The 57,374-nt window shown below is 64.4% G+C and carries 55 protein-coding genes and 1 pseudogene (1 of these 56 running past the window's edge); 38 read left to right on the top strand and 18 right to left on the bottom strand.

Translation table 11 applies throughout. From position 1 onward, the window contains the following. Nucleotides 1-103: the end of an FAD-binding oxidoreductase gene (locus G3N99_RS02370; RefSeq protein ID WP_174938141.1), read on the top strand. 1,070 nt of this gene lie to the left of the window's left edge; the window shows 103 of its 1,173 coding nt (coding positions 1,071-1,173); its start codon lies off the left edge, out of view; it ends in the stop codon at nt 101-103. Nucleotides 104-212: 109 nt separating this feature from the next. Here G3N99_RS02370 and G3N99_RS02365 read toward each other — a convergent pair whose 3' ends face one another. Then, nucleotides 213-1,394: a serine hydrolase domain-containing protein gene (locus G3N99_RS02365; RefSeq protein WP_174981590.1), complete on the bottom strand. Its 1,182-nt coding sequence runs from the start codon at nt 1,392-1,394 to the stop codon at nt 213-215. A 365-nt stretch (nt 1,395-1,759) separates the two neighbouring features. Here G3N99_RS02365 and G3N99_RS02360 point away from each other — a divergent pair, with 365 nt between their 5' ends. Then, the gene (locus G3N99_RS02360) at nt 1,760-2,887 is read left to right on the top strand and encodes an aminotransferase class V-fold PLP-dependent enzyme (RefSeq protein ID WP_174938145.1); all 1,128 of its coding nucleotides are present in this window, start codon (nt 1,760-1,762) and stop codon (nt 2,885-2,887) included. Nucleotides 2,888-3,064: 177 nt separating this feature from the next. Further along, the gene (locus tag G3N99_RS02355) at nt 3,065-3,475 is read left to right on the top strand and encodes a GNAT family N-acetyltransferase (RefSeq protein ID WP_174938147.1); all 411 of its coding nucleotides are present in this window, start codon (nt 3,065-3,067) and stop codon (nt 3,473-3,475) included. 62 nt (nt 3,476-3,537) lie between these two features. Here the strand turns inward: G3N99_RS02355 and G3N99_RS02350 are convergent, their stop codons facing one another. Next, nucleotides 3,538-4,767: a peptidoglycan DD-metalloendopeptidase family protein gene (locus G3N99_RS02350; RefSeq protein ID WP_174940163.1), complete on the bottom strand. Its 1,230-nt coding sequence runs from the start codon at nt 4,765-4,767 to the stop codon at nt 3,538-3,540. Nucleotides 4,768-5,193: 426 nt separating this feature from the next. On the opposite strand from G3N99_RS02350, the gene G3N99_RS42510 reads away from it, so the two are divergent. Next, nucleotides 5,194-5,535 carry an SMI1/KNR4 family protein gene (locus tag G3N99_RS42510; RefSeq protein WP_206121550.1) on the top strand — a complete coding sequence of 114 codons (342 nt, stop codon included), beginning with the start codon at nt 5,194-5,196 and terminating at the stop codon, nt 5,533-5,535. A gap of 124 nt (nt 5,536-5,659) precedes the next feature. On the opposite strand, the gene G3N99_RS02340 is transcribed toward G3N99_RS42510, so the two are convergent. Beyond that, complete coding sequence (locus tag G3N99_RS02340; RefSeq protein ID WP_206121542.1) at nt 5,660-6,118, bottom strand: GNAT family N-acetyltransferase; 459 nt, start codon at nt 6,116-6,118, stop codon at nt 5,660-5,662. Between the two features lie 269 nt (nt 6,119-6,387). On the opposite strand from G3N99_RS02340, the gene G3N99_RS02335 reads away from it, so the two are divergent. From G3N99_RS02335 to G3N99_RS02305, 7 genes are all read left to right on the top strand, one after another. Further along, nucleotides 6,388-7,254: a helix-turn-helix transcriptional regulator gene (locus tag G3N99_RS02335; protein WP_206121541.1), complete on the top strand. Its 867-nt coding sequence runs from the start codon at nt 6,388-6,390 to the stop codon at nt 7,252-7,254. 45 nt (nt 7,255-7,299) lie between these two features. Beyond that, the gene (locus G3N99_RS02330; RefSeq protein WP_346778460.1) at nt 7,300-8,256 is read left to right on the top strand and encodes an alpha/beta hydrolase; all 957 of its coding nucleotides are present in this window, start codon (nt 7,300-7,302) and stop codon (nt 8,254-8,256) included. 429 nt (nt 8,257-8,685) lie between these two features. Then, nucleotides 8,686-9,072: a hypothetical protein gene (locus G3N99_RS02325; RefSeq protein ID WP_206121540.1), complete on the top strand. Its 387-nt coding sequence runs from the start codon at nt 8,686-8,688 to the stop codon at nt 9,070-9,072. Nucleotides 9,073-9,364: 292 nt separating this feature from the next. Continuing rightward, nucleotides 9,365-9,733, top strand: coding sequence for a VOC family protein (locus tag G3N99_RS02320; RefSeq protein WP_206121539.1), 369 nt, complete (start codon nt 9,365-9,367; stop codon nt 9,731-9,733). 284 nt (nt 9,734-10,017) lie between these two features. Next, nucleotides 10,018-10,464, top strand: a complete 447-nt coding sequence (locus G3N99_RS02315; RefSeq protein ID WP_174981606.1) for a hypothetical protein — start codon at nt 10,018-10,020, stop codon at nt 10,462-10,464. A gap of 39 nt (nt 10,465-10,503) precedes the next feature. After that, entirely contained in the window at nt 10,504-11,073 is a 570-nt protein-coding gene (locus G3N99_RS02310) for a GNAT family N-acetyltransferase (RefSeq protein WP_241011420.1), read from the top strand. Nucleotides 11,074-11,238: 165 nt separating this feature from the next. Then, nucleotides 11,239-11,916, top strand: a complete 678-nt coding sequence (locus G3N99_RS02305; RefSeq protein WP_174938168.1) for a hypothetical protein — start codon at nt 11,239-11,241, stop codon at nt 11,914-11,916. 136 nt (nt 11,917-12,052) lie between these two features. Here G3N99_RS02305 and G3N99_RS02300 read toward each other — a convergent pair whose 3' ends face one another. From G3N99_RS02300 to G3N99_RS02290, 3 genes are all read right to left on the bottom strand, one after another. Then, nucleotides 12,053-13,111: a serine protease gene (locus tag G3N99_RS02300; RefSeq protein ID WP_206121538.1), complete on the bottom strand. Its 1,059-nt coding sequence runs from the start codon at nt 13,109-13,111 to the stop codon at nt 12,053-12,055. After that, entirely contained in the window at nt 13,101-13,784 is a 684-nt protein-coding gene (locus tag G3N99_RS02295; RefSeq protein ID WP_206121537.1) for a hypothetical protein, read from the bottom strand. The genes G3N99_RS02300 and G3N99_RS02295 overlap by 11 nt, the downstream gene beginning before the upstream one ends. 368 nt (nt 13,785-14,152) lie before the next feature. Then, nucleotides 14,153-15,124 carry a LysR substrate-binding domain-containing protein gene (locus G3N99_RS02290; protein ID WP_174940102.1) on the bottom strand — a complete coding sequence of 324 codons (972 nt, stop codon included), beginning with the start codon at nt 15,122-15,124 and terminating at the stop codon, nt 14,153-14,155. Nucleotides 15,125-15,260: 136 nt separating this feature from the next. On the opposite strand from G3N99_RS02290, the gene G3N99_RS02285 reads away from it, so the two are divergent. Together G3N99_RS02285 and G3N99_RS02280 are read left to right on the top strand one after the other, a co-directional pair. Then, a complete protein-coding gene (locus tag G3N99_RS02285; protein ID WP_174938176.1) occupies nt 15,261-17,561 on the top strand; it encodes an NADP-dependent malic enzyme in 2,301 nt (766 codons plus the stop codon). A 492-nt stretch (nt 17,562-18,053) separates the two neighbouring features. Continuing rightward, nucleotides 18,054-18,956: a hypothetical protein gene (locus tag G3N99_RS02280; protein ID WP_241011422.1), complete on the top strand. Its 903-nt coding sequence runs from the start codon at nt 18,054-18,056 to the stop codon at nt 18,954-18,956. Between the two features lie 40 nt (nt 18,957-18,996). Here G3N99_RS02280 and G3N99_RS02275 read toward each other — a convergent pair whose 3' ends face one another. Both G3N99_RS02275 and G3N99_RS02270 read right to left on the bottom strand, forming a co-directional pair. Further along, nucleotides 18,997-20,691, bottom strand: a complete 1,695-nt coding sequence (locus G3N99_RS02275; protein ID WP_206121535.1) for a bacteriophage N4 adsorption protein A — start codon at nt 20,689-20,691, stop codon at nt 18,997-18,999. Beyond that, nucleotides 20,688-22,646, bottom strand: a complete 1,959-nt coding sequence (locus G3N99_RS02270; protein WP_241011419.1) for a glycosyl transferase family protein — start codon at nt 22,644-22,646, stop codon at nt 20,688-20,690. Before G3N99_RS02270 ends, G3N99_RS02275 begins: the two co-directional genes overlap by 4 nt. 964 nt (nt 22,647-23,610) lie before the next feature. On the opposite strand from G3N99_RS02270, the gene G3N99_RS02265 reads away from it, so the two are divergent. The 6 genes from G3N99_RS02265 (at nt 23,611) to G3N99_RS02240 (ending at nt 29,056) form a co-directional block, all read left to right on the top strand. After that, nucleotides 23,611-23,916: a hypothetical protein gene (locus tag G3N99_RS02265; protein WP_241011418.1), complete on the top strand. Its 306-nt coding sequence runs from the start codon at nt 23,611-23,613 to the stop codon at nt 23,914-23,916. A 12-nt stretch (nt 23,917-23,928) separates the two neighbouring features. Beyond that, on the top strand, nt 23,929-25,569 hold the full coding sequence (locus G3N99_RS02260) for a DUF2334 domain-containing protein (protein ID WP_206121533.1): 1,641 nt from the start codon (nt 23,929-23,931) through the stop codon (nt 25,567-25,569). Nucleotides 25,570-25,675: 106 nt separating this feature from the next. Beyond that, nucleotides 25,676-26,653, top strand: a complete 978-nt coding sequence (locus G3N99_RS02255; RefSeq protein WP_206121532.1) for a hypothetical protein — start codon at nt 25,676-25,678, stop codon at nt 26,651-26,653. A 316-nt stretch (nt 26,654-26,969) separates the two neighbouring features. Continuing rightward, nucleotides 26,970-28,169, top strand: a complete 1,200-nt coding sequence (locus G3N99_RS02250) for a PLP-dependent aminotransferase family protein (RefSeq protein WP_206121531.1) — start codon at nt 26,970-26,972, stop codon at nt 28,167-28,169. Between the two features lie 12 nt (nt 28,170-28,181). After that, a complete protein-coding gene (locus G3N99_RS02245) occupies nt 28,182-28,373 on the top strand; it encodes a hypothetical protein (protein WP_174938186.1) in 192 nt (63 codons plus the stop codon). Nucleotides 28,374-28,468: 95 nt separating this feature from the next. Then, nucleotides 28,469-29,056 (top strand): pyridoxamine 5'-phosphate oxidase family protein, encoded by a 588-nt coding sequence (locus G3N99_RS02240; protein ID WP_206121530.1) that lies wholly within the window; start codon nt 28,469-28,471, stop codon nt 29,054-29,056. A gap of 35 nt (nt 29,057-29,091) precedes the next feature. Here the strand turns inward: G3N99_RS02240 and G3N99_RS02235 are convergent, their stop codons facing one another. Together G3N99_RS02235 and gcvA are read right to left on the bottom strand one after the other, a co-directional pair. Further along, complete coding sequence (locus G3N99_RS02235) at nt 29,092-29,373, bottom strand: hypothetical protein (RefSeq protein ID WP_206121529.1); 282 nt, start codon at nt 29,371-29,373, stop codon at nt 29,092-29,094. Between the two features lie 33 nt (nt 29,374-29,406). Continuing rightward, nucleotides 29,407-30,339, bottom strand: coding sequence for a transcriptional regulator GcvA (gene gcvA / locus G3N99_RS02230; RefSeq protein WP_174938192.1), 933 nt, complete (start codon nt 30,337-30,339; stop codon nt 29,407-29,409). Nucleotides 30,340-30,473: 134 nt separating this feature from the next. Here gcvA and G3N99_RS02225 point away from each other — a divergent pair, with 134 nt between their 5' ends. Then, nucleotides 30,474-31,178 (top strand): SDR family oxidoreductase, encoded by a 705-nt coding sequence (locus G3N99_RS02225; RefSeq protein ID WP_039354670.1) that lies wholly within the window; start codon nt 30,474-30,476, stop codon nt 31,176-31,178. A 204-nt stretch (nt 31,179-31,382) separates the two neighbouring features. After that, entirely contained in the window at nt 31,383-32,660 is a 1,278-nt protein-coding gene (locus G3N99_RS02220) for an epoxide hydrolase (protein ID WP_206121528.1), read from the top strand. A 207-nt stretch (nt 32,661-32,867) separates the two neighbouring features. Here the strand turns inward: G3N99_RS02220 and G3N99_RS02215 are convergent, their stop codons facing one another. The 8 genes from G3N99_RS02215 to G3N99_RS02180 form a co-directional block, all read right to left on the bottom strand. Then, nucleotides 32,868-34,193: an MFS transporter gene (locus G3N99_RS02215; protein WP_346778459.1), complete on the bottom strand. Its 1,326-nt coding sequence runs from the start codon at nt 34,191-34,193 to the stop codon at nt 32,868-32,870. A 98-nt stretch (nt 34,194-34,291) separates the two neighbouring features. Next, nucleotides 34,292-34,531 carry a hypothetical protein gene (locus G3N99_RS02210; RefSeq protein ID WP_206121526.1) on the bottom strand — a complete coding sequence of 80 codons (240 nt, stop codon included), beginning with the start codon at nt 34,529-34,531 and terminating at the stop codon, nt 34,292-34,294. 13 nt (nt 34,532-34,544) lie between these two features. Beyond that, on the bottom strand, nt 34,545-35,711 hold the full coding sequence (locus G3N99_RS02205; protein WP_174940123.1) for a CaiB/BaiF CoA-transferase family protein: 1,167 nt from the start codon (nt 35,709-35,711) through the stop codon (nt 34,545-34,547). A gap of 1 nt (nt 35,712) precedes the next feature. Beyond that, nucleotides 35,713-36,951, bottom strand: coding sequence for a CaiB/BaiF CoA-transferase family protein (locus G3N99_RS02200; RefSeq protein WP_206121525.1), 1,239 nt, complete (start codon nt 36,949-36,951; stop codon nt 35,713-35,715). Between the two features lie 130 nt (nt 36,952-37,081). Further along, nucleotides 37,082-38,248, bottom strand: coding sequence for an acyl-CoA dehydrogenase family protein (locus G3N99_RS02195; RefSeq protein ID WP_174940127.1), 1,167 nt, complete (start codon nt 38,246-38,248; stop codon nt 37,082-37,084). A 23-nt stretch (nt 38,249-38,271) separates the two neighbouring features. Next, a complete protein-coding gene (locus G3N99_RS02190; RefSeq protein WP_206121524.1) occupies nt 38,272-38,733 on the bottom strand; it encodes a MaoC family dehydratase in 462 nt (153 codons plus the stop codon). 32 nt (nt 38,734-38,765) lie between these two features. After that, nucleotides 38,766-39,653 (bottom strand): CoA ester lyase, encoded by an 888-nt coding sequence (locus G3N99_RS02185; RefSeq protein WP_174940129.1) that lies wholly within the window; start codon nt 39,651-39,653, stop codon nt 38,766-38,768. A 553-nt stretch (nt 39,654-40,206) separates the two neighbouring features. Beyond that, nucleotides 40,207-41,097, bottom strand: coding sequence for a LysR family transcriptional regulator (locus tag G3N99_RS02180; RefSeq protein WP_254601520.1), 891 nt, complete (start codon nt 41,095-41,097; stop codon nt 40,207-40,209). Between the two features lie 182 nt (nt 41,098-41,279). On the opposite strand from G3N99_RS02180, the gene G3N99_RS02175 reads away from it, so the two are divergent. From G3N99_RS02175 to G3N99_RS02095, 17 genes and pseudogenes are all read left to right on the top strand, one after another. After that, nucleotides 41,280-42,701, top strand: coding sequence for an MmgE/PrpD family protein (locus tag G3N99_RS02175; RefSeq protein ID WP_206121523.1), 1,422 nt, complete (start codon nt 41,280-41,282; stop codon nt 42,699-42,701). 41 nt (nt 42,702-42,742) lie between these two features. Further along, nucleotides 42,743-43,084 carry a DUF4286 family protein gene (locus tag G3N99_RS02170; RefSeq protein ID WP_174940135.1) on the top strand — a complete coding sequence of 114 codons (342 nt, stop codon included), beginning with the start codon at nt 42,743-42,745 and terminating at the stop codon, nt 43,082-43,084. Between the two features lie 464 nt (nt 43,085-43,548). Next, nucleotides 43,549-44,313, top strand: a complete 765-nt coding sequence (gene fabI, locus G3N99_RS02165; RefSeq protein ID WP_206121546.1) for an enoyl-ACP reductase FabI — start codon at nt 43,549-43,551, stop codon at nt 44,311-44,313. Nucleotides 44,314-44,374: 61 nt separating this feature from the next. Further along, nucleotides 44,375-46,723 carry a DUF3141 domain-containing protein gene (locus G3N99_RS02160; protein ID WP_206121522.1) on the top strand — a complete coding sequence of 783 codons (2,349 nt, stop codon included), beginning with the start codon at nt 44,375-44,377 and terminating at the stop codon, nt 46,721-46,723. Then, the gene (locus G3N99_RS02155; RefSeq protein WP_302479388.1) at nt 46,713-47,684 is read left to right on the top strand and encodes a phosphate acetyltransferase; all 972 of its coding nucleotides are present in this window, start codon (nt 46,713-46,715) and stop codon (nt 47,682-47,684) included. The genes G3N99_RS02160 and G3N99_RS02155 overlap by 11 nt, the downstream gene beginning before the upstream one ends. A 4-nt stretch (nt 47,685-47,688) precedes the next feature. After that, nucleotides 47,689-48,867 (top strand): acetate/propionate family kinase, encoded by a 1,179-nt coding sequence (locus tag G3N99_RS02150; protein ID WP_206121521.1) that lies wholly within the window; start codon nt 47,689-47,691, stop codon nt 48,865-48,867. A 33-nt stretch (nt 48,868-48,900) separates the two neighbouring features. Beyond that, nucleotides 48,901-49,155 carry an RNA-binding protein gene (locus tag G3N99_RS02145; RefSeq protein WP_124581688.1) on the top strand — a complete coding sequence of 85 codons (255 nt, stop codon included), beginning with the start codon at nt 48,901-48,903 and terminating at the stop codon, nt 49,153-49,155. A gap of 269 nt (nt 49,156-49,424) precedes the next feature. After that, nucleotides 49,425-50,468 (top strand): alpha/beta hydrolase, encoded by a 1,044-nt coding sequence (locus G3N99_RS02140; protein WP_206121520.1) that lies wholly within the window; start codon nt 49,425-49,427, stop codon nt 50,466-50,468. Next, a complete protein-coding gene (locus G3N99_RS02135; protein ID WP_174981663.1) occupies nt 50,468-51,016 on the top strand; it encodes a cytochrome P460 family protein in 549 nt (182 codons plus the stop codon). The genes G3N99_RS02140 and G3N99_RS02135 overlap by 1 nt, the downstream gene beginning before the upstream one ends. Nucleotides 51,017-51,320: 304 nt before the next feature. Beyond that, nucleotides 51,321-51,647 (top strand): DUF4148 domain-containing protein, encoded by a 327-nt coding sequence (locus tag G3N99_RS02130; RefSeq protein WP_174940148.1) that lies wholly within the window; start codon nt 51,321-51,323, stop codon nt 51,645-51,647. Between the two features lie 84 nt (nt 51,648-51,731). Further along, on the top strand, nt 51,732-52,523 hold the full coding sequence (locus G3N99_RS02125) for an alpha/beta hydrolase (RefSeq protein ID WP_174940150.1): 792 nt from the start codon (nt 51,732-51,734) through the stop codon (nt 52,521-52,523). Nucleotides 52,524-52,599: 76 nt separating this feature from the next. Then, complete coding sequence (locus tag G3N99_RS02120) at nt 52,600-54,000, top strand: amidase family protein (protein WP_206121519.1); 1,401 nt, start codon at nt 52,600-52,602, stop codon at nt 53,998-54,000. Between the two features lie 426 nt (nt 54,001-54,426). Continuing rightward, the gene (locus tag G3N99_RS02115; protein ID WP_206121518.1) at nt 54,427-54,897 is read left to right on the top strand and encodes a rhodanese-like domain-containing protein; all 471 of its coding nucleotides are present in this window, start codon (nt 54,427-54,429) and stop codon (nt 54,895-54,897) included. Nucleotides 54,898-54,925: 28 nt separating this feature from the next. Next, nucleotides 54,926-55,864 (top strand): serine O-acetyltransferase EpsC, encoded by a 939-nt coding sequence (epsC, locus tag G3N99_RS02110; protein ID WP_174938216.1) that lies wholly within the window; start codon nt 54,926-54,928, stop codon nt 55,862-55,864. Between the two features lie 8 nt (nt 55,865-55,872). Next, entirely contained in the window at nt 55,873-56,094 is a 222-nt protein-coding gene (locus G3N99_RS02105) for a helix-turn-helix transcriptional regulator (protein WP_011356215.1), read from the top strand. Nucleotides 56,095-56,232: 138 nt separating this feature from the next. Next, entirely contained in the window at nt 56,233-57,165 is a 933-nt protein-coding gene (locus tag G3N99_RS02100; protein WP_006479760.1) for a family 2A encapsulin nanocompartment shell protein, read from the top strand. After that, nucleotides 57,140-57,374: pseudogene (locus G3N99_RS02095) on the top strand (cysteine desulfurase); the annotation flags it as partial. The gene G3N99_RS02100 and the pseudogene G3N99_RS02095, both read left to right, overlap by 26 nt.

The following is a 57,374-nucleotide window of genomic DNA, read 5'->3' as shown; positions in this document are numbered from 1 at the left end:
TGAACTCATTCTGGGCGGGCGTTACGACACGCTCGACCTGTCGACGCTCGGTTGGTCGCGCGTGCTGGAGAACCGGCCGATCGTCGAAAAGAACGTCGTGTAGCGCGGCGTAACCCGCCCGGTGTGGTGGGCGGGATTCTCCTTGTGTCTCACCTCATTGGCCCGACCGTGTCGGGCCTTTTTTCGTTGCGCGTGCAAGGGTGTAGCGCGCGTCAGCCGACGCCGTAGACCGCGTCGCGCAGATCGAGCGTGTACGGGCCGTTCATCCCTTCGTAGAGCGTGTTCGACAGCGACACGACGGTGAGCCCGCGTGCGCGGTCGACGAACCACGAATGACCGTAGACGCCGCCCCAGCGCCAGGTGCCCGGGGACTCCGGCGACAGCGCCGCGCGCGGGTCGCGCAACACGGAAAACCCGATCCCGTAACCCGCACCCGGCAGGTCGGGCAGCTCGAGGTTGCCGGTGTGGACGCGGCCCATCTCGTCGACCAGCTCGGCCGGCAAGACTGCGCCGCCGCCCGCCCGCAGCGTGTCCAGCACGTTCAGCACGTCGCCGGCGGTGCCGACCATCCCGGCGCCGCCCGATGCGAATGCTTCCGCATTGAGCGCGCGGGACGGCGAGTACGTCACGCCGACGGACCCTTCGAAGATGGGTACGGCTTCGTTCTCGGCGAGCCGGTGCGGCTGCGGCGTGTCGTTGACGTAGGGCGTTGCTAGCCGCGCGGCGTCGCGTGCGACGAATCCCGTGTCGCGGGTGCCGAGCGGGCGAAGCACGAGCGCATCGACCGCATCGGCGAGCGGCAGCCCGCTGACGGCCTCGATCACTGCGCCGACCACGTCGATGGAGAGCGAGTAGTTCCAGCCGGTGCCGGGTGCGTACTGCAACGGCACGCTCGCGATCCGGCGCATGTTTTCGGCGAGCGTGATCGATGCGCCGTCGAGCCCGTCGGAGGCGCCCGCGCGCGCGTACGGGCCAGTCGCGTCGGCTTCCGCGAAGCGATAGCCGAGGCCGGCGGTATGCGTGAGCAGGTGACGCACCTTGATCGCCGGCACGCTGCCGTCACGCAGTGCCGGGCGGAACTCGGGCAACCAGCGCGTGACGTCGTCGTCGAGCGACAGCTTGTGCTGTGCAACGAGCGCCATGGCGGCCGTCGCGACGATCGGCTTCGTCACCGACGCGAGCCTGAACAGCGTGTCCTCTTGCATCGGCGTGCGTGCTTCGCGATCGGCGAACCCGGCCGCGCGGCGATAGACGAGTTCGCCGTCGCGTGCGATCAGGACGACCACGCCGACGAGGCGGTGCGTGTCGAGTTGACGGGACAGTACCGCATCGACGCGCTCGGCGAGTGCGGGATCGGTCGACGGCTGCTGGGATGACGCGCGGTTGGGGATCATCGAAGACTCTGTCGTGACGGGTGAGCCGACATGGTAGGCGGCATGCCCCGATCGTGCCGTTTATCCATACATGGAACAGGGCTTCGCGGGCTTCGTGCGCTGCAACGGCCGGCGTGGACGGCCACGGGGCGGGCGATTCAGCCGGGGGCCGCGGCGGTTCCGTGGCGGCGCGGCGCTGCGGCTGGCGGCGGCGCCCCGTCGCACCTGCGCCGGGCAGCCGACAAAATATGCCCCAAGCGGCGCGCGGCCTTCGTTAGAATCTGCTTTCGTCGAGAAAATAACGCAATTGCATGGGTGCAGCGCGGTATCGCATCACGGACACTGCTCACCCGGATTCCATCGTTCATCTTTCACCGGAGGCGAGCATGCCAGGATTACTTCCCGATGTTGACCGCGAGGGGCTCCTCGAATATTCGGTGGTGTACACCGATCGATCGGTCAACCATATGTCGCAACGCTTTCAGGGCGTCATGCGCGACATCTCCGGCACGCTGAAAAAAGTCTACAACGCGAAGTCCGTCGTGATCGTCCCCGGCAGCGGGACGTTCGGCATGGAAGCCGTCGCGCGGCAGTTCGCAACGAACAAGAAGTGCCTGGTCATCCGCAACGGCTGGTTCAGCTTCCGCTGGTCGCAGATCTTCGACATGGGCAGCATTCCGTCCGAAACGACGGTGCTGAAGGCGCGCCCGGTCGAAGCAGGGCGGCAGGCCGCGTATGCGCCGGCCCCGATCGACGAAGTGGTCGCCGCGATCAAGGAGCACAAGCCGGATCTGGTGTTTGCGCCGCATGTTGAAACCGCGTCCGGGATGATGCTGCCCGACGGGTATCTGCGTGCGGTGTCCGACGCCGTGCATGCGGTCGGCGGCATGTTCGTGCTGGATTGCATCGCGTCCGGCACGGTGTGGGTCGACATGCAGGCGAGCGGCGTCGATATCCTGATCAGCGCGCCGCAGAAGGGCTGGAGCGCGTCGCCGTGCTGCGCGATGGTCATGCTCGGCGAGCTGGCCCGCGAACGCATCGATGGCACGACCAGCACCAGCTTCGCGTGCGATCTGCGCAAGTGGCTGCAGATCATGGAAGCCTATGAAGGCGGCGGGTTCGCGTACCACGCGACGATGCCCACCGACAGCCTCACGACGCTGCGCGACGTGATGAAGGAAACCGAGGCGTACGGCTTCGACAAGGTGAAGGCGGAGCAGCTCGAGCTCGGCAAGCGGATTCGTGCGTTGCTGGCCGGGAAGGGTTTCCGGAGCGTGGCGGCGGAAGGGTTCGAGGCACCGGGTGTCGTGGTCAGTTATACGGATGACGACGGGATTCGCACCGGGAAGAAGTTTGCGGATGTCGGGTTGCAGATCGCGGCCGGCGTTCCGTTGCAATGTGACGAGGGGGAGGATTTCAAGACCTTCCGCCTCGGGTTGTTCGGCCTCGACAAGCTGCATGATGTCGATGGAGCAGTTGCACGGTTTGCGGATGCGCTGGAGCGGGTTCTTTAAGGCGCTTGGTGGAATTGGCGAGGTGTTGGACGGTGGGTGGCTGCACCTGCGGTCTATCGCCTCGCCGGATTGATGGTCGTGGTGTTGTCTGATGCGCGCGTTCGGGTTTGTGGTTCGATGTACTCATGCGCGGCGAGGGCGGTCCATCTGCCTGTACGGCTAACCTGAAGGGTTCGCATGGCATACGTCGTTCGACAGGAAGTCCCGGCGGTATCCACATACATCGACATTCGTCTTGCCGCAGGGCTGAGCAGGAAGTCGGAGCAGGCTGCGACGATCGGGTTGAGGAATGGGTTATTCAGCGTCGTGGCGTATTGCGATAGCGATCCGGTCGGTATTGGCCGGGTAATTGGCGACGGCGGTTGTTTCTTCGAGATCGTCGATATCGCGGTGTTGCCCGCTCACCAGAAGAAAGGCGTGGGCGACCTGATCATGCAGGCGCTCATGGGCTACGTTCACGAGCATGCGCCGCCGACCGCCTATGTCAGCCTGATGGCGGATCACGGGACACCGAAGTTCTACGAGCGTTACGGTTTTCAACCGTCACTGTTGCCCGAGAAGGCGGGGATGTTTCTGCGCATCATGTAACGGTGGGGCGTCGTTTTTCCTGTCGCGGTGCGGCGGCACCGGCGTACGCCGGTGCGCCCGCGCTAATTCACGCATTCCGGCACCACCGGGTCGTTGCTGCCCGTGTAGACGAATCCGTCGGAGATCCATTGATTCGAGTCGAGTCGATACCAAAGCCGTGTGGCGCCCCAGTTGCCGTTCACGGAGTCGCCGTACTGGTGGCAAGCGAGCTGGACGGTGCGCCCATTCTCGAGCGAACCGACGACCGGCGCCGACAATGAAGGCGCGCTGCGCAGATTCGCTGAACCCGGTGCCTGGACACGCGCGCTGACGGGCGTGGACGGATCGCCGGAATCCGCACTCCCGTAGTTGACCAGCCACGCCTGCGGGGAGACGCGTCGCTGATTGCGAACCGCGTATCCGGAATATGGCGAAGTGCCTTCGAAGAATTGCCAGCCGCCGATCGTCATGCCATTGACGGACACGTCATTGCCATCCTTGCTCAATGAAAAGTGAACATGCGGCCCCGTCGTTTGTCCGCCGCACGGCAGGCCGTTTCCGACGCTGCCGAGATATTCCCCCTGGCGAACACGCGTACCACTGTTCAGCGACGTCAGCTGGACCATGTGGTAATAAGTCGTCGCATAGCCATTGTCGTGAACCACCTTCACGATGGCACTGCCGTCGCGCTCGCAGCTCTTGTAAAGATAGCCGTCTCGCGCCGCCAGCACGCGGCCGTTGCCACCCGAGAAGTCGAGGGAGTTATACGGCCTGCTTTGTCCGGACCAGCCGTGTGCACCGCCCGTCCAATACCACCCGGCATTCTGTTCCCACGGCAACGCAAGGCCCGGTTGCGGCAATGCCGCCGACCGTGGTGCAAGCGATGCGCGTCTCGACGCCAGATTTTTCCGTTCGTCGGCCGCGAGCAGCGTAGGTGGCGCCGCATCGAGCAATTCTCCAAACTTGCTGCTGCCCTCCACACCCGAGATCCATTGGCCATTCACGTTGCGCGCAATGAACAGCTTCGTGACGGGATCGCCGGATTCATCCTCGTGCAGGATTTGTGTCGCAGTGCCAAATACCCACCCGGAAACGTCGTCGGTTTTGATTGCCTCGACCAGGCTGTCGTCCGACCGGGCCGGCAGCTTCAACGTTCCACCCGATCGGGATTGAAGCGCCTGCCCGATCGAGCGTTGCAACGACGTCTCGATTGGCGCCGCATGAGCGATTTCGGCAAGGCTGGCTGAAATCAGCAGGATTCCAATGGAGTATTGAATCGAATTCGAGGCAGAACGATTTAATAAATTGCGCATGGTTAAATGCACCGCGAAGATGGTTTGCAAGAAGTTCATGACGGCGCCAGCAAGCCTACATCATTTGCCAATCATTGCAAGGAAAATGAAATATATCCGGATGTGTTTTTAAATTGGATGCTTCGGATGAAATTGTTGATGCGATAGTTTCAAAGTGATTTGACCACTCGGTGAACCGGAGTCGATTGATCTGGAATCACCTTGCAGGGTGGCCATGAGGCGTCATCCATGCCCAGCCTCGTGGCGAGCCGCGTCGTGAGCTGCTTTGATCGACAAAGGATTCAATAGTCGGTTAATTGGATTGGATTATTTATAAAAAAGAAATGGTCATGGTGTGGTCTTGTTAATATCATTTGCATCTTCCTGACAAATATAGCAGTTTGATTTCAATCGGATCGAGATTTAAATTGAGCCGCGACAAAATAAATCATTTCGATTGATGAATTTTCCGGAAGTGATGCGCTGCTGAGCTCGCACGAGATCCTCGCGCAATGGCGTATCTGGAAAGGTCTCGTCGACGGAGGCGATTTCGACGGCGTGGAATCTGAACCGGATCCAGGCATCGGGGACGACTGGTACAACCTGAAGTGGATTCCATTCACGCACGACGGTAGCGGCAATCATCTGTGTATTGACCTCGATCCCGCGGACGACGGTTTCTCGGGACAAGTGATTCGGGTCTGGCCTGATGACGCGCGACGCGAGCGCATAGCGGGGGGCTTTTCGGAGTGGCTTGCCCGTATCGCCGACGAGGGACAATCAGGCTGAGCACGCGCCGAGCATGATGGTGGCGGGGTGTTGGCCGCTACGTTGATGAGCATGCTCCAAGGGCAATGCCGGTGGACCCTTGGACAAGCGCTTGGCTGCGCAGCATGGACAGGCGTTTCGTGCGCTACCGTGTCAAGCAGTACAAAACATCGGGACACCCTTCCTCGTTTCGGCTTCCGTCACTGTATGCAATCGCAACGAACCCGTGCCGCTCATAAAACGCAGCAGCATCGCGATTCAACTGGAACGTATAGAGCTGGAGCTTGCCAACCGTCTGCGATTTCACCGATTCGAGAAGGGAGGAACCAATCCCTTGTCGCTTGAATTCGGGGCACACATACAACTGATCAAGCCATGCCACGCCGTCAGCGACGACGTGCGCAGCCATGCCGACGATGCGATCATCGTTCACGGCAACGGTAACGTTGCCCGACGGCACAAGCATGTTGGCAACCCAATCGCGGACGGCGGCTTCCGGATGCGCGAGCGGCGCGTACGATGTCAGCGTGTTGCGTGACCGTAGATAGACTTCGGCTACCTCGGTGGCATCATCTGCAACCGCTCGACGCAAGATCAAGGGCATGTATCTCCCGCTCCGAAATCGTCAAAAGGTGCACAACGATAGCAGCACAGAATCGAACTTCCAAGATCGCGCAGCGCGCTGTTGAAACCGGTGAAATTAGAAGTTCAGCGCGACGTATCGAGTGCACGGTACAGCGAGTCGCCAGCGCGATCGCGTTACCGATTCGCCGCATCATTCCGGGATTCCCGGGCCTCGACATTCCCGTATCATCTGTCCGACTCACCGGGATCGCATGACCTGGCGATTCGGCACAAACGAGAGGACGAGCGATGAAGGTCGAAGGGCGCGGCCACGGCAAAGCGATCGAGCAAAACGCGGCGGCATCCACGAAGCGGGCCGGGATCGCACCCGTCACGAAGAGCACCGACCCGCGCGACTACCAGCACGCGCCCGGCATCGCCGCTGTCATGCCGAAAGCCTTCCCGGACGGCTTTGTCGTGGCAGAGCACCGGCACCCGCGTGCACAACTCGTCTACACCACGACCGGCATCGCCGAAGTCATAGCGTGCCAGTCGCTCTGGATGATTCCGCCGCATCGCGCATTGTGGATTCCGCCCGACCTGCCGCACGCGATGCGCGCCCACGGGCAGCTCGAAATGCGCACCGCCTACGTCGACCCGCAAGCGTACCGATCGGCCACCCCGGATCAGCCGAGCCTGGTCAACGTGTCGCCGCTGCTGCGTGAGTTGATCGTGCGCGCGTCGGCGTTCCCGGTTGAGATCAATCCCGACGGACGCGACGATCTCGTCATCCAGCTCATGCTGGCCGAAATCGAATGGTCGCCCGAGCAACCGTTGCGGCTGCCGTCCGGCCAGGACCGGCGTCTTGCCAGAGTCTGCGACGCGATTCTGGCGAATCCGGCCGATCAACGAACGCTGACGGAATGGGCCGATGAAGTCGGTGCATCGAGCCGGACACTGGCCCGCCTGTTCACCGCCGAAACCGGGCTGTCGTTCAGCCAGTGGCGCCAGCAGGCCCGGATTTCGGCCGCGCGTCCGCTGCTGGCATCGGGGCGCTCCGTGATCGCCGTCGCGGCCGAACTCGGCTACGAAACCACCAGCGCGTTTTCGACCGTGTTTCGCCGGTTTACCGGCATGACGCCCAGCGCTTACGCGAAACTGTCCGATTCCGCGTAGCAAACGTCTTTCCAGCAAACGCGGGGCGCGGCGTGCACGCTTATCGTGTCGGTCATCGATAACACTGACCGAACGAGGCAAGCCGACATGAAGCGACATGACATCGAATTCCAGTCCGAAGCCGCCACGCTGCGAGGCTGGTACTACGAGCCGACAGAGCACATCGCCGATACCGCAACGTATCCGGCCATCGTGATGGCGCACGGCTTCTCCGGTGTAAAGGAACAATATCTGGACCGCTACGCCGAGGTGTTTGCCGCCAGCGGCTTTGGCGTGCTGCTCTACGATCACCGGAATTTCGGCGCGAGCGACGGGTATCCGCGACAGGAAATCGACCCCGTGCAACAGAAGCGCGGCTATCGCGATGCGATCAGCTATCTGCTCACCCGCCCGGACGTCGACGCCGCACGCATCGGCATCTGGGGCACCAGTTACAGCGGCGGCCACGTGCTCGAAGTCGCGGCGATCGACCGGCGCGTCAAATGCGTGGTGTCGCAGGTGCCGACGATCAGCGGCTATCAGTCGGCGTTGCGCCGCACGCGTTCCGATCTGGTGCCGGCGGCGCTGGCTCGCTTCGATGAAGATCGTCGGCAGCGATTCGCGGGCGGTGCGCCGGCGATGTTGCCGGCTGTCAGCGCAGATCCCACGGCGGCCTGTGCGATGGCGGGCGCGGATGCATACCGGTTCTTCACCGAATCGGCGGCGCGGTTTGCACCGAACTGGAAAAACGAAGTGACGCTGCGCAGCGCCGAGCTGTCGCGCGAGAACGAGCCGGGCCAGTACGTCGACCGCATTTCGCCCACCCCGTTGCTGATGATCGTCGCCGACCAGGACTTGCTGACGCCCACCGACCTTTGCCTCAAGGCGTGGGGAAGTGCGCTGGAGCCGAAGCGGCTGCTCATGATCGCGGGCGGACATTTCACGCCGTATATCGAGCACTTCGACGCAACCAGCCGGGCGGCGGTGGAGTGGTTCACGCAGCATCTGTCCGTTGCGCGTTGATCTGGACTGTTGCAGAGCTTGCGTGTGGTGTCCACGGCTTGCGCGAATGTCGCCGCCGGGGGTTTTGACGGTGACTGCGTTTGTCAGGCAAATGGAAGGTTGATGCGCGACGGCGTCACGCCACGCGCCTGAAGCGACGCCGGCGAACGACTCGCGGAGCCAGGTCGTTACGCGGGCTCACGAACGATGCGGCATCACCTGGGCACACACGACGGCGACCGATGGCTTCGTTATATGGAGTAATAGCTGTAATTTGGCCTGAAATTTTCTTTCCGGCGACTCGGGCTAGACTGGTCTCGCCTTGATACCCCCCCAAGGTGTTGTTGTGTTCTCGGCTTGGCCCGCACTCAGGTGCGGGCCAATTTTTCGGGCGGGCGCCAGCGGCGGCCGAACGATCGCCGACCGGATGCACATTGGAGGAAACATAGCGTGACAGTACGCCCGACAGTCCGCGATGCCGGTTCGCTCGTGCGGATCGCCGCGTTGAGCGCGGCGGCGGCAGCCGCGACGGTGTCCGCCATGCCGCCGGCGTTCGCGCAAGCCAGCGAGCCCGTGACCAGCAGCGTGTTCGTGCACCGGTCGTACGATTCGGGCAATAGCGCGATCAACGAAAACTTCCAGTACATCGCACATCCGCCGATCCAGCCGGTTGCCGCGAGCGCGCCGCCGGTCACGCGTGGCGCGCACCGCGGCCACCGCGGACAAACGGGCACCACGAATTCGGCCGGCGCAACCGGCAGCGGGTCGAACAGCGCGGCCATTCCCTTGCCGACCATGCCGGCGGACGGGCCGTCCGGCGCGCCGGTTTCGCAGTAGTCGTTTCTTTCCGAATCCTTCCAGGCAAGCCTGTCGATCGACGATCGGTCGCAACGCCGCACGCGATCGTCGGCTATCGCCAGGATCATGATGACGTCAGGCAGCACGGTGTGACCGCTCGATGAGGGGTGAGCGGGATGTCTCCTTGTATCTCGCTCGTTGGCCCGACTGTGTCGGGCTTTTTTTGTTTAGTCGCGAGCGGGGGTGCCGGCGACGGCGACGTGTGGCACCATCGCGGTGATTTACACAATCCATCCGGGTGCCGGCAGACCCATCTATCCGAGGGGGAGTCATGTTTGACCATGTCAAATTCGGCGTGACCGACTTTGCAGCCAGCAAGGCGTTTTTCCTGAACGCACTTGAACCGCTTGGCGTCGAGGTGCAGGGGGAGGGCGAGCCGTCTTACGGCATCGAGATTTCTCCGCCGGGCAAGCCGTCGTTGTGCCTGTTCCTGACGACGGAGAAACCGGCGCATCTTCACATCGCGTTCGTGGCCGACAACCGGCAGCAAGTCGAAGCGTTCTATCGCGCGGCGCTGGCGGCAGGCGGGAAGGACAACGGCGCGCCGGGGCTGCGGCCGCACTATCACGCGAATTACTACGCGGCGTTTGTCATCGGGCCGGATGGACACAATATCGAGGTGGTGTGTCATCAGGCGTAGGGGGGATTCCCTGTCAAAGGGAGTCGGGAGGCGAGGTTGCCCGGGATGTCACGCGTTGATGAACTGTCGCTGACCGATGCCTCCGGAACGATGAGCAAACGCATGCCTTCGAATCTTTTGCAAGAAGCAGTGACCGGCGATTAACGTCAGGACCCTGGCCGTACCTGTCGCGATCGCCGGTGCACTACACTCGGCGGACACGCGTTGCAGCGTGATATCAACAAGCGGCGAATACGATACCAACACCATCCGGGGCGGGAGGCGCTGGCTTCCTGAAAGAGACGATGCCAATCAGCAAATTGAAGGCAATGCCGGCGTTTCGCGACGACGCACCGCGGCAGATCCGTCACGCTATCGCACTTTTCACGATTGTCTGGCTCATCGAGATCGGATTCGCCGTCTGGCTGCTGACGGTGAGTTTCGATCTGGCTGGCCAGGTGTCCGCGGAGAAGGCGGCGCTCATGCGTAAAAACGCCGTGACGATTGCGATAGTCCAGGCCTTCTGGCTTTCGTTGAACGCCGGCCTGATCGTGGGCCTCTGCCGGCGACAAAAGCTCGCGCGCATGCTGGAACTGGTGTTCACGATCGTCACGACGTTGGCCTTCATCGTGGCGGGGCTTCCTTTCGGCATGAGTCTGATCGAAGTCGGCTTTTTCGCCAATGCGATCGCCACCGTGCTTATTTTTACGGGCCCGTGTACGCGCTGGTTCCAGGCGGTGGCTTCTTCATAAGCGCGTCGCGCCTTCGCCTTCGGCTGACGGAGCGAGGACTTGCTGCCAGAAGTGCGCCTTTGCGTGATGGCGGCTTTCGAGTCACGACGTGAAGACTCAACGGAGAATCGAGCGATGACCTCGAAAAGCATCCGCAGGGCAACGGCAGACGACATACCGGCGCTGACGCAGATCCGGAATGACGCGCATGCGAAGAAGCTCACGCACGGCGATCATGTGTGGGGCAAGGAAGGTGATGGATTTTCCGAGGCGTGGGTACGCAACAACGTCTCTCACAAGGACGTGTATGTCGTCGAACTGGACGGCACGTTGGCCGGGACGTTCTCGCTCGCGTTCGACGAGGACAAGCACTGGGGGCCGCAGGAACCGATCGCCGGTTACGTGCATGGCCTTTGTGTGCGGGAGGGTTTCAACGGGCAACGGCTCGGCAGCGTCATGCTCGACTGGTGCGCTCGCGAGGTGAGCCGATTGAACCGGCGTTTCGTTCGACTTGATTGCGCGGTTGAAAATACGACGCTCTGCGCTTACTACGAGTCGCTCGGCTTCATTCGCGTCGGGTTGAAATCAGACGGGATCGTGTGGGCACTGTACGAGAAACCGGCTGAGTAGCGATCAATTGAAGCCCCGGCAATGTCACCCGGACATTTCAACCAACCACTGCATCACCGGAACGCACATGCGAGCTTTATGCTCGGCACGCACGCTCATTCGACAGAAGCCGCCGGATCATCGACAATTCGCGGCTAACAAAACATGAGAGAAGGGGGCAGGGGCATGCGCAGGGTCTTCAAGTCGCTCGGAGTGATCCTGAGCATTTCCGTCGTGGGTATCGCAGCGGCGCAAGCCGCCTCCAACGAACTCGCATTCCCGCGCTTCACCCAGGCGGAGGGCCGGACGGATAGCGACGGGCTTCCGCTGTCCGGCGCGAAACTCTGCGTGCTTCCCGAGCGTGCGCCGTGCTTCCAGATGCCGCCTGCGCCGCTTCCCAATTCGCCGAAGGAGTTTTACCAGTTCGGACTGATGCCACGGTCCGAACGGTTGCCGATCGCATCGGGCGGTTCCTGGGTGTTCTTCTCGGGGATGTTCTCGGGCGGCGGCAGCGGGATGCTGGAGCGTGTGGCGATCTTGCGTTATGGCGCGAACGGCAAGATCGAAAACCTGATGCCGGAAGTCACCCAGACGGAATCGGCTGACCGCGCGATGTGGAAGGTGCCGGACGTGTCGCCCTATCCGGTGTTCGTTCGGGCGGACTTCGTGTGGGCCGACAACGAGGATCATTTCGGCAAGCACCTCTTCGACGTCGACGCGTGGGTGTTCGATCCCGCAACCAGCCTGTACAAGAAGCGGTTTTCCTACCGGACGACCCGGCGCTACGACCGCGGCGAAGGCTCGGATCATGTGCTGGCCACCGAACGAGCGGAAATTCTGCGACGCCTCGCGGCCAGCAAGTAGCTGCCGTTGCGGCAATGAATGAGGGGCGGTCACGCGACTGCTTTTGGCGGCCGGACGCGTCATTCAGGCGTCTGCGTCCGACGAAGGCTGTCTTTCCGGTCGCGCTAGCGCGACGGGCAGCCACCGTCGGTCGAAGTCACCGTACGTCGATCAGGGCGGTGCGAGTCACGCCAGGCACACTGTCGGCGACATAACGAACCGTTTCCTGCCCCTTGAAACTCGTGTCGGGAATATAGAAAACCTGTGCGCCGTGAACCATCTGCCCGGCGCATGGCGAGTTGGATCCGATGGCATAGTCGCCTTCCCGAATATCGATACTCCCGTGCAAGGGGGGCTGCACCACGGTGATGTGTGGCGTGAAGCGTGCGACACATGCTTTCGACCATGATGCGTGAGAGCTCAGCAGCACCGGAACGCCGGATGGGGTCGATCTGTGAAAATCGGCGGGACGAACGGGGTCTTCGGATGCCTTGTTCGTGGTTGCGGGTTCTGCCTTGTTCGTGCTTCTGGACCGCTGCGCCAGTTGCAAGCGCGCTCTCTCCGGCACGTCTGCCAGCCATTCGGCCGGTATCGCGAAGTTGATGTTTTCCGCCTGGGATGGCGAGATTTGTCTGGCGGTGATGCCGATCAACCTTCCTCGCTCGTCAAACAGGCCGCCACCGCTCGAGCCGGGAGAAATGGGCGCCGAGATCTGGATGCTCGTGACGCCGCGATCCGGATCGCGGACGAATCCGGAAATCAGGCCGTCGCTCATCGTGTTCTCGCGAGCAAACGGAGAGCCGATGGCGTAAACATGCTGACCGATCTTCAACGACGAAAGCGGCGCGACCTGGGCGCCCGGCAGATGAAGTCCCTCAACCGACAGCACACACAGGTCGCGCTCCGCGTCCGGCTCGATCAGGCGGGCGCCATAACTCATGTTGCCGTGCACGATGGCGGCTGCGACGCCATCCGACAGCACGTGGCAATTGGTCACCACCTTCTCGTCGCCTATGACCACCGCGCTCCCGATTTTCTTGCCATTGGGTGTCACCACCACGACACGCCACACGATGGGGCTCAGCCTGTCGTAGAGCGCCGACGCATCGGTGGCGGCGGCGACAGCATCGTGTGAGGACGTGAGCCCCACGCCGAAAAGCGTCACGCCGAACAGGCACGCAAGCGCCGCGACGTATCGAGTCGTATCAACGCGCATGGCTGCCTCCCGGCAACAACCCGTCGAGAGACTCCATCGGTACTGCACCGGAACGGGACGGGTGTTCGGGCGCGTCCTGACGCGACGACGAGGGGCCGAAAGGGCTCTGGTAGGCGATCTTGCCGGCCACCGGGTCGAACACCGACGCCGGCGGAACATGGCCGGGCGTGGCGCCGTCGCTGTGCACGTAGGCGTCGAGTGCCGAAAACACTTCGTTCACGTCCCAGCCGACCATGCGAAGCGGCACGGCTTTCGGATCCTGCAGCATGTGTATGGTGACCCATTTGCTGCGTGAAATCGAGACGCCGCCCGGCAGGAAAATCACGCCGCCGTACGCGACTTTCCGCAGGAATTGCCGGTCGAAATGCGGGTCTGCGGGAGGACGATCGTTCATCGACAATCCGCCGGTGGGCGCCTCGGGAACCATCACGAAATACCGGAAGCCCATCTGGCGCGTGAGATCGGCACAGCGGTACAGGAGGTAACGCCCGACCTTCTCGTCCGAGGTCTTGGGGTTACCCGTGAACTTGACGCGATAGGTCGCATCGTCGATCCGCTCTTCCGAATATCCACCGGTGGTAAGGGCGCTTCCAAGTCTTTGGTATGGCGTCGCGCATGCGGTGAGCATGCACAGAGTTGAAAGTGCAAGGAATGATTTTGTAAGTGAATTCATCTACGCCCCGTGCTGCATGAATCCTTGAATTATTCTTTCGAGCCCTAACGATCGCGTCACTGTACCAAATGCCCGTGAGCGGCAGTGTGATCGAGTGCGATTCCGTCGCGGCAGTGTACGACTGTCGGTGGTTGCAGCACCATCGATTAACAATGGTTTGCAAGGCAGTGCGTGGGGGCGCGGCTTCGACCGGTTGCAGCCGATCGAAACCTTCGAACAAGCGCGGCTATCCGGGGCGCGCAAGTTAGCGATCCGGTTATCGAGATAGCCGTTTATTGAGGTCCTTTGCCGGCCGTCGGATCACGCGTCACCGATCTTTCGCAGGCGGTATCGGTTTCGCGCTTTCGGCCGTGCGGTCTCCGCAAACCCTATCGCTGCGCGTCCCCGTACGTCTCCTTGCACACTCCGCGCAGCGCCTCGACGAGCAGATCCCGCGCGGGCGAGCGCGAATCGGCGGCACGCGTGAACAGCGCGATGGGCGGAAGCGTCCACACCAGCGAGTAAGGCACGATCGCCACCCCGGCGATCCGCACCAGTTCTTCCGCGATATCGGCGGGCACGATCGACACGGCCTCGTCGCTCGACGCGATCATTTCGCCGATCAGCTTGGATGAGTAACTTTCGACGACCGGAACGGGCGGCGCGATGCCGGCTGACAGAAACAGGTCGGTGACCTGTTCCCGCATCGGCGTGTGCGGTGCGCCGAGAATCCAGTCGAGCGCGTGCAGCTTGTGCCAGTCGAGCGCGGTGCGGGCCAGTTTCGCGGCAAGCCGCCGGCTCGCGATCATGCGCGGCTGCTGCTGGTACAGCACTTCGAAGGAGACCTGGCCCAGGTCGATCGCCGACGACGCCCGCCCGATCACGATGTCGACGCTGTGATCCCTGAGCTGCAACAGCAGCTGATCGCTGGTGCCTTCGTGAATCGTCACGGTCAGGCGCCTTTCCATGCGCGCTTGCAGCCGCTTGAGCGCCGCCGACAGCATCTGTCCGGAAATGAACGGAATCACGCCGATGTGCAGGTGGGCCGCATGCCCGGCGGCGACCGCCTCCATCTCGCGGGCGAGGTGGTCGAGATCCTTGATCATCGCCTTCGCCCGCTCGAGCACGACCGCGCCGAGCGCGGTGGGCCGCATGCCGCGCGACGAGCGCTCGAACAGCGGCGTGCCGAACATGCTCTCCAGCTCGGACAGCGCGTTCGTCACGGCCGGCTGGCTGCTGGCCATGTGCTCCGCGACGCGCGTCAGCGATCCGTGCTGCTGGATCTGCAGCAACAGCACCAGGTGCCGCATCTTCAAGCGGGCGCCCAGCCGCCTGACCACGTCGTTTGCGTCAAAAGTCATTGACTGGTCACGTATTCATCATGAAAAAGTGATGGACCGATATTAAAACAGAATCATCGCCTTATGGCGGATCCCTAGAATCCCCTTCATGGATCGCGCCGGGACTGGCCTGGCGCCCGTGCCCGGATCGAAAAACATGAAACAGACTGAGACACAGCAGCAGGCAGCGTTCGACTATCACGAATTTCCGACCCCGGGAAAGATCTCGGTCGTCGCCAGCAAGCCGCTCGTGACCCAGCGCGATCTCGCGCTGGCTTACACGCCGGGCGTGGCGGGCGTGTGCGAGGCGATTGCCGCCGATCCGCTGCAGGCGCACCGTTTCACGAGCCGCGGCAACCTGGTGGGCGTGATCACGAACGGCACGGCCGTGCTGGGTCTGGGCAACATCGGCCCGCTCGCGTCCAAGCCGGTCATGGAAGGCAAGGCCGTCCTGTTCAAGAAGTTCGCGGGGATCGACGTCTTCGACATCGAGATCAACGAAACCGATCCGGACAAGCTGGTCGACATCATTGCCGGTCTCGAGCCGACCTTCGGCGGCATCAACCTCGAGGACATCAAGGCGCCCGAGTGCTTCACGGTCGAGCAGAAGCTGCGCGACCGCATGAAGATTCCCGTCTTCCATGACGATCAGCACGGCACCGCCATCACCGTCTCCGCCGCGTTCATCAACGGGCTGAAGGTCGTCGGGAAGTCGATTTCGGAAGTGAAGGTCGTGACGTCGGGCGCCGGGGCCGCCGCGCTGGCGTGCCTGGACCTGCTGGTCGACCTCGGGCTGCCGGTGGAAAACGTCTGGGTGACCGACATCGAAGGCGTCGTCTATCGCGGCCGCACCGTACTGATGGACCCGGCCAAGTCGCGCTTCGCGCAGGAAACCGACGCGCGCAAGCTGGCCGAAGTGATCGGCGGCGCGGACGTGTTCCTGGGCCTGTCGGTCGGCGGCATCCTGACCGCCGACATGCTGAAGGCGATGGCGCCGCGCCCGCTGATTCTCGCGCTGGCCAATCCCACCCCGGAAATTTTCCCGGAACTGGCGCATGCGACGCGCGACGACGTCGTGATCGCGACGGGCCGCTCGGACTACCCGAACCAGGTCAACAACGTCCTCTGCTTCCCGTACATCTTCCGCGGCGCGCTGGATGTGGGCGCGACGACGATCACCCGTGAAATGGAGATCGCCGCGGTTCACGCGATCGCGGGGCTGGCCGAGGAGGAGCAGAACGAAGTCGTTGCGGCGGCCTACGGCGCGTACGACGTGGCGTTCGGCGCGCAATACCTGATTCCGAAGCCGTTCGACCCGCGCCTGATCGTGCGGATCGCGCCGGCCGTGGCCAAGGCGGCGATGGAAGGCGGCGTGGCGAAGCGCCCGCTGACCGATCTTGATGCGTACGTCGAGCAACTGCAGCAATTTGTCTACCATTCCGGCGCGTTCATGAAGCCGCTGTTCGCAACGGCGCGTCAGCTGGTGCGCGACGGCGGCAAGGCGCGGATCGTCTTTACCGAAGGCGAGGACGAGCGCGTGCTCCGCGCGGTGCAGGTGATCGTCGACGAGAAGCTGGCGCGGCCGATCCTGGTCGGGCGCCCGGAAGTGCTGCTGGCGCGCATCGAGCGATTCGGCCTGCGGATCCGGCTCGGCCAGGACGTCGAGGTGACGAATCCCGAGTATGACGAGCGGTTCCCGCAGTACTGGACGACGTATTGGGAACTGCGCTGCCGGGACGGCATCTCGAAGGAAATGGCGCGGGTCGAGATGCGGCGTCGCCTGACGCTGATCGGCGCGATGATGGTGCGGCTCGGCGATGCGGACGGGATGATCTGCGGGACGGTGGGCGAGTATCACAACCACCTGCGGTTCGTCGACGAAGTGATCGGGAAGAAGCCGGGTGCGTCGACCTATGCGGCGATGAACATCCTGTTGCTCGACCAGCGGACGGTCGCGCTGGTGGATACGCACGTCAACGACAACCCCGATGCGGAGCAGATCGCGGAATTCACGATTGCCGCGGCGCGTCAGATGGAATGGCTGAACCTGACGCCGAAGGCAGCGTTGCTGTCGCGGTCGAACTTCGGGTCGGGGAGCGCGGCGTCGGGCGTGAAGATGCGCCGGGCGCTGGAGATCGTCCGGGAGCAGGCGCCCGATATCGAGGCGGACGGCGAGATGCATGGCGACTGCGCGCTCGACGAGGGCTTGCGGTCGAGGCTGCTGCCGATGTCGCCGCTGAAGGGCGCTGCCAACCTGCTCGTTTGCCCGAACGTGGATGCGGGGAACATCGCGTACAACCTGCTCAAGACCGAGGCGGGGAGCAACGTGGCGGTGGGGCCGTTCCTGCTGGGCGTCAACGCGCCGGTGAACATCCTGACGTCGAGCGCGACGGTGCGGCGGATCGTGAACATGGCGGCGTTGACGGTGATCGAGGCGAATCGCATCGCGTCTGCCTGAGCAGGTAACGGAAGCGGGGCGGTGGCAGCGCCGCAAGGCGCCGCGTAGCGGAATCCGGTTGTCGCGGGTTCCGCTACCGGTCGCCTGGTGAACGGGTGCCGCGGTTGCCGCGGGTGGTTCGTGACGCGGTGCCGCGTGCGTCCGTCGAGGTTGGTTGCGACCGGCTTCGGACGTCGGCAATCGTTTGCACGCAGACCCGGACTTCGGCTTTACCCGGAGGCGCACCCGTCACACCCAGGCATGGATGATGCAGTGCATTTAATAAGTATCACGTAATAACTGTCTCGGCGCGACACCCTGGCGTGTCCACTTTTGATACCGATCCTAACCATCTTTTTGGGGCTCGCCACTTTCGATATCATCCGATAATTAGCTTTTATTTTCGTCTAAAATCGCGCTTCTTCTTACTTTAGGACGGAAAGCGTTTTGAAAAGACTGGCGAAAAATCTCTCGCGCACGGCCATCGCCGCATGCGTTGCTTATGCTGGGCTCCTGCCTTTATCCCAGTCCGCCCAAGCCCAGGTCGAACCCCTGAAGAATCCCGTCTACGGCGTGACCCTCGACGACCTGACCAAGCTGGACGCGATCGTCGCGTCGCTGCAGAACCTGCCGTACAAGCCCACCGTGCGTGTCGTGTTCGATCCGGGTACGTCGGCCGCCGACTACTACGCGCCGCTGCTGCGCCTGCACGCAGTCGCGTACGTGATGGGTGAAATCTACGATTCTTACTATTTCCCTACGACGCTCGCCACGTACCAGGCACGCACGCAGGAACTGGTGTCGCAGTTGAAGAACACCGTCGACGTGTGGGAGATCGCGAACGAAATCAATGGCGAATGGTTGCGTAACAACCCGAGCGGCACGAACGCCGTGGTCAACTCGCAAGAGCAGCAGATCGGCCAGATGGTTGCGGCAGCCAACCAGATCGTCAAATCGAACGGCGGCAAGACGGCCATCACGCTGTACTACAACGACGACAGCAAGGGCAACAACTGCTGGGAGAAGCCGCAGGATTACTGGAAGACGTGGCCGACCACCTTCCTGTCCTCGACGGTCCGCCAGCAAGCCGACTACGCGTTGTTCAGCTACTACCCGTACCAGGATTGCACGGGGCTGAATCCGACGTGGAAGAACGATTTCGCGGCGCTGGAAAGCATCTTCCCGAACGCGAAGGTCGGCTTCGGCGAAATCGGTACCTCGGAAACTTCCGCGCCGGCGTCGGTGCAGCAGAACCTGATCAAGACCTACTACCCGATGGTCGACAGCATGAACGATCCGCGTTTCATCGGCGGATTCTTCTGGTGGAACTACGTCGAGCAAATGCTCCCGTATTCGACGAGCTCGTACTTCCAGTTGTTGCGTCAAACGATCCTTCCGCTCAAGTCGCCCAACTAAGCGAACAGCGTCATTCAAGATCAAGCGTCAGCGTCGATGGCTAGAACCACAATGTCGCGCGTACCACGAGACCACGTGCGCGTGCCGCTGACGTCAACCCGAACCGGTATTGCACCGTGACATCCAGATAGCTTGCCGGCGCGCTATAGCGGCCTTCGCGAAACCAGTACCGAACCTGGATGCCGGGCCCGGCGCCGATCGCCGTCTTGTCCGGCTGCCGATTGTCATGATCGCCGGCCACCGCGGCGTGCGGGTAGACGGTCAGCCGATCGCTGATCATCGGCAACCGCCAGGTGTGCCCGTAGCGCAACTCCGAATAAATGATGTATCGACCCGCGCTGATGAAGTAAGCGCCCTCGACATACGCCTGCCAGCTGCGCCAGCTCGGCTCGGTCACCCTCAGGTCGGTCCCGCCTTCCGACGAATACCCCAGGCGCATCAACCAGTCCGTCATCGACAGGCTGCCGACGTGGAACAGCCGCTCGGCGGTCAGCACGACGTTCTGGTCGGGCAGCGGCTTGTAACGCGCGCCCACCGAACCCTGCACGGTCGGCATGCCGGTCACGTTGCCCGATCCGTCGTAGGCGGTGCCGTATCCGCGCACGAAGAACTGGAAGATGCGGCCGTTCTGATAGCCGATCTTCGGCGGCTGCCAGTACGCCTCGATACCCGGCTGCAATACGCTGATCGTGCCTTGCGGGCCGAACGCGGCCGACTGGTACGGCACGCTCAACACGAACCCCCAGGTGCGCTGAAGCTGCTCGACTTCGCGCCGATAGCCGAACTTGTGCTGCGCATCGAACGTGTGTTCGTTCTCATCGGCGTCGAGGCTGTGCTCGAACAGATCGATGGACTCCTGGTTCAGCCCGATCCGCTTGGCGGCGTAGCCCGCGTCCGCGTAGTTCATCGCATTGCCGGCCCCGCCGGAAAAACCCTCATGGAATGCATCGAGCGCCTCGCGATCCTTGTGGTCGCGCAGGAGGTCGTAGGCTTCCTGCAATTTCTGTTGCGCGGTATTGTCCACCGGCGCCTCGGCGGCCTGATCTTCCTGCCGCGCCTGCGCCGCGATCGATGCGGCCATGTTGCGCTCGCCCTCGTTCGTCGCGTCGCTGGCCGCCAGGTCCGCCACGCGGATGGCGGTGTCGCGATCGCCGGCCTGCAGGCTCATCTGCGCGATGCGCAACTGGACCACGGCCGATTTTTCATCGGCCAGCGGCGCCAGCGCAACGCCGGCTTCATGCGGAAGCTTCGCCGCGAGCGCGCTGTCCGACCACGCGAGACGCAGGTTGCGCTGCTGATCCTTGCTCCATTTCCCGGTCGCGACGGCGGCCGCGAAATCGCTGCAGGCCACGTCGTAGCGCATCTGACGCTGCGCCAGGTAGCCATGCTGCGCGCGTACCGCCGCACTCTTCGGAAAACGAACGATCAGCGATTCGACCATGTCGTCCGCTTCGTCGACTTTGCCTTCCCGTCTGTATACGTCGACGAGCAGCAGCCCGAGCTGTTCGCTTCCGGGCTGAATCTTGATGGCGCGCGACGCATACACTTCCGCGAGGGGCAGGTCGCCGGCATTGATCGCCTTGTAGGCACTGTCGGCGAGCTTGTAGGCCTTGGGTGTCAGTTGCTGGGCGGCGGATGCCGGCGCCTGCCAGGCCAGCGACACGGCGATCGCCAGTGCGCTCAACCGTGCGCAGCGCTTGAGGCCGGCCGCGATCGGGATTCTTGAATGCTTCATGCCTGTTCTCCCGAGGGTTTTTGCACGGGAGCGCCCTGCTGCGCTGCCGGGTCGCCGTCGCGTAGGCGAGCGAGTTCGACGAAACGCGAGTGCCGGGAGAGTTCGGCGGCAATCTCCGCATCGCACGCGATGAAATAGGCCACGTTCGATCGGGCTCCGCGCCGCACGACATCCTGCTCGTCCTGCGACAGCGGCCGCCCGACCGCGATGTTCAACGTGCCGTCGTCCGCGGTCGAGAAGGGGACGGCGCGATACGCATACTGAAGCTCGAATGCCAGCGAATCCGCGAAGTGGCCCACCGCGACGTTGCCGAGGCTCACGCGGGGCAGCTCGGCCTGTTCGGCGATCGCATCCGCCAGCGATTCGGCGGATATCGCGCAGCCTTCGACCAGCAGTTCCCCGAGCCGCCTGCCGCAGGTCAGCTGCTTCTCCAGGCTCGCCTGCAACTGCTCCAGTGTCACCACGCCCCAGCCGACCAGGATCTCGCCGACTTTCAGGCGCGCTTTCCCGAGCGCTTCGTTCGACAGGTAGGTATGACTGGTCTTGTCCCATGCGATGGGCTTGCCGGTCACCAGGTGGCGGATATAGATGCGCCACGCGCGGCACACCGCGTAGAAGTTGATCAGGTTGTTGACGAACATCCGCGGAATCGACAGCAGCCCCTGGGTCGGGCCGTTCAGCTTGCTGACGAAATGGAAGCGCTGCCCGGCGCGCGCAAACAGCATCGCGGTGTTGATCCACAGCAGCGGCGTGACCCAGTCGGCCGCCATGATGAGCGAGGCGCCATGCGGAATGACATGGCTGGATCGCTGAAGCGCACCGAGCAGCAGGAAGTTGACCAGCACGCCATAGGCAACGACCGAGAACAGCGAGGTCACGATGCCCTTGCGATCGTGGAAGAACATGTAGCGGGTGAGCAGGTTGCCTTTCCAGCCGAGCTGCTCCCAGCCCTGAAAGGCAATGCCGAGGATCCAGCGCGTGCGCTGACGGTACGCGGTACGAAATGTTTTCGGAAAATACTCGCGCGTGGCCAGCAGGTTTCGGCTGACGACGCCACCCTGTGCCTGCTTGTCGGTGGCATCGCGCGCGATCCCCGTCAGGGGAATGCACGCGAAGGTTTCCTTCATCCCCAGGTCTCTCAACCGGAAGCTGAAGTCATAGTCCTCGGTCAGCGAGCTGGTGTTGAACGGAGAGCCGTTGCGTTCCTTCATCGCCGCTTCGATCGAGCGCCTGCTGTAGCACGACGCCACGCCCGCGCCCGGGACGACGCCGGTCAGCCGGGCGCGCACCGGCACATCCTTCTGGTGCGTTTCGCTGAAGTCGTCCAGGTAGCAGCCGGCGACGAACTCGTTCCATTTCCGCGGCAACGACAGCACGGGAAGCTGGACCAGGTCGCTGTCCGCCACCGCATGGTTGAGGTACTTGAGTTCGACCGGATGAATGACGTCCTCGCAGTCGTGCATGACGACGCCCGCGAACTGAATGTGATGGACCGATTCGTATCGCAGGATGGCTTCGATGATCCAGTTCAGGCAGTCCGCCTTGCAGGTCGGCCCGTCGTTCATGACGGTCGCGCGCGTGACCCTGCCCGGATATCGGCGGACCATCCGTTCGACCTCGGCCGTGGTTTCGGCATCGTTGTGATAGGTGCCGACGAAGATCACGTAGCGCTCGTACTCGAGCGTCGCCAACGTGTTCTCGATCATCTTGGCGATCACGTCGTATTCTTTCCACGCCGGCACCATCAGCGCCAGATGCCGCTCTTCCAGCGCGCGCAGCATGCTGATATCAACCGTTTGCGATTTTTCTCGGCGCAGGATGCGACGGATTTCAAAGGACCAGTAACAGGCATCCAGCGTGAGGTCATCCAGGGTGCTTACCAGGATGACGATTGCGGTCACAATGGCGACAAGGTTGAGTGCGTATAAATACGTACTCCAAATCATGTTATCCATCATTCTTTCCGCGTTTTATCTTTTATCTGGTTATTCCCCCTCGTATCGACGCAAGACGCAACCTTTCCCGTCCTCGTCGCCCCCGTCACGTCCACTCCGTGGCTTGCGCCACGCGAATGCCCGCCGCTCGAAAAAGCGCTGCGCAGGGCGCGAACTTCCTCGATGTGGCCACGTTGCATCGCGCGCGATGCAACGTGTTCAGTGGATGACTTTTTGACCGCCCGTTTCCTGCTTGCCTGCCTCCGTCCCTGCATGCTTCAACGCTTGCAACCGCTCTCCACCCGACGCACGCGCAGTGCCCCCGCGCACCGACTCCGCAGCACACAACTCATCTAGCAAGTCGTGCGCCATCGCTGCGCGACCCTTGAGCTTGCGGGCGTCGAACGGCGCGGCACAGGATCGGCCGACCGAATCCGAGCCAAATGTTTCAGTGCTGAAACACGCACTCGATTGACCGGATGACACATCGTTTTCAGACCCTCTGACGGACCGTGGCGGCGGCTCGCGTGAAATCGTCACGCGATTCCAGCGGTGACCGGCGGGACGGATTGGCGTTGAACCGGAAACACGGCACCTCGGTCGTCATTTCGCATGCGTGCCACTCGCGACGATTGCAGCGTTGCATCCTTGCGACGCGCAGCGATTAACTGGTTTTCCCTGAATCGTACGAACATGTTTTGCGCGTTTGTCTGATTTAATTCGCGACACCGCCGCGTTGCACGCCTGAAACGTTTTATCGACACATTTTTGAGCTGTGTCGAGGCGTCAATTTTGTCCCCTTGGCGCTATGCCCATTTGCGACGGATGGTACGGTTCTAGCTTGAAAGTCAAACCATCTCCTCCCGGATTTATTTGTCTGGTTTCAATTGCGCAGCAGAATTTCACGACATGGCGCCCCGATTCCGGATGGTGATTCGACGTGCTCGTTTCGCTAACGAGATGAACTTATTTTGCATATCAAAGGATGAAAATCATGCCTTCGCATCGCAATCAATCTTTTCGAAACGGGTTGAGCGCCGCCGGGTCAATCGCAGCATTGATCACGACGCTCGTCTTCGCCGTCGGCGTTCAGGATGTGGGTGCGCAGCAGACGAGTAATTCTTCTGCCCTGAAGATCAAGCCGCCCCCGCTGCCCAACGGCTCGGCCCAGGTCAACGTGAAAGCAGGCATGTCCGACGAGGATTGGGAAAAGGCGTACAAGGAAACGGGACGCCCGAAGTTCAATCGAAAGTTGGTCAAGAAAGCCAATGGCAACGTGGAACGCGACTAGGGAGAAACGGCCATGAAAAAGATCTTGCTCGTCATCGCCCTGCTTGCGGGACTCGCGCAAATGACATTGCCGGGCACCGCGCATGCGCAGGCCACTACCGCCCATACGCTCATCCTGTACGACAATCCGGCCAACGATCCGTTTTCGAAGCTGGGACTGATGTACAGCATCATGCTGAGGAATCTTCTGGGTCACTTCAATACGACGATCGACATGGTGCCGATCCAGAACTACACGGCCGGCATGGTCGGGAGCCACGACGCGACGTTCTATATCGGCGACTACTACAACAACCCGATTCCGACGGCGTTCATGAGCGACGTGATGACCACCACGAAGACGGTGGTCTGGTTCAAGTACAACCTGTGGCAGCTCGCATGGAACACGGCCTACACATTCAACCAGACCTTCGGGTTCAGCTTCCTGGGCCTCGCCGGGATGAACGCAACGCCTTCGGCGAGCAATCCGAATCCAGGCTTTTACGACACCGTCACGTACAAGAACCTGTCGATGGTCAAGTACTACGCGTATAACGCGTCGACCGGCGTCATCAGCGCGGATCCGGATGTCGGCCTGACCCAGATCAATACCACCAAGGCGCAAGCGCTCGTCACCATCAAGAACAGCAAGAGCGGGGCAACCACGCCGTACATCGTGCGCTCGGGCAATTTCTGGTACTTCGCCGACATGCCGTTTTCCTATATCGGACCGACGGATCGCTATCTGGTGATTTGCGACATCCTGCACGACATCCTGCAGACCAATGCACCGGTGAATCATCGTGCGCTCGTCCGCCTGGAGGATCTCGACGCGTACACGACCACGAGTTCGATGCAGTTGCTGACGAACTACATGTACTCGAAGAAGATCCCGTTCACGATGGCCACCATCCCCTTGTATACGGACCCGAACGGCTATTACAACGGCGGCGTGCCGGAAACGATCCACCTGGCGCAGGCAACGGGCCTCAAGAGTGCGCTGAACTACGCGCTCGCGCGTGGCGGCTCGATCGTGATGCATGGCTACACGCACCAGTACGATTCGACGCCGAACCTGTTGAATGCAGTCAGCGGCAACGACTACGAGTTCTGGTACGCCGTGCAGAACCGGCCGGTCGATGAGGACTCCATCCCGTGGGCGGAAGGCAGAATGGCCGATGGCCTGCTCGAGTTCACGACCAACGGCTACAAGATCGTCGGCTTTGCCGCGCCGCAGTACCAGATGTCGCCGGCCGCATCGACAGCCACGGCCCTCACGTTCCCGACCACGTTCCAGCGGGCCGTGTATTACACCGCGACCAATCCGCAAATCGGCACGGGCGCCGCCAACCAGGACTTTTCCGCCGGGCAGTTTTTCCCGTACATCATCAACTCCGATTACTACGGGCAGCGGATCGTTCCGGAGAACCTGGGCAGCGTGCAATACAACATCTGCAATATCGACCCGTTCTCGTGCATCACGTACACGTGGCAGCAAATCGTGACCAATGCGCAGTATGGCCTGGCGGTGCGGGACGGTTTCGCGTCCTTCTTCTTCCATCCGTACTGGCTTGAACCGGATCTCGGATTGCCGGCGTACCAGGACTTCCAGAGCATGATTACCGGCATTACGAATCTCGGCTACAAGTGGGTGGACGGCACGACGGCCAAGTGACGCCGACGTAGCGACAACCTCGTGCGACCCGCATTGGCAACGCGGGTCGCACGTTTGCGTTTGATCGGCTACGATGACGCGCAGGCATGCTTCCGGGGAACCAGCGATGACCACGTATGCGATCCCGGCTTTGCGCAGGATTCGACAGCGTATGGGCCGGTTCCGGCTTGCAGCGCGACCGGGCTCGCCCGCCGTCGCGCCGCGTTCGCCGCGTTCGCCTCGCGCGGCGACGCTCGCGGCGATCGGCGCATCGCTCGTCGTGGCCGCCTGCAGCTGGACCGCGCACGACGTACACGCGGACGGCATCGTCTGGCAGCTGGACAACGCGACGACCAATCCGGTCGGCAGCTGGCAGATACTCGGCATCCACGATCTGCTGATTCAGTGGACCGTCGTCGACGATACCGCGTTCATCGCCAACACCCGCATCCAGCCTGCCGCGCACCTTCCCGACTGGGAACGTATCGGCCGTGAGCCATGGGCCCGCAACGTGATCCTGGGGCTCGCCGGCTACCAGGACGAGAAGCGGGCGCGCACCCATCTGTCGACGCTCGCCGACCAGTCGCTGGAAGTGGTGCACGCAACGGTCCCGCTACATGTCACCGGCTACTACTTTCCGGTCGAGATCGATCCGACCTGGCAGGACGCGCCCAAGCTCGCCGCAATCTTGCAACGGCTGCCGCGCCCGCTCTGGGTGAGCGTGTACGACCAGACCAATATCGGCGGAAAGGCGCTCGCGGAGTGGCTCGCCGCGTGGCTGCCCGCGGACGTCGGCGTGTTCTTCCAGGACGGCTGCGGCGTCTATGCCCGCGAGCCGTATGTCGCGCGCAGCTACCTCGACGAGCTGGTTGCACGGTTGGGCAAGCAGCGCGTGCGGGTCATCGCCGAGGCGTTCCGGCCCGCCGAGCGGGGCGGGTTCCGTTCCGCCAGCGCCGACGAGTTGAGCAAGCAACTGGTGGCGTATCGCGGCTATCCGGTCTATCTGTTCGACGGTCCGCACTATGTGTCGGACGACCTCACGCACGCGCTTTCGACGTGGAAGCCCAAGCCGCCGCCGGCCACGCCTTCCGGGACGCCGCACTGATTCGGTTCGATCCCGGCAAGCGGGGCAGGGTAAGCGCATAAGCGCATGGCGAAACAATCGTCGGGATTGGCTTTTCGCCAGCAACACCCGCACGCAACCCGGTGTCGTCGCGCTGACGGACGGGGCGTTTCGCTGCTGCCACCTGAGCCCCATGTGATGACCAAACCGCAAGACCTAGTGCATAGATATCGTTTGCCGCGGCCTTAATGACTATCGACAATCGTGGCTCGATTTCACCGCCGTGGCGCCAGAAGCGCCGCGGTGGCCGGTATCCGGCGGCTATCCCGGCCGTCCGCGCCATCCAGCTCACGACGACATGTACGCGTTCACTCCCTCATTCCAGAATCCCGCCGGCTCGCCGATCCGCGAACTGTTCAAGTACCTGTCCGAACCGGGCATGATTTCCTTCGCCGGCGGCTATCCGGCCAGCGACCTGTTCGACGTCGACGGCCTGAACGCAGCCGCCGAGCGTGCGTACGCGCAGCCGGTGCGCTGCCTGCAATACGGCCCGACCGACGGCCTCGCCGAACTGAAGCAGCAACTGATCGCGCTGATGGGGCGCCGCGGCGTGGCGTGCACGCCGGCCGAACTGCTCGTCACGACCGGTTCGCAGCAGGGCCTCGACCTGCTGCTGCGCGTGATGGTGTCGCCCGGCGACGTCGTGCTGACCGAGCAGCCGGCTTACCCGGCGACGCTGCAGGCGATGCGTCTGCAGCAGGCGCGCATCGTGACGATTCCGGTCGACGGCGCGGGCCTCGACGTCGAGCGTCTCGGCGAACAGCTCGCGTCCGGCGCGATTGCGCAGCCGAAGCTGCTCTACACGGTGCCGACCTTCGCGAATCCGACGGGCGCGACGCTCACGCGCGAGCGCCGGCTGAAGCTGCTGCGTCTCGCGGTGCAATACCGTTTCCTGATCATCGAGGACGATCCGTATGGCGACCTGCGTTTCGCGGGCGAAGCCGTGCCGTCGATGCTCGCACTCGCCGATGAAGTGGACGGTGCGCGCGACTGGATCGTGCATTTCGCGAGCCTGTCGAAGATCGTCGCGCCTGGGCTGCGCGTGGGCTGGACGATCGCGCCGGCCGAGATCGCGCGGCGCTGCGTGATCGCGAAGCAGACGGTCGATCTGTGCAGCACGCCGTGGACCCAGGCGGTCGCCGCCGAATATCTGGCCGACGGTGCGCTCGAACGCCATCTGCCGCGCATCACGGCTGCCTACCAGCGCAAATGCGATGCGATGTGCGACGCGTTGCGCGACGGCCTTGGCGATGCGATCGAATTCCATCGTCCCGAAGGCGGGATGTTCGTGTGGGCGCGGATCGGCGCGGTGTCGTCGGACGTGCTGCTGCAACAGGCGATCGCGAACAAGATCGTGTTCGTGCCGGGTAAGGCGTTCTTCGCGGACAACGTCGACGCAGCGTCGCTGCGCCTGTCGTTTGCCGCGCCGGACGTCGACGCGATCCGGGAAGGCGTGGCGCGCCTCGTGCGCGCGTATGGTGCGGCGCTGGCCGCGTGAGGAGACAACAATATGAACATCACCGTCAACGACACCGTATCGACGAGCGTCGCGCCGGGCGCGGGCGATAGCCGGCCGGTTGCGCACCGGTCGTCGCAGATCAGCGCGGGGCCGCAGTATGTGGCCGACGTGCTCGGCCGCTTCGGCGCGGAGCCGGCGGCCGACCTCGGCGACGCGGCGCCGGTCGTGCTCGGCTACAACTGAGCCGCACGGCGACGGCGAGCGCGCCACGCGCGTGCCGTCGCCGCTGCAAACGGTTAAGCTTGCGCGATCGCAACCTGCACGATCGCCGCACCGTCATGTCCGACTCCACTTCCGAATCGCTCTCGCAAACCTACGAGCGCCTGTGGTCCTGTCTCGAATCCGGCGTGAGCGTGCAGCGCTCGCCGTTCACGATGCTGCAGGCCGCGACGCTCGGCGTCGACGGCGCGCCGAAGGTGCGTACGGTCGTGTTGCGTCAGGTGAGCCGCGCCGATCGTGTGCTGTCGTTTCATACCGATGCGCGTTCGGAGAAGGTCGCCGAGCTGCGCCGCGATCCGCGCATCGCGCTCGTCGCCAACGATCTCGATGCGCTCGTGCAGATTCGTGTGGAAGGTGTGGCATCGATCTGCGACGACGAAGCGCAACGCCGCGCGATCTGGCAATCGAGCCGTCCGCATACGCTGCTGCTGTATCGCGCACCGTTGCCGCCGGGCACACCGGTCGAGTCGCCGGAAGCCGCGCATGTCGACAGCGCCGCATCAACCGATGACGGCTACGGCAACTTCTGCCTGCTGCACGTGACCGTGACGCGCATCGACTGGCTCGAACTCGCACGTGCCGGCCATCGCCGCGCGGTGTTCGACTTGCATGAAGGCGGCTACGAAGGCCGCTGGATCGCGCCCTGAGTGTGCTCGGGGGCCGTCCGTCGGGGCGTCATCTTTCACGAGCCGCGCTCGACGAGATTGGCCAACGCCGCGACGAGGTACAGCTCCGCGTCATCGATCGACGAAGCCATCGCCGGCGCCGTGACTTCTCCCCAGAACGGCACGCGCCACTGAGGATCAGGGCGATGCCCCAGGACGACGGCCCGATAAAGACCATCAGGCCGTCGGGCAATCAGCGCGACCAGATGGCGATCGGCGAGATGCGTTTCGGCAACGGGCATCTCGCCGGGCATTAGCACGCCAGCCCAGATGCCGCCGTACTTTTCTTCCCATCCCATCGGATCCTCTCCTCACGCCATGGCGCCCGGCGCCTAGGCGTTGCTTCCCGCGCCGCGACTGCCGGTTGAACTGGACGGCCGCCCGTCCGACACCACCTGCGCGGCCATCCACTCGCGCATCACGACGATCGCGTCGTCGTCGCGTCGCTCGGCCGGATACACGAGATAGAACCCCACCGACAGCGGAAACGCGAAATCGAACGGCTTGCACAGCCTGCCCGCGGCGATGTCGCGCTCGACCAGCGGATCGGTGGCGAGCGCGATGCCCTGGCCGGCGACGGCCGCATCGATCGCGAGCGACGTCTGGTTGAAGCGCAGCCCTTTGTGCGGATCGAGGTCGACGGGCTCGGGCATCGCGGCGAGGAACTCGGGCCACAGGTCGTGCGCGTCGTGCAGCAGCACATGGCCCGCAAGCGCGCGCGGCGAGGCGGGCGCGGCCAGCAACGCGGGGCTGCACACCGCACACACGTCGAGCGGGAACAGCGCATGCGTGGCGAGATGCTTGCCGAACGGCGGCTTGCCGTAGCGGATCGCGAGATCGACGCCGTCATGGCGGAACGTTGCGATCTGCGGGTCGGCGATCACGCGCACGTCGTAGTCGGGATGCGCATCGGTGAACTGCGCGAGCCGCGGGATCAGCCATTTCGACGCGAACGACGGCGTCGTGCTGATCGTCAGCGCGGCGCGCCGCTTCACGAGCTTGTCGGTCGCGTCGGCGATCGCGTGCAGCGCGCGCTGCACGTCGGAGAAGTAGGCGGCGCCGTCGTGCGTCAGCGCGAGGCCGCGCGGCAGGCGTTCGAACAGCTTCAGGCCGAGCACGTCCTCGAGATGGCGCACCTGCTGCGCGACCGCGCCCTGCGTGACGCCGATCTCGTCGGCGGCGGCGCGGAAATTGAGGTGCCGCGCGGACACTTCGAACGCGCGAAGCGCATTCAGCGGCGGCAGGCGGGAGGGGCGAGGCGGCATCGTCAGGCTGTAGAAAAACTATCGGCTGGAGGCAGAAATACTGGTTCGACAGTCGTGATTGATGCGCCTACATTACCACCATGGCGCGCCGAACGGCGGCTGCGCGGCGGCAGGATTCGAATGAGGAGCATATCGTGACTGTAGAAAAAGTAGCGTTGATCACGGCGGCAGGCAAGGGCATGGGCGCGGCGATCGCGCGCGAACTGGCGGCGACGGGCTATCGCGTCGCGCTGATGTCGCCGTCGGGCAGCGCGGTGGCGCTCGGCGAGGAGCTGGGCGGGTTCGGCATCCAGGGCTCGGTGACGGAAGAGGCCGACATCGACCGGCTCGTGCAGGAAACGGTGGCGCGCTACGGTCGCATCGATGCGGTCGTGAACAACACCGGGCACCCGCCGAAGGGCGAGCTGCTGGCGATCACCGACGACAACTGGCACGCAGGGCTCGACCTGATCCTGCTGAACGTGGTGCGCGTGATGCGCCGCGTGACGCCGATCTTCCAGAAGCAGGGCGGCGGCGCGGTGGTCAACATCTCGAGCTTCGCGGCGGACGCGCCCGAGCAGCCGATGCCCGTTTCGTCGGCGCTGCGCGCGGCACTGAGCGCGTGGACGCGTCTTTACGCGGAGCGCTATGCGGCCGAGAACATCCGGATGAACGCGGTGCTGCCGGGCTTCATCGACAGCTGGCCGGAAACGCCGGAAATCGTCGCCCGCATTCCGGCGGGCCGCTTCGGCAAGACCGGCGAGATCGCGAAGACGGTCGCGTTCCTGCTGTCGGACGGCGCGGGCTACATCACCGGGCAGAACATTCGCGTCGACGGCGCGATCGTCAAGGCGCTCTGAGCGTCGCACCGGCGAGCGGCCGTAGAAGCCCGGCCGCTCGCCTCGCAGCAGCTACAAACGCGTACAAATCAGACAAATCCGGGATACATCAGACCTTTCAAATGGGCGACGCCGCGTGACGAGGGCGCGCCGGATTGAAAGCCTGGGCGCGTTTCCCGCGCGCGGCATGTTCACTTTCCACTTCAAGAAAGGAGATGCCGAACGATGTCTTCCACACCGTTTTCCCCGATGCGTCGCCACCTGCTGGCCACCTCCGTGGCCGCCGGGGTCTCGGCGATGCTGCCCACCGCGCTGCATGCGGCGACCGGCGCCAGCGGCATACGCCCATTCACCGCGCACATTCCCGATGAAGCCGTGGCCGACCTGCGCCGCCGCATTGCCGCGACGCGCTGGCCGGGCCGCGAGACCGTCGCCGACGAATCGCAAGGCGTGCGGCTCGCGCGCATGCAGGCGCTGCTGCGTTACTGGGGCACCGACTACGACTGGCGCAAGGGCGAAGCGCGCCTGAACGGTTTCCCGATGTTCATCACGGAAATCGACGGGCTCGACATTCATTTCATCCACGTGCGTTCGCGGCACGAGAACGCGATGCCGATGATCATGACGCACGGCTGGCCGGGCTCGATCTTCGAGTTGCTGAAGGCGATCGGCCCGCTGACCGATCCGACCGCGCATGGCGCGAGCGCGGACGATGCGTTTCACGTCGTCGTGCCGTCGTTGCCGGGCTTCGGCTTCTCGGGCCGGCCGACGCAGACCGGCTGGGGTTCCGACCACATCGCGCGTGCGTGGGGCGAGCTGATGGCGCGGCTCGGCTATACGCGCTTCGTGTCGCAGGGCGGCGACTGCGGCTCGGTGATCTCGCACCGGATGGCGATGCAGCGCGTGCAGGGCCTGGCCGGGATTCACGTGAACATGCCGGCGACGGTGCCGCCGGATATCGCGACGCTGCTCGCGACCGATGCGCCCGCGCCGGCTTCGCTGTCGCCGAAGGAGAAGGCCGCGTACGAGAAGCTCGCGACCTTTTATCGCGACAACTGCGGCTACTCGGCGATGATGGTCACGCGCCCGCAGACGGTCGGCTATGCGCTGGCCGATTCGCCTTCGGGTCAGGCTGCGTGGATGGTCGACAAGATTTCGCAGTGGACGTATAGCGGCGGCGTGCCCGAACGCTCGATTCCGCGCGACGAGATTCTCGACGACATCTCGCTGTACTGGCTGACGAACACCGCGACGTCCGCCGCGCAGATCTACTGGGAGGATCACTCGAACAACTTCAACGCGGTGGATATCTCGCTGCCGGCCGCGATCACGGTGTTTCCCGGCGAGATCTACCAGGCGCCGCGCAGTTGGGCCGAGCGCAGTTATCACAACCTGATCTACTTCAACGAAGTCGACAAGGGCGGGCATTTCGCGGCATGGGAGGAGCCGGAACTGTTCGCCCGTGAAGTGCGTGCCGGGTTCCGGTCGTTGCGGCGCGGGTAAGCGAGGGAATGTGGCGAACGCGGGCCGGGGGCAGGTGGCTCGCGTTCGTCGCTGTCGGTGGTGCGCGTGGTGTCGAGCGCGTGGACGTGTCTTGACTCGGAGCGCCGGGCTACCGTGCTTCGTCGACCGCTGGCCGGAAACGCCGGCAACCGTCGTGCGCGTTCCTCCCAGCCGCATCGACGAGATCGCGAAGCCGGTCACATAGCGTCAATCCACTGCGTGCCCACGCTCTTCCGCCAGCAATCGCCGGTAAGGCGGCAGCGCCGCGAACAGCAGCCACGCGGCCAATGCCGCCGCAATCGTGCAGACGATGCCGATTGATTGGCCGGTCATCTTCGGATTGCCGAATACGCGGTCCGTGATGAGCGCGATCAACGTGGGTCCGAGTCCGAAGCCGATCAACTGGGCAAAGAACGAGTAGAGCGCCCCGACGATGCCGCGCATCCGGCTGGGTGCGACGTTCTGCAGTGTCGCGGCCATGCAGCCGGTCGGCAGGCTGAAGAAGAACACGGTGCCGGCTGCTGCGGCCAGCGCACCCTGCGTGCCGGGGGCGAACGGAATGCTGGCGCAGCAGATCATCATGGGAATCATCGAGATCGCGGCGGTGCGAAGCGGCGCGTCCTCGTAGCCTCGATTTTCGAGCCGGCGGGAAATCCATGGCCCGATCAGCACGCCCGCAATGCCGAAGCCGACGACCAGCAAGCCGAAGCGGAATCCGACCTGTGCCGCAGGCATCCCGTGCACGCGAATCAGGTAAGCGGGCATCCACGCCGGCATGCCGAGCACGACGATCGCCAGCATGCCGACGCCCAGCAGGATGCGCGCATAGAACCTGCGTCGCTCCCAAAGAAATGCGAACGATTCGCGGGTCGAGTACTGACGCTCGTCCGTGCTGCCGCCGGCAACCTTGCCGCGCACCGGCTCCCGCACCGTCAGCCACACCAGCAACGCGAACAGGATGCCCGGCAACCCGATCAGCACGAAGGCAAGCTGCCAGGTCTCGAATCCGGCGAGCACCGGAATATGCTGGTGGACGTCGCGCGCGAACGAGATGACGAGGCCGCCGGCCACGAGCGAGAGCCCCCCGCCGAGCAACGGGCCGAGGACGAAGACACTCATTGCGCGTGGCATCTGCTTTGCCGAAAAGCAGTCGGCGATCATCGACAGTGCAACCGGGAACACGCAGGCTTCGCTGGCGCCGACGCCGAAGCGCGCGAGGAACAAGCCTTCGAACGTCGTGGCCTTGCCGCACAAGGCCGTGAACATGCACCACAGACAGATGCCGATCAGCAGGATGTTGCGACGGTTGGTGATGTCGACGAGACGGCCGAACAGCGGCGACGCGATCAAGTATGCGGAAATGAACGCGATGCCCTGAACGAGACTGAGCTGGGTGTCGGAGATCGCCAGCGAATGGCGGATCGGGTCGACGAGCAGGTTGAGGAGCTGGCGATCGATGTATGCCAGCGAATACGCGAGCATCAGAACGATCAGGATGTACCACGAGCGCAGGCTGTCATGCCCGGCAAGCACGGCGGTTCGTCCCGCTGGCGAGTCGCTCGGGCCGCCGGCAGGCGGGATTTCATTCACGGCATGCTTCATATCTCCTCCGTTGTCATCATTCAGTTGTTTTAAATATTGTTTGGCGAACCCGGAAGACGCGGCACGAGAGACTGTGAGTTCATGCCGTCGTTCGACGCAGCGTCAAACCGGTAAAGCGCGGCTTCGTCGAGCCGGTGGTCATGCCATCGAGTGGCCGGACGATGCACCGCACCGTCGTCATGCGGATGGTTTGCATCGCCGACGGACACGCGCGATGTGCAGTTGCCGGTGCCGCCGCCCACTGCGGGCGCGACGGTCCGGGTCGTCACGCACGCGGGGTCGTCAGATGAACACTGCCTGTGCGCGATACGCGTCGATGCGTGCTTCGGGCAGCCAGTCCCGCAGTGCGACGACTGCGTTCCCGGTACTCAACGCCGCGGGCGCCTCGGGCCGTGCGGCCGGCGTGCGCGAAAAGCGCGGGCCTGGCGCCGGGTGCGTCACGCCGTCCAGATCGACGAACATGCCGCGTGCCTGAGCGTGCCGGTGGTTCGGTGCTTCGTCGAAGTCGAGTACCGGTGCGACACACACGTCGAGGTGGCCGAGCCGTTGCGCCCATTCGTCGCGCGTGCGTTCCCTGAATTTTTCAGCCAGCACCTGCTTGGCCTGCGGCCACTGCGCACGATCCATCTGCGCCTGCAGCAGCGGGTGGTCCTGCAGGTCGAGGTGTTCGAGCAGCAGCCGGTAGAACTTGCTTTCGATGGGGCCGACGCTCACATACTTGCCGTCGGCGCAGGCGTAGACCTCGTAGCAGTGCGCGCCGGTGTCGACCAGGTTGGTGCCGCGTGCGTTGTCGAGCATGCCGGCCGCATGCAGGCCCATCATCACCGTCATGATCGACGCGACACCGTCCACCATCGCGGCATCGACCACCTGGCCTTTGCCCGAGCCGCGTGCTTCGAGGATGCCCGCGAGCAGCCCGAACGCCAGGTACAGCGAACCGCCCGCGTAGTCGCCGAGCACGTTGAGCGGCGGCGTCGGCGCCTGCCCGGCGCGGCCCATCGCATGCAGCGCGCCGGTGATCGAGATGTAGTTCAGGTCGTGCCCGGCCACCTGCGACAGCGGGCCGTCCTGTCCCCAGCCGGTCACGCGGCCGTAGACGAGGCGCGGGTTGCGCGCGAGGCACGGTTCGGGCCCGAGGCCCAGGCGTTCCATCACGCCGGGGCGAAACCCTTCGATCAGCGCGTCGGCGTTGGCGATCAGGTCGAGCACCAGGTCGACGGCGGCCGGATCTTTCAGGTCGACGCGAATCGACTTGCGGTTGCGCAGCGCGAGATCGAACTGCACCGGGCGTGGCGCACCGAGGCCGGACGGCGCCTTGCGATCGACGCGGATGACGGTGGCACCCAGATCGGCCAGGAACATCGCGGCCAGCGGCCCGGGGCCGATGCCGGCGATTTCCACCACCTTGATGCCCGCGAGCGGACCGGAGCGGGTTCGCGTGTCGGTCATCTCAGATCACTCCGTCATTGCGCAACTGCGACAGCTCGGCTTCGGAGCGTTTCAGCAGACCGCGGTAGATCTCGTCGTTGGCGGCGCCGAGTGCCTGCGCGGGCTGGTCGAACTGCACGGGCGTTCCCGACAGCTTGATCGGCAGCCCCATGCCCATCGCGTCGACATGGGCGAGGCCGGGGTGCTCCAGCTTGACGACAGCGCCACGCTCCCGCAGCGCCGGGTCATGCAGCACCTCCTGGGGCGAGCGCACTTTCGCGGCGGGAACGCCGCGTTTTTCCTGCAGTTCGCGGATGACTTCCGCGCTCGTGTGCTGCTGCGTCCATGCTTCGATGAGCGTGTTCAGCCCTGCCGCGTGCGTCATGCGCGGGCCGCGCGTGGCATAGCGCGGGTCGTTCAGCAGCTCGGGTTGTCCCATGGCTTCCGTGAGGCTCTGGAACCAGTCGGGCTGGAACGCGACGAGTGCGACGTGACCGTCTTTCGTGCGGTAGACGCCGAACGGCACCAGGCGGTCCTGGAAATTGCCCGAGCGCTTGGGGTAGCCATGTGCGTGGAAGATATCGAAATGCTCCTCGGCCACGAGCGATGCGAGGCAATCGAGCATGGACACCTGCACCTGTTGTCCCTCGCCCGTCTTGCCCCGATGAATCAGTGCGGCGAGGATGCCGTTCACCGCGAACAACGGCGCGATCATGTCGGCCATCGGAATCCCGATGCGCGTGGGCGGGCCGTCGGCGAACCCGGTCACGTCCATGATGCCGGACAGCGCCTGGACGATGATGTCCATGCCCTTGAGCTTCGGGTAGGGGCTTGGCTCGCCAAACGCCTTGACCGATGCATAGACGATCTTCGGATTGACCTGGCGCACGCTTTCGTAGTCCACGCCGAGTCGTGTCGTGACGCCTTCGCTCGCGTTCTCGATGACGACGTCGGATTCCCTGACCAGTTCCATGAACAGCGCTCGGCCCTGTTCGGATTTCAGGTCGAGCGTGATGCTTTTCTTGTTTCGCGCGCGGTTGAGGGTGGTCAACGACACTTCGTCGTCGCCCTTCACGCCGAAGTGGACGCCTTCGTTGCCGACGTACGGGGGATTGTTGCGCGCGATATCGCCGCCGCCGGGGGACTCGACACGAATGACTTCGGCGCCCAGGCCGCCAAGCAGCAGGGAGCCATAGGGGCCCGCGAGCGCGACGGTCAGGTCGAGTACGCGGATGCCTTCCAATGGTTTGGTAACTGACATACGTTGTCTCCGGAAAACCCGTGTGCGACCGCGGCCCGTCCTTGCTTCGACGGGCTCGCGTCCTCGACCGGTTTTTCTATTGGAACGTGGGCACCCGTCGATCGTCGGACCGACGGGTGCCCACGGCTCGTCAGTACGACTTGGGCAATCCGAGCTTGCGCTCGGCGATGTTCGACAGAATGAGTTGCGGGGTGACAGGGGCGATATAGCCGATCCACGCCTCCCGCATGAACCGCTCGACGTGATATTCCTTCGCGTAGCCGAAGCCGCCATGCGTGAGGATCGCGGTCTGGCATGCCTGCATGCAGGCCTCGGACGCCAGCAGCTTCGCGGCGTTCGCTTCCGAGCCGCAGGACAGCCCCTTGTCGTAGAGTTCGGCGGCGGCCAGCATCATGTGGTTGGCTGCCTCCAGCTCGGCCCAGTTGCGGGCCAGCGGATGCTGGACGCCCTGGTTCTGACCGATCTGACGACCGAACACGACACGATCCTTCGCGTATTGCGTCGCGAGCTTGAGTACGGCGCGGCCCATGCCGACCTGCTCGGCGGCAACGAAGACGCGCTCGGCGTTCATCCCGTGGAAGATGTAGCTCAGGCCCTTGCCTTCTTCGCCGATCAGCTCGTCCTTCGATACCGGCAGGTCGTCGATGAAGAGCTCGTTCGTATCGACGGCCGCGCGGCCGAGCTTGTCGATCTCGCGGATATCGACGTACTTGCGGTCGAGCTTCGTGTAGAACAGGCTCAACCCTTCGCTGTGCTTCTTGACCTGCTCGATCGGCGTGGTGCGCGCGAGGATCAGCATGTGGTCGGCCACTTGCGCGGTCGAGATGAAGACCTTCTTGCCCGAGATCAGGTAATTGCCGTCGGGCTGCTTCTTCGCGACGACCTTCAGCTTCGTGGTGTCGAGCCCGGTGTCCGGCTCGGTCACCGCGAAGCACGCCTTGTGCTCGCCGCGCGTGAACGGCGGCAGCCACGCCTTCTTCTGCGCGTCTGAGCCGAAATGCACGACCGGTTGCAGGCCGAAGATGTTCATGTGGATGGTGGACGCCGCGGCCTGGCCGCCGCATTCGGCTGCGGTGCGCAGAAAGAGGGCGGCTTCGGTCACGCCCAGGTTGGCGCCGCCAAACTCTTCCGGCATGCAGATGCCGAGCCAGCCGCCGCTCGCGACCGCGTCGAAGAACTCGTGCGGAAATTCGTGGTGCTTGTCCTTGTTGCGCCAGTATTCGAGCGGAAACTTCGCGCAGATTTTTTGCGCGGCGTCGACGATCGCCTGTTGGTCGTCGCTGAGTTGATAGTTCATGGTCTTCTCCGGTAGGGTCGAATTCAGGCGTGGTTGGCGGGATGCAGCAGCATCAGGCCGGTGCGCAATGCGGTGCACACGATCTCGTCGCGCTGGTTCTTCGCCACGTGCTTGAACTTGACGATGCCGGAGTCGTTGCGGCTCTTCGACAGCCGCGTTTCCAGGATTTCGGTCTCGACGCGAATCGTGTCGCCATGGAACGTCGGCTTCGGAAACGCGATTTCGCCGAAGCCGAGATTGCCGAGCGTCGTGCCGAGCGTGGTTTCGTACACGGTGATGCCGGCCACCAGCGCGAGCAGGAACATGCTGTTCACGAGGCGTTGGCCGTAGAGCGAGTCCTTGCTGTATTCGGCATCGATGTGCAGTGGCGCGCAGTTGTAGGTCATCGCGGAGAACAGCACGTTGTCCGTTTCGGTCACGGTGCGGCGGATCGCATGCTCGATCACCATGCCGGGCTTGAATTCTTCGAAGTAAAGGCCTGCCATTTTTTCTGTCTCCTTGGGTATCCGGGAAGCGATCAGCGATTGAACGACTCGGCGAGAGCGATGATTTCGCGCGCCGTCTTCGCGTGGGCGATGTCGATGTGCTCGCCGTCGTAGATGCACGATGCGCGCCCTTCGGCCTGGGCCTTGTCCAGCGCGTCGATCATGCCTTGATAGAACGCCACGTCCTCTTCGGTCGGGCTGTAGGTGCGGTTGACGATCTCGACGTTCGACGGGTGCAGCACCAGTTCGCCGCTCATGCCGAGCTGGCGGTCGTTCGCGGACGACACCCTGAGCCCGTCGAGGTCGCGCACCTGCTGCCACACGCCGCCGATCGGCAGCTTGCCGGCGGCGCGCGCGGCCATCACGACGCGCGATTTCAGGTAGTGGGTTTCGCGGCCTTCGAGCGACCACACGGTATTCAGTGCGCGCGCGACGTCGGCGTTCTTCGCGGTGGCGCCGACGATGGCCGGCACGCGCTCGTGCTGGGCAATCTCGTACGCCAGTTGCAATGCGCGCGCGGTTTCCAGCAGCGGAATCACCTTGGTATGGCCGACCGGGACGCCTGCGCGGTACTCGGCTTCGGCCAGCATCGACGACACCGTGTGGATGTCTTCCGGGCCACAGGGCTTCGAAATCACGATGCCTTCAAGCGCCGGGCTCACGATCGCGAGAATGTCGTCGAAGTCGTACAGGTGCGCGCTGCGGTTGATGCGCACCCAGATGCGCTGCTTCTGCTCGGCCAGCCACGCGAGCTTCGAGCGGACGATCTCGCGCGCCTCGACTTTCTGGGCGGGCGGCACGCTGTCCTCGAGATCGAGGATCAGCGCGTCGGCCTTCGATTCGATCGACTTCTCGATCCAGGTCGGTTTGTTACCGGGAACGAAGAGGAAGGAACGGATGCGTTTCGTTTGCGTCAACATGGTTGCATATGCCCAATTGATCGTCGTTCATCAGGCGATGGCCTGACTATTACGTCTGTTCAAAAGTCGGAACGCGTCGGCAGATGGCAACGTTCATGGGCTGTCTCCTGGGTGGGTGGCCTTGTCCGCAGCCATCGCATCGGTCGTTGCGACTATTACATTCGCAAGTCAGGCAGCAAGAAAGGCGTCGAGGCTTATGAAAAAAATAAGCATCGGTTATGGCGCGGCGCTTGCCCGGGAGATGAGGGGGACAACGAGGAATGCGCAAACGGGAAGCTGGCTCGGGATTTCAAGCCGTCCTGCTTGCTGTTTCCGGGGGGAATTCGGGGGGGATTTCGATGACGGCGCCTGGCGTCGTGCGCCCGATGTTCCGTCGCCACATGACACTGGACGCGAGAACCCGTGGATGCACGCAGGCGGCGCGGTGGCATGCTGTTACGGCTAAGACACCATGAGCGCCTACTCGCGCGTTGAGCCGCATGGATGCGGGCTTCCCGCGAGTCATCGGGCTACAGCAGGGTAGTCCGAAGTTTCTTCACATGATTCCGGCGCGTCAGACCAGCGCCGACACCCAATTGCGATAGGCGGTCTCTACCAGCTTGCGCAGCCAGATGTGACTGGCGTCGCGTTGAAATCGCTCGTGCCAGATCATGCGCGACGTGAGCGTTCCCACCTCGAACGGCACGGGATGCAACCGGACTGGAAACAGGGCCGTCAACTGCCGCCCGGCCGGTTCTCCGACCGTGCAGATCGCATCCGTCTTCACCACGGTCTGCGCCGCGACGAAATCGCTGGACACGCTGGCCACCGCGTTCCGGTGAATACCGGTGGCCTGCAGACGCTCGGAGATCGGGTCGGTGGTGTCGGCAATCCGGCGTACGCTGACATGCCGCCCGTCAATATAGTCCTGAAGCGTGAGGGGCGCCGAGGCCCATTTTCCCTGCGCCGACACCATGCACACCATCCGGTGTTCGGCGAGCCGTTGCTGACGCAACGACGGCGCGGCGCCTGCGAGGCTGCCGGCCGCGAGGTCGACTTCGCCTTGCTCGAGCATCGACAGCAATTGCGAGTGGTGTACACGGATCCCGCGGATACGGCATCGCGGCGCATGCAGCGCAAACTCGGCCGCGACGCTCGGCAGCACGGCAAACTCCGCAACCTCGGACAGGCTGACGATGAATTCCTGTTCGGCCGTCGCGGGATCGAAGCCGTCCGGCGGGCGCGAGAGCATGTCCAGGTCGCGAAGCAGGCGCGCAATGATGGGCTGCAGTGCGAGCATGCGTGGCGTCGGCTTCAGCATGTTGCCGCTCCGCACGAACAACTCGTCACCGAAGTGCTCGCGCAGCCTGCGGAGATTCTGGCTGATGGCGGGTTGCGTCACGCCAAGCGCGATCGCGGCCTTGGAGGCATTGCCGGTATCCAGGATCGCTTGCAGCGTCGCCACGAGGTTCAAGTCGATGCGGCCTGAACGCCCGGATTGCCTCGACCTATACAAAGACATAAGTGCCGATTATGTTTTTCATAAGCATGGGTGCCTTTCTTGTCAGCGAGCTTGCGCATGTAATAGCAGCCAATGACCAAGGCGATGGTTGCGCGCGGCAGTAGCCATCCATCACGGAGACAGCCATGACTACGATCGTCGAGCAATTGGCGAACTTTAGCACCAACACGCCATTTGACGACATTCCCGCCCTTGTCGTGGAGGAAGCCAAGCGACTGGTGCTCGACTCCATCGGATGCGCCCTGGCCGCCGCCAGCCATCCCAAGGGGCACATCGGCATCGAATATGGCAGGTCGATGGCGGGCCACGGGCAGGCCACGATCATCGGCACGCCGCATCGGGCTGCGGCACTGGGTGCCGCTGTCGCCAACGGAGAACTGATCAACGCACTCGACATGGATGCCGTCGTGCCGCCCGGTCACGTGACGCCGTATGTGTTGCCCGGTGCGCTGGCCATCGGCGAAACGACCGGGGCCTCCGGGCGTGACCTGATCCGGGCAATCGCGGTGTCGCATGAAATGTCCTGGCGCATCGGCAAGGCCATGGACTATTTGCGCGACGTGAAAGACGGCCGGCTCGACACCCCGAAAGTGTTCGGCTTCGCGAGTACGATCTTCGGGGCCACGGCGGCCATCGGCATGTTGCAGCGGCAGTCAGCCGACATGCTGGCGCATTCGTTGAGCATTGCCGGCTACGTCTCGCCGGTGCAGTCGATGATGGCCTTCTTTCATCACGCACCGAGCACGACGATCAAGTACACGATGGCTGCGGCGCTGGTGCAGTCGGCGATGCTGGCGGCGAACATGGGGTTGCTCGGCCACCGGGGCGACTTCCAACTGCTGGACGATGCAGAACATGGCTACGCCCGGTTCATCGGCACCCGGCGCTGGGCGCCGGAGCGGATCACGTCGGGCCTCGGTGAGACATGGGGCTTCGTATCCGAGCAACTGTACAAGCTCTATCCACACTGCCGCATCCTGCATGGGCCCCTCGACTGCCTGATCGATATCGTCGAGCGCAACGATATCCAGCCTGACGAAATCGAACGTATCGACCTGCTCGTCGAGGGGTTCGTCGAGAAGCCGACGTGGCTGACGCAGGATATCCGGCATGTTCATGACGGCCAGTTCAGCATTGCCCACGGCATGGCCATCGGTGCACATCGCCTGGCGCCGGGACGGGACTGGCAGGATCCCGCACATGTGTTCAGCCCGTCCGTGCTGAGCCTGATGAAGAAGGTCCGGCACCGGGTGCATCCGGATTACCTCAAGGAATTGTCGTCGCATGCGTCGGCGCGTCCGTCGCGGGTCGAGGTGACGGCGCGCGGCCAGACATTTGTGGCCGAGCGTCTCTATCCCAAGGGAAGCCCGTCGCCCGACCCGTCGAATCTGTTTTCCACCGACGAGCTGATCGCGAAGTTTCATCGGAACGCCGACGGCGTGATGTCGCGCGACCGGGCCGATGCCGTCGTCAACGCGGTGATGGCGCTGGATCGCGACTGCAACGTGACCGGGTTGATGGCGTTGGCCGTTCCAGCCGCTGCGTAGGCCGTCCGCGCACATACGACACATCGACAAGGAGACCCGGCATGAAATTCACGTATCTCGTCCTGACCAACCCGACGCCCGGGAACGACGAGGCATTCAATCGCTGGTACACGGAGCAACATGTGCCCGACGTACTGCGAGTCCCCGGCGTGGTGAGCGCTCAACGCTTCAGGCGCACGGAACAACAACGGGGATCGGGTGCGCAACCGTGGCAATACATGGCGCTTTATCAGTGCGATGCCGCCGAACCGCAAGTCGTCACGGACGGTATTCAAGCGCGGTACAACACGCACGAGATGCCGATCAGCGATACGTTGGCCGACGTGCGCTATGCCTGCTACTTTGAACCCGTTACCGACGTGGTCCGGAAGCCGGGCGATTGAGCGGCGGCGATCGTTTATGTGGGGGGATGTGTGGTGCGGCGCGCGCGGCCGTAGCCGCCGATCACTTCATTTTCCCGCGTTCAGCCTCGTGAATTCACCGCGGCTTCGTTGTCGGTTGCGGGTGTCGTCCATCAAAGCGACCGATTTATAGCGGAAACGGCAGAGACTTTACTGGACTCTGCGGAAGCAGCACGCCACTTCCACACACGATTGAATGACATATCGATGAAATCCGTCCTTCCGGATCGAAACATTCCATCGTAATTATATGATTCCAAAGCGATTTTGATAAAAATCAAAAATATATCGCACGAATGATCTGAGTGTTTGAAACCCTCAATACAATGATTCGCGACAGAAAGGCAAATCGGCCCTTTCACAGTTTCGCCCTGCGAAAAAATACGACCCGAGGTTTCGCGATGACGAATAGCGACGTGCGCGAGTCGCGCGTGTCCGGCAATGGCATGCGGCTGCTTGAAGGCAAACGAGGCATCGTCGTCGGACTGGCGAACGAGCAGAGCATCGCGTGGGGGTGCGCACGCGCCTTTCACGCAGCCGGTGCCGAGCTGGCCGTGACCTGGCAATCCGACCGCGCGTTGCCGTACGTCGAACCGTTGCTGGAACAACTGAAGCCGGCCATTGCGATGCCCGTCGACGTGAGTCGCACCGACCAGATGCGCGCGGTGTTCGACACGATCGGCGAGCAGTGGGGCGGCCTCGATTTTCTGCTGCATGCCGTGGCCTTCGCCCCCCGGGCCGACCTGCACGGGCGGGTCGTCGACAGTTCGCCGGAAGGGTTTGCGCTCGCGATGGACACCTCCTGCCACTCGTTCATCAGGATGGCGAAGCTTGCCGAGCCGTTGATGAGTTCCGGCGGCAGCCTGATGGCGATGACCTATATCGGCGCCGACCAGGTCATCGCCGAGTATGGCGTGATGGGGCCGGTCAAGGCGGCGCTGGAGGCCACCGTTCGCTACCTGGCCGTCGAACTGGGGCCGGCCGGCATTCGCGTGCATGCGGTGTCGCCCGGTGCATTGTCCACGCGGGCGGCCTCCGGGCTGCCGAACTTCGATCACCTGCTCGACGACACCGCACGGCGCGCGCCGTTGCGCCGGCCGCTCGACATCGACGACGTCGGCGCGCTGTGCACCTTTCTCGCCAGCGATGCCGCACGCGCGATGACCGGCGGCGTTCACTACATCGACGCCGGGATGCACGTGCTCGGCTGACGCGAGACGGCCGCTCCCGGAAAGCGTCGAGATTCACCTAGCCCCTCTGGAGAACAGTGTTATGGATGCTGCCACGCAACTGGCGCGCAGTCATGAGATCGCCGCGGAGATTGTCCACGTCCTGCAAAAGCGCACGCAGCACGCGCTCGAACAGTACGGGAAAAGGTTGAGCGAGGCATTCGACGGCAGCGACAGCCCCAGCCACGACCCGGGCGCCGCCCCATTCGCCACACCATTTTCGCCGCTGGGCGCATGGCATTACGCGGTCGACGCCGCGCAGCGCTCGCTGCTGTTCTGGGACACGCTGCGCGAGCGCGGCACGCAATTCGTCGAGCGCACGGCCCAGGGGCTCAAGCCGGTGCTGCATTTCGACTACGACGTCGTGCTCGACGGCCGGCAGTTCGAGCGGCCCGTCAATTACGCGCTCGTTCACATCCAGCCGCCGGACGGCGTGATCGTCGACGCCGCGAAGCGGCCTTACCTGATCATCGATCCGCGCGCGGGGCACGGCCCCGGGATCGGCGGCTTCAAGGACGATTCGCAGGTCGGCGTGGCGTTGCGCGCGGGGCATCCGGTGTACTTCGTCGTGTTCTTCCAGGAGCCCGAGCCCGGCCAGACGCTGCTCGACGTGTGCGCGGCGGAGCAGGCGTTCGTCCGGAAAGTGCGGGAACTGCATCCGGACAGCCTCAAGCCGGCCATCGTCGGCAACTGCCAGGGCGGCTGGGCCGCGATGATGCTCGCGAGCTCGTCGGCGGACGATACGGGCCCGATCGTCATCAACGGCGCCCCGATGTCGTACTGGAGCGGCGCGTGGAGCGAGGGGCCCGGCGACAATCCGATGCGCTATGCCGGCGGCCTGCTCGGCGGCACCTGGCTCGCGTCGTTCTCGTCGGACCTCGGGCACGGCAAGTTCGACGGCGCGTATCTGGTGCAGAACTTCGAGAACCTGAACCCGGCGAACACGTTGTGGGACAAGTATTACCACGTGTACGACAACATCGACACCGAGCCGCCGCGCTTCCTCGAGTTCGAGCGCTGGTGGGGCGGCTACTACCTGATGAACCGCGAAGAGATCGAATGGATCACGCGCAACCTGTTCATCGGCAACAAGCTCTGGTCCGGCGAGGTGCGGGACGGGGCGGGCAAGGCGTTCGACCTGCGCGAGATCCGCTCGCCGATCATCCTGTTCGCATCGATGGGCGACAATATCACGCCGCCGCAGCAGGCGTTCAACTGGGTCGCGGACATCTACGGCAGCACGGAGGAGATCAAGTCGCGCGGGCAGGTGATCATCGGCTTGATGGAGGAGGACGTGGGGCATCTCGGCATCTTCGTGTCGGGCAAGGTCGCGAAGAAGGAGCACGCCCAGATCGTCAGCGTGCTGGATGCCGTCGAAACGCTGCCGCCGGGCCTCTATGCGATGTCGATCGAAGAGGTGAAAGGCGCCGACGGAAAGGTCGCTTACGAGGTCACCTTCGCCGAGCACCGTCTCGAAGAGATCGCGCAGCACTTCAACCGTTTCGGGCGCAAGGACGAACATGCGTTCGAGGCTGTTGCCGAGCTGTCCGAATTCACGCAGCGCGCCTATGAACTGTTCATGCAGCCATTCGTGCAGCAGGCCTCGAACGAAACCACGGCACGCCTGTTGCGCGATTTTCATCCGCTGCGCTTTCAGCGCTGGGCGTTTTCAGACCTGAACCCGTGGCTTGGCTGGCTGAAGCCGGCCGCCGACACGGTCAAGGCGAACCGCCAGCCGGCCGACGATATCGAGCCGTGGCGCACGCTCGAACGCCGTGGCTCGGACGTCGTCAGCGCGTCGCTCGATTTTTTCCGTGCGATGCGCGATGCGAGCACCGAGTCGCTGTTCTTCACGCTGTACACGCAGCCGTTCATGCTGCATTTCGCGGAGCAGTATCGCGATCATCACGCGGCTGCGCCGGTGGCGACGGACCCTCGCGACCTCCCGTTCGTGAAGGATGCGCTCGCATCGATCGACCGGGGCGGCTACACCGAAGCGGTGGCGCGCGCAGCGTTTCTGCTCGAACGCAGCGGCGAGCCGTTTCCGCTGGCGCAGCTTGCGACCGAGCGTGAACTCGCCGAAACCTACGCCGAGTATCTGCCGGACCTGCCGGCCGACCAGTGGCGGCGCATCTATGGCGAGCAGGAAATCATCGCGACGTACGCGCCGCAGCAGGCCGTCGCCACGCTGCCGGCGCTGCTTGCCCGGCCGGAGGACCGCCAGCGGCTGCTGACGTTGCTGGACAAGCTGCTGGGCGATCCGCGCGTGCAAAGCGCGTCGGTGAGCGAGCAACAGTGGGCGGCCCTGCAACGCATCCGCGCGGTGCTGGGCGCAGCGCCCGCGAAGCGGCCGGCCAAGGGGCCGGTGGCGGCCCTCGATCGTGTGCAGTGACGGACAACAGCCAGGAACCGCGATGGAAAACAGACACGAGAAATATCACCGCCTCATCGAACACTGCGGGACGCTGGCGCCGATGCCGACGGCCGTCGTGCATCCGTGCGATCGAAGCTCGCTCGAGGGCGCGCTGGAGGCGGCGCGCAAGCGGCTGATCGAACCGATCCTGGTCGGCCCGCGTGCAAGAATCGAAGCGACCGCCGCGGCGTGCGGGCTGTCGATCAGCGATCACGAGATCGTCGATGCGCCGTACAGCGAGGCGTCTGCCGCGGCGGCGGTGCGGCTCGTGCGCGACGGGCGGGCGTCCGCACTGATGAAGGGCAGCCTGCACACCGATGAGCTCATGGCCGAAGTGGTGCGTCACGATGCCGGGTTGCGCACCGGCCGGCGCATCAGCCATTGCTTCGTCATGGACGTGCCCGCGCACGCCGATCCGCTGATCGTGACCGACGCGGCGATCAATATCGCGCCGACGCTCGAGGAAAAGGTCGACATCCTGCAGAACGCGATCGATCTCGCCCATGCGCTGGGATTTCCGCAGGTGCTCGTGGCGATCCTGTCGGCGATGGAGACGGTCAACCCGAAAGTGCCGTCGACGCTCGAAGCCGCCGCGCTGTGCAAGATGGTGGATCGGCGGCAGATTACCGGCGCGCTGGTCGACGGCCCGCTTGCGCTCGACAACGCGATCGATCCCGAGGCCGCACGCATCAAGCAGATCGATTCGCCGGTGGCCGGGCACGCGAACGTGCTGATGGTGCCGAACCTCGAAGCGGGCAACATGCTCGCCAAGAGCCTGTCGTTCCTGGCCGGCGCGGACGCGGCGGGGATCGTGCTCGGCGCGCGCGTGCCGATCATCCTGACGAGTCGCGCCGATTCGTTGATCACCCGGCTGGCTTCATGCGCGGTCGCGATGCTCGTCGCGAACGTGCAGCGCGAAGCGGCAACGCGCGCGGGGTGACGCGATGGCAGACGTGATTCTGGTATTGAACGCGGGCTCGTCGAGCATCAAGTTCTCCGCATTCGACGTGCAGCGCGACACGCTCGGGCTGATCGTGCACGGTCAGGTCGACGGTCTGTACACGGACACCGCGCACTTCAGCGCCGTCGACCATCACGCGGAACGTCACGAGCAGCAATGGGCCGGCGGCGAGTCGTTCGGCCATCACGAAGGGCTCGAGCAGATCGCCGCGTTCCTGGAAGCTCATCAGGAAGGACATCGTCTCGCGGCGGTGGGCCATCGCGTCGTGCACGGCGGGCAGCGCTTCAGCGGCCCGGTGCGCGTCACGCCCGAGATCGTGGCCGAGCTGGAAAAGCTCACGCCGCTCGCGCCGCTGCATCAACCGCACAACCTGACGCCGATTCGCATCCTCGAAACGGTGCAGCCCGGTATCGAGCAGGTGGCCTGCTTCGACACGGCGTTCCACTGCACACAGCCCGCGGTGACCCAGGCGTTCGCGCTGCCCGAGTCGATCACCAGCCGGGGCGTGCGCCGCTACGGCTTCCACGGGCTCTCGTACGAGTACATCGCGAGCGTGCTGCCCGACGTCGCGCCACCGGCGGCGCGCGGGCGCACGGTCGTCGCCCACCTCGGCAACGGCGCGAGCATGTGTGCGCTGGTTGCAGGCAAGAGCGTCGCGAGCACGATGGGGTTCACGGCCGTCGACGGGCTGCCGATGGGCACGCGTTGCGGCAACCTGGACCCGGGCGTCGTGCTGTTCCTGATGGAGGAACTCGGGATGGACGTGCGCGCCGTCGAGGATCTGATCTATCGGCGTTCCGGGCTGCTCGGCGTGTCCGGCATCTCGAGCGACATGCGGACCCTGCTCGCGAGCGACGATCCGCACGCGCGGTTCGCGATCGAGCTATACGTCTACCGCATCGCGCGTGAACTCGGGTCGCTTGCCGCCGCGATGGAGGGCATCGACGCCATCGTCTTCACGGCCGGGATCGGCGAGCATGCGGCGCCGATTCGCGAAGGGGTGATGCGCCGTGCGGCGTGGCTTGGCGTCGAGATCGATGTGGAAGCAAACAATTCCGGCGGGCCACTGGTTACGACGGCGTCGAGTCGCGTACCGGCATGGGTGATCCCGACCAACGAAGAACTGATGATCGCGCACCATACGCGCCGGTTGATCCGGTGACGGACGGATGAGCGAACAGGAAAAGGAGCCGTCATGGCCGAACTGTTGCTGGTCAATGTCGAAGAACATGCACGCGACGACGAGGTCGGCGCGTTCCTGACACGGTATGGATTCCCGCTGTTCGATTCGATCGAGCGCGTGCCGGCCGGGATCGGCGACCCGATCGCGCTGCTCCGGTTCAGCACGCTGTCGTCGGTGGCGCTCTACACGCTGCGCGCGCGGATCGATCACCTGTCGTGGCGGGGGCGGTCGATTCGTGCGCATATCCTGCCGGACCGGAAGGTGTGAGCGGCTTCTCGCGCCAGCGTAGTTGAAGGGGGGAATGCGGGCCGACTCCCCCGCAAGCAGGCGTCTCCAGCACGATTTTTGAATCGTCGTGTGTCGTGTTCGCACACAGATACGTTGGGATACAAAGCCTCGGGATGGATCGGATATAAATCCGGTGAAGCGATTCACACGGCGGCGCAGTGTCGGCGCCGCCGCCGAGAACGCCGATTCCCGAGCGCCCGCCCGTGCCGCGGGCCCCTTTCGTAGCGATCGACAATGGAGAACGAGTCATGCCTGAAACCGTGAACACCCGCCGCCGCCTGATCCTGGGTACGACGCTGGCCAGCCTGAGCCTCGCCGACCTCGGGTTCAGCGCCCTCGCGCATGCGCAGTCGGCGCCCGATGCCCCGCCTGCGAAGCGCACGGCCGGCGTCGCGTCGCTGGGCACGATTCACCAGATCGACGCGGGCGTGCTCAACGTCGGGTATGCGGACCTCGGGCCGAAGAACGGCCCCGTCGTGTTCCTGCTGCATGGCTGGCCGTACGACATCTACAGCTATGCGGAAGTCGCGCCGCTGCTCGTCGCGGCCGGCTATCGCGTGATCGTGCCGTACCTGCGCGGCTACGGGTCGACGACGTTCCGCTCGCCCGACACCGTGCGCAACGGCCAGCAGGCCGTGACGGCCGTCGACATCATCGCGCTGATGGACGCGCTGAAGATCGACCGCGCGGTGTTCGGCGGCTACGACTGGGGCGCGCGCACGGCCGACATCATCGCGGCGCTGTGGCCGCAGCGCGTGAAGGCGCTGGTATCCGTGAGCGGCTACCTGATCGGCAGCCAGGAGGCAAACCGCAAGCCGTTGCCGCCGCAGGCCGAGTTCCAGTGGTGGTATCAGTTCTACTTCACGACCGAGCGCGGTGCGCTGGGCTACGCGGCGAACCGCGACGCGTTCAACAAGCTGATCTGGCAACTCGCATCGCCGAAATGGCAGTTCTCCGACGAAACCTATGCCCGCTCGGCCGCGTCGTTCCAGAACCCCGATCACGTGGCGGTCGTGATCCACAACTATCGCTGGCGCCTCGGGCTCGCGAAGGGCGAGGCGCAGTACGACGACATCGAGCGGCGTCTTGCCGCTGGGCCTGCGATCACCGTGCCGACGATCACGATGGAAGGCGACGCGAACGGCGCGCCGCATCCGGAACCGGCCGCGTACGCGATGAAGTTCACGGGCAAGTACCAGCACCGGACGATCACCGGCGGCATCGGCCACAACCTGCCGCAGGAAGCGCCGCAGGCGTTCGCGGAGGCGATCCTGCAAGTGGAGCATCTGTGATGCGGGCACGTGTGGGCGTGGTGCGGCGCGGCGTTCGTCGAGCGTTCGTCGCCGGCGTGCTGCTGGCCGGCGCGTGGTCGGCGAGCGGTCCGGCCGCGTTGGCGGAGCAGCCGAAGCCGAAGCCGGCTGCCGCCGCGTCGCCGATCTACGGCGTGACGATCCCGCCCGGCTACCGGAAGTGGGAAATGGTCGCGCCGGCCGAAGAGGCCGCGCCGCTCGATGAACTACGGGTGGTGCTCGGCAATCCTGTCGCGATCCGTGCGCTCGAACAGGCGACGTTGCCGTTCCCGGACGGCACGATCCTCGTGAAGCTCGCGTACAAGCGCAAGCAGTCCGACGAGTTCGCGCCGGCGACGGTGCCGGGCCAGGCGACGACCGTGCAGGTGATGGTGAAGGACTCGCGCCGCTATGCATCGACGGGCGGCTGGGGCTTCGGGCGCTTCATCAACGGCGTGCCGGCCGATATCGGCCAGCATCAGACGTGCTTTGCGTGCCACCAGGCGCGCGTGAAGAACCACGACTACGTGTTCACGCGGCTTGCGCCGTGACGTACGTGGTGTGATGGGGTCGACGGAAAGGCGTGCCATGCGTGGCACGCCTTTTTTCATGGCGGGTTGGCTTTGGGGGAGCACGTCAGCGGATAACGCCAGCGAACGATGCGGCAGCCCGGTTTGTATCGCACTGTATCTGCGGCCGCTCCTGAAAAACTGGCATGCAGAAAGCCCCGGTTTCGGAAACATGGCAGATACGTGCGCGAGTTCTACTGTCGACATGCAGGAAACGTTCGATGCCAGACGATCTGGATCGGATGCCGAATGATCGACTGACCTACCTCTCTCAAGGAGAACCCTCATGAAAGCCGCTCGACTCCTCGCCGTTGCCGTCCTCGCTGCCATCCCCGCCTTGTCGTTCGCCGATACCGGCCACGGCCTCACACGTGCCGACGTGCGCGCCGAACTCGTCCGCCTGGAACAGGCCGGCTACAACCCGGCGCGCAGCGAACCGCATTACCCGGAAGACATCGCCGCCGCGCTGCAGGTCGCGCAGTCCGACCAGAACGGCCCGTCGAAGTCGCAAGGCGACAACGTGGCCGATGCGTCGACGCCTGCCGGCCATCGCGATGCCGCCCAATCGCGTTCCGCACGGAATGCAGCCGACGACCTGTACGCGCATTCGTGATCCGGTGCCGCGCCTGCAGCAGAGAGGCGCGGTTGCCCGTGCAGCACTTCATTTGAATAACACGACACAAATAGGAGCATGACGATGGCCGGTTTGATGAAACGCGTTCTGGTATCCGCCGCGGTGATCGGCGGACTGTTCGGTGCGGTGGCGGCGCAGGCTGCGCCGAAGGACGACCTGAAGGGCACGAACGTCGTGCTCGTGCACGGCGCGTTCGCCGACGGGTCGAGCTGGAACCGCGTGATTCCGCTGCTCGAGGCGCGCGGGCTGCACGTGGTGTCGGTGCAGAATCCGTTGAGCTCGCTCGCGGACGATGCGGCCGCCACGAAGCGCACGATCGACGCGCAGAAGGGGCCGGTCGTGCTGGTCGGCCATTCGTGGGCCGGCGTCGTGATCAGCGACGCGGGCAACGACGACAAGGTGAAGTCGCTCGTGTACGTCGCCGCGTTTGCGCCCGACAACGGCCAGTCGATCGCCGACGTCACGCAGGGGCTGCCGGCCCCCGCGTGGGCCGGCGAGCTGCGCAAGGACGCGGGCGGTTTCGCGACGCTGTCGGACAAGGCGATCGCGCAGGACTTCGCACCGGACCTGCCGCCTGCGCAGCAGCGCATCGTTGCGGCGACCCAGGGGCCGTGGTATAGCGGTTGCATCTCGGAGAAGGTCACGCAGGCCGCTTGGCATGCGAAGCCGTCGACGTTCGTCGTCGCGACGCAGGACAAGATGATCGACCCGACGCTTCAGGAAGCGATGGCGAAGCGGATCGGCGCGACGGTCACGCGTGTGAACGGCAGCCACGTGTCGATGCTGAGCCAGCCGAAGGCCGTGGCCGACGCGATCATCGCGGCCGCCGAACGCGCGAAGCAGGATACGCAGTGAGTGAACGCGGCGCCGCGCTCTCATGGGGAAGCGCGGCGCCATGAGTGATTGTGATGTCCTTCCAAAAGGAGAAGTCATGACGCAACTCTGGCAACTGCCGGCAACCGAACTCGCGAAACGCGTGCGGCATCGTGAGGTATCCGCGCGCGAAGTGGCCGACGCGGTGCTCGATCGTCTCGATGCGGTGAATCCGGCGATCAACGCGGTGATCGAACACCGGCCCGACGAGGTACGGCAGCAGGCCGACGCAGTCGATCGCGCGATCGCGCGCGGCGACGATCCGGGGCCGCTCGCGGGCGTGCCGGTCACGGTGAAGATCAATGTCGACCAGGCGGGATTCGCGACGACCAACGGCACGCGTTTGCAGGAGAACCTGATCGCGCAAGCCGACAGTCCGGTGGTCAGCAACATCAGAAAGGCCGGTGCGATCCTGCTCGGCCGCACCAATTCACCGACGTTCGCGTTGCGCTGGTTCACGTCGAATCTCGTGCACGGCCACACGCGTAATCCGCGCAATCCTTCGCTGACACCGGGCGGATCGAGCGGCGGCGCGGCGGCGGCCGTAGCCGCCGGGATCGGGCCGCTTGCCGTCGGGACCGACATCGGAGGTTCGGTGCGTTATCCGGCCTACGCGTGCGGCGTGCACGGAATCCGGCCGTCGCTCGGACGTGTGCCGGCGTTCAATGCGTCATCGCCCGAGCGTGCGATCGGCGCGCAGCTGATGTCGACGGCGGGGCCGATTGCACGCACGATCGACGATCTCTCGCTCGCGCTGCGTGTATTCGCCGCGCCGGACCCGCGCGATCCGTGGCACGTGGCGGTGCCGTTCGACGGGCGCGAGGTGCCGAAGCGCGCGGCGCTGTGCGTGCGGCCGGGTGGCTTGCAGGTCGTACCTGAAGTGGAGGCCGCGTTGCGCGACGCCGCGCAACGGCTCGTCGATGCGGGTTGGACCGTCGACGAAATCGACGACACGCCGCCGATGCGCGAAGCAGCACTGTTGCAGGAGCAACTCTGGCTCGGTGACGGATTCGATGCATTGACGAGCGCGGCCGTGAAAGACGGCGATCCGGGTGCGGCTGCCGTGGTCGAGGCCGTGCGCGGCAAGGTACGCGATTTGCCGGCCGACGTGATCAGTCGCGCGCTCGTCCGGCGCACGACGCTGACGCGGCAGTGGCGGCTGTTCCTCGACGAATATGCGGCCGTGCTGCTGCCGGTGTCGTCGGAGCTGCCGTTCCCGGACGATCTCGACCGGCAGGGGCAGGACGGGTTCGATCGCGTGTGGGAAGCGCAGCTCACGTTGCGCGCGCTGCCGGCGATGGGGCTGCCGGGGCTGGCCGTGACGACGGCGCTCGTGAACGGCGTGCCGGTCGGTGTGCAGGTGGTCGCCGCGCATCACCGCGAGGATCTGTGCCTGCTGGCCGGGCGCGATATCGAAGCGCGCGGCGTGCCGGTCGCACCAGTCGACCCGGTGCAGTAACCGGTCGGCGGAAGGCGAATGCATCGGCGATGCCCGTCCGGCATCGTGCCGATGCATTTCGACAGCCAGCCGGATTTCATCAGTCGTCCCTGCATGCGCGCCCGTGCATGCACTCCGTTTCGGATTCCGTTGCAACGCGTCGTACGCCGCGTTGATCGTCCCCCGCCATGCCTTTCAAAGTCCTTCGATGCGTGACATCGAACGGTCGCCAGTCTTCCCGTCCTGCTCGCCCGCGAACCCGCCCCGATAGCGCGCGTCTGCTATTGCATTCTTCGCGCCGCTGATTAGGAAATGAATTTTTATTGGTTCTGCTTGCCCGGCCGCACTCGCATAGTGGCGTTGACGGCTATAGACAGCATGCAAGCTGCAACGGCCGCATTCCCGGTGTTTTTTGATCATACGAATCAACGAAAACAAGGAAGTGTCATGACGGTTGCATTGGAAGAACGAACCGCTGCGCAGCAGGCGCTCGAAGACGCGCGCGCAGCGGCGGCGGCGGCCGGCACGCCCTATGCGGGCGGCGTCGCGCCGGGAGCGGCGTGGGCGCTGTTCTCGTCCGGCGATGCGTTGCTGGTGGACGTACGCACCGCCGAGGAACGGAAATTCGTCGGCCATGTGCCGGCGTCGCTGCACGTGCCGTGGGCAACGGGCACGAGCCTGACGCGCAACCCGCGCTTCGTGCGCGAACTGGAAGCGAAGACCGGCAAGACGGCCGTCGTGTTGCTGTTGTGCCGCAGCGGCAACCGCTCGGCGCAGGCGGCCGAGGCCGCGACGAAGGGGGGCTTGACGCAGGTATTCAACGTGCTCGAAGGGTTCGAGGGCGACCTCGACGAGCGACAGCATCGCGGCGGCAGCAACGGCTGGCGTTTTCGCGGCCTGCCGTGGGCGCAGGACTGATTCACGGCCGTTACAGGGAGAAAGCAGCATGGCCGCATTCGACATCGACGACATCGTTCAATCGCTGCAGAGCGTGCGCCGCGCATGGCGCGAGAAGCAGCGGCGCTCGCTCGAACCGGGCGGGCGCGACCTGCCGGCGCGCGAGGCGCTCGCGCAGATCATCGGCGCGCTGAAGGGCGTGCTGTTCCCGATGCGGCTCGGGCCGCCCGACCTGCGCCAGGAGAGCGAGAACTTTCACGTGGCCCATGCGCTCGACACCGCGCTGAATGCGCTGCTCGCGCAGGTGAAACTGGAATTGCGCTATGCGGCGCGGCAGCGCAATGCCGATGCGTCGGTCGACAACGTCGACGAAGTGGCGTCGACGGCCGTGCAGGCATTCGCCGCGCGCCTGCCCGAGATTCGCCGGCTGCTCGACAGCGACGTGCTGGCCGCCTTCCACGGCGATCCGGCGGCCGGCAGCGTCGACGAGGTGCTGCTGTGCTACCCGGGCATCCTCGCGATGATCCACCACCGGCTCGCGCACGAGCTGTACGGGCTTGGCCTGCCACTGCTCGCACGGATCATCGCCGAGCAGGCGCATGCGGAGACGGGCATCGACATTCATCCGGGCGCGCGCATCGGCGCGGGCTTCTTCATCGACCACGGCACCGGCGTCGTGATCGGCGAGACGGCGATCATCGGCGAGCGTGTGCGCGTGTACCAGGCCGTCACGCTTGGTGCGAAGCGCTTTCCGCGCGACGCGGCCGGCCACCTGGAGAAAGGGTTGGCGCGCCATCCGATCGTCGAGGACGACGTGGTGATCTATGCGGGCGCAACGATCCTCGGCCGCGTGACGATCGGGCGCGGCGCGGTGATCGGCGGCAACGTGTGGCTCACGCAGGACGTGCCGGCCGGCGCGAACATCACGCAGGCCGTGCTGCGCAGCGAAGCGAACACCGCACCGCGCGCGGCAGCGCGTGTCGCCTAGGAGGCGCGATGAGCGACCTCATCCATCACTTCGGCGCCAACGTGCGCAAGCTGCGCGAAGCGCGCACGTGGTCGCAGGAGCAGCTGGCCGAGCATGCGGGGCTGAACCGCTCGTATGTCGGCGAGATCGAGCGCGGCGAGGCGATCGCGTCGATCGTCACGGCCGACAAGATCGCGCGTGCGTTCGACGTGTCGATCTCGACGCTGCTGCCGGGCGCGTACGTCACCTGAGGCTGCCCCGTTCCGTTTCCCCTTCGGTTGCACGCGACATGACGGCTATAGCATGTTGAGCCGGCAGGTGCGTGCTTCCGATAATCACTGAGCGTCATAAGCAATCCCGTTTTTCATCTAAAGAACCCGGAGCCACACATGTCGACCGTTGCAAGCGGCACGGCCGCGCTGAGCGATCACGCCGCCCGCCAACTAGCGAACGCTACCAAGACCGTCCCCCAGCTTTCCACGATCACGCCGCGCTGGCTGACCCACCTGCTGCAATGGGTGCCGGTCGAGGCGGGCATCTATCGCCTGAACCAGGTGAAGAACCCGGAAGCCGTGCGCGCCGCGTGCACGCAGCTCGAGGACGAAAGCGTGCTGCCGCAGACCTTCGTGCCGTACGAGGAACAGCCGCGCGAGTATTTCCTGAACGCGGTGAGCACGGTGCTCGACGTGCATACGCGGATCTCCGATCTTTACAGCAGTCCTCACGACCAGATCAAGGAACAGCTGCGCCTGACGATCGAGACGATCAAGGAGCTGCAGGAAAGCCAGCTGATCAACAACCCCGACTACGGGCTGCTCGCCAACGTGACCGACGAACAGCGGATCTTCCCGCTGACGGGGGCGCCGACGCCGGACGATCTCGACGAGCTGCTGACCAAGGTGTGGAAGGAGCCTGCGTTCTTCCTCACGCACCCGCTCGCGATCGCCGCGTTCGGCCGCGAATGCACGCGGCGCGGCGTGCCGCCGCCGACGGTCAGCCTGTTCGGCTCGCAGTTCCTCACGTGGCGCGGCATTCCGCTGATCCCGTCGGACAAGGTGCCGGTCGCGGACGGCAAGACCAAGATCCTGCTGCTGCGCGTCGGCGACAAGCGCCAGGGCGTGGTCGGCCTCTATCAGCCGGGCGTCGCGGGCGAGCAGGGCCCGGGCCTGTCGGTGCGCTTCATGGGGATCAACAACCAGGCGATCGCGTCGTACCTGATCTCGCTGTATTGCTCGCTCGCGGTCCATTCGCCGGATGCGCTGGCTGTCCTCGATGATGTCGAAATCGCCAAGTTCCATGACTATCCCGACACCTACCGTTAATCCCGGCCTGGCCGGCGGCGACGCGCACGCGCTGCCGCACGCGCCGCTGCCGGCCGGTTTGCCCGACCCGGCGACGCTTGCGCGGCTCGCGTCCGAGTTCTTCGCGACGCCGCCCGGGCAAGCCACCGCGCCCGGGCTGTCGGCAGGCAGCGGCGCGGTCGGCGGCGTGCCGTCGGCGTTGCCGGCCGCCGCGCCGATCCTCGCATCGG

Source organism: Burkholderia sp. Ac-20392, assembly GCF_017104585.1.
Taxonomy (GTDB): domain Bacteria; phylum Pseudomonadota; class Gammaproteobacteria; order Burkholderiales; family Burkholderiaceae; genus Burkholderia; species Burkholderia lata.
Note: the sequence above shows the minus strand (reverse complement) of the source record. Positions and strands in the feature narration are given on the sequence as shown.

Bases quoted from the DNA above. Each gene is read 5' to 3' on its own strand.
- G3N99_RS02250 (WP_206121531.1), top strand. From the start codon at position 26,970: ATGTACGCGTTCACTCCCTCATTCCAGAATCCCGCCGGCTCGCCGATC.
- G3N99_RS02220 (WP_206121528.1), top strand. From the start codon at position 31,383: ATGTCTTCCACACCGTTTTCCCCGATGCGTCGCCACCTGCTGGCCACC.
- G3N99_RS02205 (WP_174940123.1), bottom strand. From the start codon at position 35,711: ATGACCGACACGCGAACCCGCTCCGGTCCGCTCGCGGGCATCAAGGTG.
- G3N99_RS02270 (WP_241011419.1), bottom strand. From the start codon at position 22,646: ATGGATAACATGATTTGGAGTACGTATTTATACGCACTCAACCTTGTC.
- G3N99_RS02255 (WP_206121532.1), top strand. From the start codon at position 25,676: ATGACCACGTATGCGATCCCGGCTTTGCGCAGGATTCGACAGCGTATG.
- G3N99_RS02170 (WP_174940135.1), top strand. From the start codon at position 42,743: ATGAAATTCACGTATCTCGTCCTGACCAACCCGACGCCCGGGAACGAC.
- G3N99_RS02260 (WP_206121533.1), top strand. From the start codon at position 23,929: ATGAAAAAGATCTTGCTCGTCATCGCCCTGCTTGCGGGACTCGCGCAA.
- G3N99_RS02315 (WP_174981606.1), top strand. From the start codon at position 10,018: ATGCCAATCAGCAAATTGAAGGCAATGCCGGCGTTTCGCGACGACGCA.
- fabI (WP_206121546.1), top strand. From the start codon at position 43,549: ATGCGGCTGCTTGAAGGCAAACGAGGCATCGTCGTCGGACTGGCGAAC.
- G3N99_RS02335 (WP_206121541.1), top strand. From the start codon at position 6,388: ATGAAGGTCGAAGGGCGCGGCCACGGCAAAGCGATCGAGCAAAACGCG.
- G3N99_RS02115 (WP_206121518.1), top strand. From the start codon at position 54,427: ATGACGGTTGCATTGGAAGAACGAACCGCTGCGCAGCAGGCGCTCGAA.
- G3N99_RS02190 (WP_206121524.1), bottom strand. From the start codon at position 38,733: ATGGCAGGCCTTTACTTCGAAGAATTCAAGCCCGGCATGGTGATCGAG.
- G3N99_RS02245 (WP_174938186.1), top strand. From the start codon at position 28,182: ATGAACATCACCGTCAACGACACCGTATCGACGAGCGTCGCGCCGGGC.
- epsC (WP_174938216.1), top strand. From the start codon at position 54,926: ATGGCCGCATTCGACATCGACGACATCGTTCAATCGCTGCAGAGCGTG.
- G3N99_RS02160 (WP_206121522.1), top strand. From the start codon at position 44,375: ATGGATGCTGCCACGCAACTGGCGCGCAGTCATGAGATCGCCGCGGAG.
- G3N99_RS02275 (WP_206121535.1), bottom strand. From the start codon at position 20,691: ATGAAGCATTCAAGAATCCCGATCGCGGCCGGCCTCAAGCGCTGCGCA.
- G3N99_RS02355 (WP_174938147.1), top strand. From the start codon at position 3,065: ATGGCATACGTCGTTCGACAGGAAGTCCCGGCGGTATCCACATACATC.
- G3N99_RS02125 (WP_174940150.1), top strand. From the start codon at position 51,732: ATGGCCGGTTTGATGAAACGCGTTCTGGTATCCGCCGCGGTGATCGGC.
- G3N99_RS02185 (WP_174940129.1), bottom strand. From the start codon at position 39,653: ATGTTGACGCAAACGAAACGCATCCGTTCCTTCCTCTTCGTTCCCGGT.
- G3N99_RS02100 (WP_006479760.1), top strand. From the start codon at position 56,233: ATGTCGACCGTTGCAAGCGGCACGGCCGCGCTGAGCGATCACGCCGCC.
- G3N99_RS02300 (WP_206121538.1), bottom strand. From the start codon at position 13,111: ATGCGCGTTGATACGACTCGATACGTCGCGGCGCTTGCGTGCCTGTTC.
- G3N99_RS02140 (WP_206121520.1), top strand. From the start codon at position 49,425: ATGCCTGAAACCGTGAACACCCGCCGCCGCCTGATCCTGGGTACGACG.
- G3N99_RS02265 (WP_241011418.1), top strand. From the start codon at position 23,611: ATGAAAATCATGCCTTCGCATCGCAATCAATCTTTTCGAAACGGGTTG.
- G3N99_RS02175 (WP_206121523.1), top strand. From the start codon at position 41,280: ATGACTACGATCGTCGAGCAATTGGCGAACTTTAGCACCAACACGCCA.
- G3N99_RS02285 (WP_174938176.1), top strand. From the start codon at position 15,261: ATGAAACAGACTGAGACACAGCAGCAGGCAGCGTTCGACTATCACGAA.
- G3N99_RS02295 (WP_206121537.1), bottom strand. From the start codon at position 13,784: ATGAATTCACTTACAAAATCATTCCTTGCACTTTCAACTCTGTGCATG.
- G3N99_RS02145 (WP_124581688.1), top strand. From the start codon at position 48,901: ATGGCCGAACTGTTGCTGGTCAATGTCGAAGAACATGCACGCGACGAC.
- G3N99_RS02365 (WP_174981590.1), bottom strand. From the start codon at position 1,394: ATGATCCCCAACCGCGCGTCATCCCAGCAGCCGTCGACCGATCCCGCA.
- G3N99_RS02340 (WP_206121542.1), bottom strand. From the start codon at position 6,118: ATGCCCTTGATCTTGCGTCGAGCGGTTGCAGATGATGCCACCGAGGTA.
- gcvA (WP_174938192.1), bottom strand. From the start codon at position 30,339: ATGCCGCCTCGCCCCTCCCGCCTGCCGCCGCTGAATGCGCTTCGCGCG.
- G3N99_RS02135 (WP_174981663.1), top strand. From the start codon at position 50,468: ATGCGGGCACGTGTGGGCGTGGTGCGGCGCGGCGTTCGTCGAGCGTTC.
- G3N99_RS02360 (WP_174938145.1), top strand. From the start codon at position 1,760: ATGCCAGGATTACTTCCCGATGTTGACCGCGAGGGGCTCCTCGAATAT.
- G3N99_RS02350 (WP_174940163.1), bottom strand. From the start codon at position 4,767: ATGCGCAATTTATTAAATCGTTCTGCCTCGAATTCGATTCAATACTCC.
- G3N99_RS02235 (WP_206121529.1), bottom strand. From the start codon at position 29,373: ATGGGATGGGAAGAAAAGTACGGCGGCATCTGGGCTGGCGTGCTAATG.
- G3N99_RS02105 (WP_011356215.1), top strand. From the start codon at position 55,873: ATGAGCGACCTCATCCATCACTTCGGCGCCAACGTGCGCAAGCTGCGC.
- G3N99_RS02200 (WP_206121525.1), bottom strand. From the start codon at position 36,951: ATGTCAGTTACCAAACCATTGGAAGGCATCCGCGTACTCGACCTGACC.
- G3N99_RS02195 (WP_174940127.1), bottom strand. From the start codon at position 38,248: ATGAACTATCAACTCAGCGACGACCAACAGGCGATCGTCGACGCCGCG.
- G3N99_RS02120 (WP_206121519.1), top strand. From the start codon at position 52,600: ATGACGCAACTCTGGCAACTGCCGGCAACCGAACTCGCGAAACGCGTG.
- G3N99_RS02240 (WP_206121530.1), top strand. From the start codon at position 28,469: ATGTCCGACTCCACTTCCGAATCGCTCTCGCAAACCTACGAGCGCCTG.
- G3N99_RS02320 (WP_206121539.1), top strand. From the start codon at position 9,365: ATGTTTGACCATGTCAAATTCGGCGTGACCGACTTTGCAGCCAGCAAG.
- G3N99_RS02305 (WP_174938168.1), top strand. From the start codon at position 11,239: ATGCGCAGGGTCTTCAAGTCGCTCGGAGTGATCCTGAGCATTTCCGTC.
- G3N99_RS02150 (WP_206121521.1), top strand. From the start codon at position 47,689: ATGGCAGACGTGATTCTGGTATTGAACGCGGGCTCGTCGAGCATCAAG.
- G3N99_RS02130 (WP_174940148.1), top strand. From the start codon at position 51,321: ATGAAAGCCGCTCGACTCCTCGCCGTTGCCGTCCTCGCTGCCATCCCC.
- G3N99_RS02290 (WP_174940102.1), bottom strand. From the start codon at position 15,124: ATGACTTTTGACGCAAACGACGTGGTCAGGCGGCTGGGCGCCCGCTTG.